The organism is Halomonas sp. B23F22_10 (assembly GCF_043496975.1).
In the GTDB taxonomy this organism is placed as follows: domain Bacteria; phylum Pseudomonadota; class Gammaproteobacteria; order Pseudomonadales; family Halomonadaceae; genus Halomonas; species Halomonas smyrnensis.
The window spans coordinates 551,892-605,672 of record NZ_JBIEKF010000002.1; the positions used below are offsets into that span (position 1 = coordinate 551,892).

Annotated in this window: 58 protein-coding genes and 1 tRNA gene (1 of these 59 cut by a window edge); 25 read left to right on the forward strand and 34 right to left on the reverse strand. The window is 67.7% G+C overall.

From position 1 onward, the window contains the following. Window positions 1-43: 43 nt before the first annotated feature. Window positions 44-610, reverse strand: coding sequence for a YqaE/Pmp3 family membrane protein (locus tag ACGTNF_RS06680; protein WP_394601016.1), 567 nt, complete (start codon window positions 608-610; stop codon window positions 44-46). A 251-nt stretch (window positions 611-861) separates the two neighbouring features. On the opposite strand from ACGTNF_RS06680, the gene ACGTNF_RS06685 reads away from it, so the two are divergent. Together ACGTNF_RS06685 and ACGTNF_RS06690 are read left to right on the forward strand one after the other, a co-directional pair. After that, on the forward strand, window positions 862-1,269 hold the full coding sequence (locus tag ACGTNF_RS06685) for a CBS domain-containing protein (RefSeq protein WP_016853865.1): 408 nt from the start codon (window positions 862-864) through the stop codon (window positions 1,267-1,269). A 314-nt stretch (window positions 1,270-1,583) separates the two neighbouring features. After that, a tRNA-Gly gene (locus tag ACGTNF_RS06690) sits at window positions 1,584-1,657 on the forward strand. 55 nt (window positions 1,658-1,712) lie between these two features. On the opposite strand, the gene ACGTNF_RS06695 is transcribed toward ACGTNF_RS06690, so the two are convergent. Continuing rightward, the gene (locus ACGTNF_RS06695; protein ID WP_394601017.1) at window positions 1,713-2,090 is read right to left on the reverse strand and encodes a helix-turn-helix domain-containing protein; all 378 of its coding nucleotides are present in this window, start codon (window positions 2,088-2,090) and stop codon (window positions 1,713-1,715) included. 59 nt (window positions 2,091-2,149) lie between these two features. Here ACGTNF_RS06695 and ACGTNF_RS06700 point away from each other — a divergent pair, with 59 nt between their 5' ends. The 4 genes from ACGTNF_RS06700 to putP all read left to right on the forward strand — a co-directional run bounded on the left by ACGTNF_RS06700 (window position 2,150) and on the right by putP (window position 8,430). Continuing rightward, a complete protein-coding gene (locus ACGTNF_RS06700) occupies window positions 2,150-2,521 on the forward strand; it encodes a hypothetical protein (protein WP_016853875.1) in 372 nt (123 codons plus the stop codon). A gap of 60 nt (window positions 2,522-2,581) precedes the next feature. Further along, entirely contained in the window at window positions 2,582-3,382 is an 801-nt protein-coding gene (locus ACGTNF_RS06705) for an AraC family transcriptional regulator (protein ID WP_394601018.1), read from the forward strand. 185 nt (window positions 3,383-3,567) lie between these two features. Further along, window positions 3,568-6,759 carry a bifunctional proline dehydrogenase/L-glutamate gamma-semialdehyde dehydrogenase PutA gene (putA, locus tag ACGTNF_RS06710; protein ID WP_394601019.1) on the forward strand — a complete coding sequence of 1,064 codons (3,192 nt, stop codon included), beginning with the start codon at window positions 3,568-3,570 and terminating at the stop codon, window positions 6,757-6,759. Between the two features lie 180 nt (window positions 6,760-6,939). Beyond that, window positions 6,940-8,430, forward strand: coding sequence for a sodium/proline symporter PutP (gene putP / locus ACGTNF_RS06715; protein WP_394601020.1), 1,491 nt, complete (start codon window positions 6,940-6,942; stop codon window positions 8,428-8,430). A 71-nt stretch (window positions 8,431-8,501) separates the two neighbouring features. Here the strand turns inward: putP and ACGTNF_RS06720 are convergent, their stop codons facing one another. Then, window positions 8,502-8,813: a hypothetical protein gene (locus ACGTNF_RS06720; RefSeq protein WP_394601021.1), complete on the reverse strand. Its 312-nt coding sequence runs from the start codon at window positions 8,811-8,813 to the stop codon at window positions 8,502-8,504. A 283-nt stretch (window positions 8,814-9,096) separates the two neighbouring features. On the opposite strand from ACGTNF_RS06720, the gene ACGTNF_RS06725 reads away from it, so the two are divergent. Beyond that, window positions 9,097-9,705, forward strand: coding sequence for an OmpW/AlkL family protein (locus tag ACGTNF_RS06725; RefSeq protein ID WP_394601022.1), 609 nt, complete (start codon window positions 9,097-9,099; stop codon window positions 9,703-9,705). A gap of 165 nt (window positions 9,706-9,870) precedes the next feature. Continuing rightward, complete coding sequence (locus tag ACGTNF_RS06730) at window positions 9,871-10,485, forward strand: OmpW/AlkL family protein (protein WP_394601023.1); 615 nt, start codon at window positions 9,871-9,873, stop codon at window positions 10,483-10,485. 84 nt (window positions 10,486-10,569) lie between these two features. Here ACGTNF_RS06730 and ACGTNF_RS06735 read toward each other — a convergent pair whose 3' ends face one another. From ACGTNF_RS06735 to ACGTNF_RS06755, 5 genes are all read right to left on the reverse strand, one after another. Beyond that, window positions 10,570-11,070 carry a gamma-glutamylcyclotransferase family protein gene (locus tag ACGTNF_RS06735; RefSeq protein WP_394601024.1) on the reverse strand — a complete coding sequence of 167 codons (501 nt, stop codon included), beginning with the start codon at window positions 11,068-11,070 and terminating at the stop codon, window positions 10,570-10,572. A 7-nt stretch (window positions 11,071-11,077) separates the two neighbouring features. Then, on the reverse strand, window positions 11,078-11,410 hold the full coding sequence (locus ACGTNF_RS06740; protein ID WP_016853884.1) for a YqcC family protein: 333 nt from the start codon (window positions 11,408-11,410) through the stop codon (window positions 11,078-11,080). A gap of 66 nt (window positions 11,411-11,476) precedes the next feature. Then, on the reverse strand, window positions 11,477-12,223 hold the full coding sequence (locus tag ACGTNF_RS06745) for an amino acid ABC transporter ATP-binding protein (RefSeq protein ID WP_394601025.1): 747 nt from the start codon (window positions 12,221-12,223) through the stop codon (window positions 11,477-11,479). Next, on the reverse strand, window positions 12,220-12,894 hold the full coding sequence (locus tag ACGTNF_RS06750) for an amino acid ABC transporter permease (protein WP_016853886.1): 675 nt from the start codon (window positions 12,892-12,894) through the stop codon (window positions 12,220-12,222). Before ACGTNF_RS06750 ends, ACGTNF_RS06745 begins: the two co-directional genes overlap by 4 nt. Before the next feature lie 15 nt (window positions 12,895-12,909). Next, window positions 12,910-13,668, reverse strand: a complete 759-nt coding sequence (locus ACGTNF_RS06755; RefSeq protein WP_394601026.1) for an amino acid ABC transporter substrate-binding protein — start codon at window positions 13,666-13,668, stop codon at window positions 12,910-12,912. A gap of 323 nt (window positions 13,669-13,991) precedes the next feature. Between ACGTNF_RS06755 and ACGTNF_RS06760 the strand changes: the two genes are divergently transcribed. The 4 genes from ACGTNF_RS06760 (at window position 13,992) to ACGTNF_RS06775 (ending at window position 16,985) form a co-directional block, all read left to right on the forward strand. After that, the gene (locus tag ACGTNF_RS06760) at window positions 13,992-15,020 is read left to right on the forward strand and encodes a DUF3549 family protein (RefSeq protein ID WP_394601027.1); all 1,029 of its coding nucleotides are present in this window, start codon (window positions 13,992-13,994) and stop codon (window positions 15,018-15,020) included. A gap of 55 nt (window positions 15,021-15,075) precedes the next feature. Beyond that, on the forward strand, window positions 15,076-15,513 hold the full coding sequence (locus tag ACGTNF_RS06765; protein ID WP_016853889.1) for an ATP-dependent zinc protease family protein: 438 nt from the start codon (window positions 15,076-15,078) through the stop codon (window positions 15,511-15,513). Between the two features lie 28 nt (window positions 15,514-15,541). Then, window positions 15,542-16,450 (forward strand): 30S ribosomal protein S6--L-glutamate ligase, encoded by a 909-nt coding sequence (gene rimK / locus ACGTNF_RS06770; protein ID WP_394601028.1) that lies wholly within the window; start codon window positions 15,542-15,544, stop codon window positions 16,448-16,450. 88 nt (window positions 16,451-16,538) lie between these two features. Then, a complete protein-coding gene (locus ACGTNF_RS06775; RefSeq protein WP_016853891.1) occupies window positions 16,539-16,985 on the forward strand; it encodes a hypothetical protein in 447 nt (148 codons plus the stop codon). On the opposite strand, the gene ACGTNF_RS06780 is transcribed toward ACGTNF_RS06775, so the two are convergent. The 7 genes from ACGTNF_RS06780 to ACGTNF_RS06810 all read right to left on the reverse strand — a co-directional run bounded on the left by ACGTNF_RS06780 (window position 16,906) and on the right by ACGTNF_RS06810 (window position 23,754). Continuing rightward, window positions 16,906-17,661 (reverse strand): SanA/YdcF family protein, encoded by a 756-nt coding sequence (locus ACGTNF_RS06780; protein WP_394601029.1) that lies wholly within the window; start codon window positions 17,659-17,661, stop codon window positions 16,906-16,908. The two genes, ACGTNF_RS06775 and ACGTNF_RS06780, sit on opposite strands and share 80 nt — an antisense overlap. A gap of 12 nt (window positions 17,662-17,673) precedes the next feature. Continuing rightward, complete coding sequence (gene sufT, locus ACGTNF_RS06785) at window positions 17,674-18,249, reverse strand: putative Fe-S cluster assembly protein SufT (RefSeq protein ID WP_016853893.1); 576 nt, start codon at window positions 18,247-18,249, stop codon at window positions 17,674-17,676. Between the two features lie 80 nt (window positions 18,250-18,329). Beyond that, window positions 18,330-19,571 (reverse strand): SufS family cysteine desulfurase, encoded by a 1,242-nt coding sequence (locus ACGTNF_RS06790; protein WP_394601030.1) that lies wholly within the window; start codon window positions 19,569-19,571, stop codon window positions 18,330-18,332. A gap of 3 nt (window positions 19,572-19,574) precedes the next feature. Continuing rightward, complete coding sequence (gene sufD / locus ACGTNF_RS06795) at window positions 19,575-20,924, reverse strand: Fe-S cluster assembly protein SufD (protein WP_394601031.1); 1,350 nt, start codon at window positions 20,922-20,924, stop codon at window positions 19,575-19,577. Further along, window positions 20,921-21,673 carry a Fe-S cluster assembly ATPase SufC gene (gene sufC, locus ACGTNF_RS06800; RefSeq protein WP_016853896.1) on the reverse strand — a complete coding sequence of 251 codons (753 nt, stop codon included), beginning with the start codon at window positions 21,671-21,673 and terminating at the stop codon, window positions 20,921-20,923. Before sufC ends, sufD begins: the two co-directional genes overlap by 4 nt. Window positions 21,674-21,779: 106 nt before the next feature. Then, window positions 21,780-23,222: a Fe-S cluster assembly protein SufB gene (sufB, locus tag ACGTNF_RS06805; protein ID WP_026068293.1), complete on the reverse strand. Its 1,443-nt coding sequence runs from the start codon at window positions 23,220-23,222 to the stop codon at window positions 21,780-21,782. 70 nt (window positions 23,223-23,292) lie between these two features. Next, window positions 23,293-23,754 carry an SUF system Fe-S cluster assembly regulator gene (locus ACGTNF_RS06810; protein WP_394601032.1) on the reverse strand — a complete coding sequence of 154 codons (462 nt, stop codon included), beginning with the start codon at window positions 23,752-23,754 and terminating at the stop codon, window positions 23,293-23,295. 391 nt (window positions 23,755-24,145) lie between these two features. Between ACGTNF_RS06810 and ACGTNF_RS06815 the strand changes: the two genes are divergently transcribed. The 8 genes from ACGTNF_RS06815 to ACGTNF_RS06850 all read left to right on the forward strand — a co-directional run bounded on the left by ACGTNF_RS06815 (window position 24,146) and on the right by ACGTNF_RS06850 (window position 31,611). Further along, on the forward strand, window positions 24,146-24,811 hold the full coding sequence (locus ACGTNF_RS06815; protein ID WP_394601033.1) for an ABC transporter permease: 666 nt from the start codon (window positions 24,146-24,148) through the stop codon (window positions 24,809-24,811). A 46-nt stretch (window positions 24,812-24,857) separates the two neighbouring features. Beyond that, on the forward strand, window positions 24,858-26,015 hold the full coding sequence (locus tag ACGTNF_RS06820) for an ABC transporter ATP-binding protein (RefSeq protein ID WP_394601034.1): 1,158 nt from the start codon (window positions 24,858-24,860) through the stop codon (window positions 26,013-26,015). A gap of 4 nt (window positions 26,016-26,019) precedes the next feature. After that, on the forward strand, window positions 26,020-26,751 hold the full coding sequence (locus ACGTNF_RS06825; protein ID WP_394601035.1) for an ABC transporter permease: 732 nt from the start codon (window positions 26,020-26,022) through the stop codon (window positions 26,749-26,751). A gap of 63 nt (window positions 26,752-26,814) precedes the next feature. Then, entirely contained in the window at window positions 26,815-27,696 is an 882-nt protein-coding gene (locus ACGTNF_RS06830) for a glycine betaine ABC transporter substrate-binding protein (RefSeq protein WP_394601036.1), read from the forward strand. A 115-nt stretch (window positions 27,697-27,811) separates the two neighbouring features. Continuing rightward, window positions 27,812-28,699 (forward strand): glycine betaine ABC transporter substrate-binding protein, encoded by an 888-nt coding sequence (locus tag ACGTNF_RS06835; protein ID WP_394601037.1) that lies wholly within the window; start codon window positions 27,812-27,814, stop codon window positions 28,697-28,699. Window positions 28,700-28,787: 88 nt separating this feature from the next. Beyond that, on the forward strand, window positions 28,788-30,098 hold the full coding sequence (locus ACGTNF_RS06840) for an MmgE/PrpD family protein (protein WP_394601038.1): 1,311 nt from the start codon (window positions 28,788-28,790) through the stop codon (window positions 30,096-30,098). 46 nt (window positions 30,099-30,144) lie between these two features. Then, window positions 30,145-30,987 (forward strand): nitrilase-related carbon-nitrogen hydrolase, encoded by an 843-nt coding sequence (locus tag ACGTNF_RS06845; protein WP_394601039.1) that lies wholly within the window; start codon window positions 30,145-30,147, stop codon window positions 30,985-30,987. Window positions 30,988-31,089: 102 nt separating this feature from the next. Next, complete coding sequence (locus ACGTNF_RS06850; protein ID WP_394601040.1) at window positions 31,090-31,611, forward strand: gluconokinase; 522 nt, start codon at window positions 31,090-31,092, stop codon at window positions 31,609-31,611. A 253-nt stretch (window positions 31,612-31,864) separates the two neighbouring features. On the opposite strand, the gene ACGTNF_RS06855 is transcribed toward ACGTNF_RS06850, so the two are convergent. The 4 genes from ACGTNF_RS06855 to ACGTNF_RS06870 all read right to left on the reverse strand — a co-directional run bounded on the left by ACGTNF_RS06855 (window position 31,865) and on the right by ACGTNF_RS06870 (window position 35,649). Next, window positions 31,865-33,166, reverse strand: a complete 1,302-nt coding sequence (locus tag ACGTNF_RS06855; RefSeq protein WP_394601041.1) for a TRAP transporter large permease — start codon at window positions 33,164-33,166, stop codon at window positions 31,865-31,867. Further along, complete coding sequence (locus tag ACGTNF_RS06860) at window positions 33,166-33,762, reverse strand: TRAP transporter small permease subunit (protein WP_016853908.1); 597 nt, start codon at window positions 33,760-33,762, stop codon at window positions 33,166-33,168. Before ACGTNF_RS06860 ends, ACGTNF_RS06855 begins: the two co-directional genes overlap by 1 nt. 82 nt (window positions 33,763-33,844) lie before the next feature. Beyond that, window positions 33,845-34,864 (reverse strand): TRAP transporter substrate-binding protein, encoded by a 1,020-nt coding sequence (locus tag ACGTNF_RS06865; RefSeq protein ID WP_016853909.1) that lies wholly within the window; start codon window positions 34,862-34,864, stop codon window positions 33,845-33,847. Beyond that, window positions 34,861-35,649, reverse strand: a complete 789-nt coding sequence (locus ACGTNF_RS06870) for a FadR/GntR family transcriptional regulator (protein ID WP_394601042.1) — start codon at window positions 35,647-35,649, stop codon at window positions 34,861-34,863. Before ACGTNF_RS06870 ends, ACGTNF_RS06865 begins: the two co-directional genes overlap by 4 nt. Window positions 35,650-35,848: 199 nt before the next feature. Between ACGTNF_RS06870 and ACGTNF_RS06875 the strand changes: the two genes are divergently transcribed. Next, window positions 35,849-36,754, forward strand: coding sequence for a complex I NDUFA9 subunit family protein (locus ACGTNF_RS06875; protein WP_394601043.1), 906 nt, complete (start codon window positions 35,849-35,851; stop codon window positions 36,752-36,754). Between the two features lie 31 nt (window positions 36,755-36,785). On the opposite strand, the gene ACGTNF_RS06880 is transcribed toward ACGTNF_RS06875, so the two are convergent. From ACGTNF_RS06880 to rloA3, 5 genes are all read right to left on the reverse strand, one after another. Then, on the reverse strand, window positions 36,786-37,124 hold the full coding sequence (locus tag ACGTNF_RS06880) for a zinc ribbon domain-containing protein YjdM (RefSeq protein WP_394601044.1): 339 nt from the start codon (window positions 37,122-37,124) through the stop codon (window positions 36,786-36,788). Between the two features lie 300 nt (window positions 37,125-37,424). Then, window positions 37,425-37,862, reverse strand: coding sequence for a nucleoside deaminase (locus ACGTNF_RS06885; RefSeq protein ID WP_152479497.1), 438 nt, complete (start codon window positions 37,860-37,862; stop codon window positions 37,425-37,427). 223 nt (window positions 37,863-38,085) lie between these two features. Continuing rightward, window positions 38,086-38,301 (reverse strand): DCC1-like thiol-disulfide oxidoreductase family protein, encoded by a 216-nt coding sequence (locus ACGTNF_RS06890; RefSeq protein WP_394601045.1) that lies wholly within the window; start codon window positions 38,299-38,301, stop codon window positions 38,086-38,088. Between the two features lie 32 nt (window positions 38,302-38,333). Beyond that, the gene (locus ACGTNF_RS06895) at window positions 38,334-38,942 is read right to left on the reverse strand and encodes an O-methyltransferase (RefSeq protein ID WP_394601046.1); all 609 of its coding nucleotides are present in this window, start codon (window positions 38,940-38,942) and stop codon (window positions 38,334-38,336) included. A 55-nt stretch (window positions 38,943-38,997) separates the two neighbouring features. After that, on the reverse strand, window positions 38,998-39,573 hold the full coding sequence (gene rloA3, locus ACGTNF_RS06900; RefSeq protein WP_394601047.1) for a retropepsin-like aspartic peptidase RloA3: 576 nt from the start codon (window positions 39,571-39,573) through the stop codon (window positions 38,998-39,000). A 279-nt stretch (window positions 39,574-39,852) separates the two neighbouring features. Here rloA3 and ACGTNF_RS06905 point away from each other — a divergent pair, with 279 nt between their 5' ends. Then, on the forward strand, window positions 39,853-40,791 hold the full coding sequence (locus tag ACGTNF_RS06905; protein WP_394601048.1) for a zinc metalloprotease HtpX: 939 nt from the start codon (window positions 39,853-39,855) through the stop codon (window positions 40,789-40,791). 14 nt (window positions 40,792-40,805) lie between these two features. Here ACGTNF_RS06905 and ACGTNF_RS06910 read toward each other — a convergent pair whose 3' ends face one another. From ACGTNF_RS06910 to ACGTNF_RS06925, 4 genes are all read right to left on the reverse strand, one after another. Beyond that, window positions 40,806-41,090, reverse strand: coding sequence for a YrhK family protein (locus tag ACGTNF_RS06910; RefSeq protein ID WP_394601049.1), 285 nt, complete (start codon window positions 41,088-41,090; stop codon window positions 40,806-40,808). Between the two features lie 351 nt (window positions 41,091-41,441). After that, window positions 41,442-42,932: a CoA-acylating methylmalonate-semialdehyde dehydrogenase gene (locus tag ACGTNF_RS06915; protein ID WP_394601050.1), complete on the reverse strand. Its 1,491-nt coding sequence runs from the start codon at window positions 42,930-42,932 to the stop codon at window positions 41,442-41,444. 203 nt (window positions 42,933-43,135) lie between these two features. Beyond that, complete coding sequence (locus tag ACGTNF_RS06920) at window positions 43,136-44,419, reverse strand: M24 family metallopeptidase (protein ID WP_394601051.1); 1,284 nt, start codon at window positions 44,417-44,419, stop codon at window positions 43,136-43,138. Between the two features lie 89 nt (window positions 44,420-44,508). Continuing rightward, window positions 44,509-45,393, reverse strand: coding sequence for a HalD/BesD family halogenase (locus tag ACGTNF_RS06925; protein WP_394601052.1), 885 nt, complete (start codon window positions 45,391-45,393; stop codon window positions 44,509-44,511). Window positions 45,394-45,496: 103 nt separating this feature from the next. Here ACGTNF_RS06925 and ACGTNF_RS06930 point away from each other — a divergent pair, with 103 nt between their 5' ends. Further along, window positions 45,497-46,369 carry a LysR family transcriptional regulator gene (locus ACGTNF_RS06930; protein WP_394601053.1) on the forward strand — a complete coding sequence of 291 codons (873 nt, stop codon included), beginning with the start codon at window positions 45,497-45,499 and terminating at the stop codon, window positions 46,367-46,369. Between the two features lie 103 nt (window positions 46,370-46,472). Here ACGTNF_RS06930 and ACGTNF_RS06935 read toward each other — a convergent pair whose 3' ends face one another. Next, window positions 46,473-46,949: a YbhB/YbcL family Raf kinase inhibitor-like protein gene (locus ACGTNF_RS06935; protein ID WP_394601054.1), complete on the reverse strand. Its 477-nt coding sequence runs from the start codon at window positions 46,947-46,949 to the stop codon at window positions 46,473-46,475. A gap of 123 nt (window positions 46,950-47,072) precedes the next feature. Between ACGTNF_RS06935 and ACGTNF_RS06940 the strand changes: the two genes are divergently transcribed. Next, entirely contained in the window at window positions 47,073-47,534 is a 462-nt protein-coding gene (locus tag ACGTNF_RS06940; RefSeq protein WP_026068297.1) for a flavodoxin family protein, read from the forward strand. Between the two features lie 35 nt (window positions 47,535-47,569). Here the strand turns inward: ACGTNF_RS06940 and madM are convergent, their stop codons facing one another. The 4 genes from madM to ACGTNF_RS06960 form a co-directional block, all read right to left on the reverse strand. After that, on the reverse strand, window positions 47,570-48,331 hold the full coding sequence (gene madM, locus ACGTNF_RS06945; RefSeq protein ID WP_394601055.1) for a malonate transporter subunit MadM: 762 nt from the start codon (window positions 48,329-48,331) through the stop codon (window positions 47,570-47,572). A gap of 12 nt (window positions 48,332-48,343) precedes the next feature. Beyond that, the gene (madL, locus tag ACGTNF_RS06950; protein ID WP_394601056.1) at window positions 48,344-48,775 is read right to left on the reverse strand and encodes a malonate transporter subunit MadL; all 432 of its coding nucleotides are present in this window, start codon (window positions 48,773-48,775) and stop codon (window positions 48,344-48,346) included. A gap of 122 nt (window positions 48,776-48,897) precedes the next feature. Continuing rightward, window positions 48,898-50,448 (reverse strand): malonate--CoA ligase, encoded by a 1,551-nt coding sequence (locus ACGTNF_RS06955; protein ID WP_394601057.1) that lies wholly within the window; start codon window positions 50,446-50,448, stop codon window positions 48,898-48,900. A 36-nt stretch (window positions 50,449-50,484) separates the two neighbouring features. Continuing rightward, complete coding sequence (locus ACGTNF_RS06960; RefSeq protein ID WP_394601084.1) at window positions 50,485-51,852, reverse strand: malonyl-CoA decarboxylase; 1,368 nt, start codon at window positions 51,850-51,852, stop codon at window positions 50,485-50,487. Window positions 51,853-51,987: 135 nt separating this feature from the next. Between ACGTNF_RS06960 and ACGTNF_RS06965 the strand changes: the two genes are divergently transcribed. Further along, a complete protein-coding gene (locus ACGTNF_RS06965; RefSeq protein ID WP_394601058.1) occupies window positions 51,988-52,659 on the forward strand; it encodes a GntR family transcriptional regulator in 672 nt (223 codons plus the stop codon). A gap of 92 nt (window positions 52,660-52,751) precedes the next feature. Here ACGTNF_RS06965 and fadA read toward each other — a convergent pair whose 3' ends face one another. After that, window positions 52,752-53,781, reverse strand: the 3' portion of a protein-coding gene (gene fadA / locus ACGTNF_RS06970) for an acetyl-CoA C-acyltransferase FadA (protein WP_394601059.1). It continues 149 nt past the right edge of the window; 1,030 of the gene's 1,179 nt are visible here — the last part of the coding sequence; the start codon falls outside the window, past its right edge; the stop codon is at window positions 52,752-52,754.

Genomic DNA, 53,781 nt, shown 5'->3' on the forward strand with positions numbered 1-53,781 from the left:
AGGCGCCGAGGATTATACCGGCGGCATCCGGCCTGCCAAGCGCTCAGCCGCGCGGCGCCTTCCGCAGGACGTGCAGCGCATAGGCCGCGCCGGGCAACCAGCCGAGCAGCGTCAGCCCCAGGGCGATCCACACACGACGCGAGCCGCCGCCGGCCAGCCCCATCGCCAGCGGCGGCAGCAGCACCGCCAGCGCCACCAGGGCGGCGAAGGGCTCGGCGCGGCCGGCCGATGCTGCCGGGGAAGCCGACTCCGGCACCGGCGGCGTGGCCGGTGCCGCGTCCGGTCGGGCGGGCTCGCTCGACGCCGCGGTCGGCGCCTCCGGGGTCCACTGGCCGACCTCGGTGGCCGCGGGCTGCGCGGGGCTCGGCTCATGCTCCAGGGCCTGACGATGGGCCTCGTGATCGATCTTCTGCTCCAGATCGTCGGCGCCGTCGGCGAGCTCGTCGTGATAGCGCTCCCAGTCCTCCCAGTCGTGAGGCGTCCCCGCCCGGGGACGATGATCCCCGGACTCCCGGGCACGCTCCCAGGCCTTCTCTTCCAGGGTATTGGGGCGTTCGCGGTCTCGCTCGCCGTCCAGCCCCTTGCGGGCCAGGTATTCACGGGCATCCATGGCGGCTCTCCATCGTTCGAAAGTGGCGGCATTGTGCCTCATTGGAGCGGCGTCTCAAGGACCGGGTTCCTGACGCAACACCAACCGTTGGTGGCTGCCGGCATGCAGCGCATCGGGAGTCGGCTATGATGAACGCGAGACACGCCACGGTCTCCGGCCGACCAGTGGGCGCAGCAGGCAGCAACGACACCGGACGTGCGCCCGGGCCGGGCCACCAGGCACGAGGTTCCACGAGGACGAGGAGAACCGCCATGCCCAGCAAGGCTCCCACCATCGTACGCGAGATCATGTCGCGCGACTGCTATCGGGTCACCGGCAAGACGTCGGCCTCCACCCTGGCCCAGGGCCTGGCCCTGCACCGGCTGCCCGGTGCGCCGGTGGTCGACGAGCGCGACCATCTGATCGGCTTCATCTCCGAACAGGACGTGCTCGGCAAGCTGCTGGAAAGCGCCTACCTCGATGACGAGCCGCCGCTGGTCAGCGAGCTGATGCGCAACGAGGTGCTCTCCGTGGCGCCGTCCAAGAGCATCACCGACCTGGCCCAGGAGATGCTGGGCGCCAAGCCCAAGATCTATCCGGTCACCGAGCAGGGGCGGCTCGTCGGCATCGTGACCCGGCGCGACGTGCTCAGCGCCATTCTGCGCATGCGCCACGCCTGAGCCACCGCTTCCGCCCGCTTCCCGACACCCGGCCCGCCTGGCCGGGTGTCGGCGTCTAGGAGGCACGAAGGCGCATGACGAAGACGGAGGTCATAAAAAACCGCCTCATCGAGGATGAGGCGGTGAAGGATCGAATCGCAAGCTAGATCAACAGTGCTAGCGACTGCCATCGCTACTGTCGTCTGCACCTGTTCTGACAGTGTCGGCAGGAAAAGTTCAGACGGCGACGAAAAAATTCCACGCTACCTATCCGGTGCCCGCTCACGACCGGGGTTGTCATCATTAAGCCATTGGCTATATTATCGAATCGCCTCGCGGGTGTAGCTCAATGGTAGAGCAGAAGCTTCCCAAGCTTAAGACGAGGGTTCGATTCCCTTCACCCGCTCCAACGGCCCCTCCCGATACCTCCATTATCTTTCGGTTCAGAGCCTGGCTCTCCGATGTTACTGCCCCAGACGTCCGCTAAGTGCATGCTGCCCCGAGGTGACGCGCCGCCCCGTGCTGCCATCGATGGCCACGCTTCCGACTACCCGGATGCTGTCGACTGCCCGGCGCTCAGCCCGCTCGCTCACCTCGACCAGCGCTTTCGGATCGAGGCGATGAATCTCCCGGCCGACCACATGGATCGGCCCCTGCTGCTGAAAGCGAGCCAGCACGCGCCGGATGGTCTCCAGGGCCAGGTCGAGATCGCTGCCGACCTCCGCCCGGGTCATCGACAGCCGGGAGCCGAGCGGCGAGACCGGCGACCTGGCCCGTGATCGCCCGACGTCGTACAATCCGGGTTCGCCCTCGATAAACGGCGACACGACCGGGAGAAACACGACCCTCCCCGCCCATTTCCGCCTCGCCCGCGCGAGCCGAACCGCCAGCGTCCTTCTCTATGGCCCTGTTTCTGACCGTTCTGGCCGTCTGCCTGCTGATCATCGGTGGCATGGTCGCCATCCTGATGACCGCGCGCACGCCCCGCTATCGCACCGAGCCCGAGCATCTGCTCGAGCTGTTCGATCAGGCCCTGGAAAGCCGGGTCAGCGAGACGAAATGGAATGCCGTGATCGGCTATCCGATTCGCCACGACGACTATCTGGAAGGCGTCCGCCGGCGTGCCCAGCGGCTGATGGACGAGCACGGCCGCCACGGACGGGCGGCCCGTGGCAAGCCGCTGCTGGACGACGAGGGCCATGCCGACCTGACCGCCCTGCGTGCCCATCTCGCGGCCCGCACGGCGCTTCGCCGCGATGGAAAGCAGGAATGAGCCTGCACGGCTAATTCGGTACACTGGGCCATCTCGTGAACCCCGCGCCGGAGGGCGACGATGAGCAGCGCGATCCGCCATTTTCCGCTCGATACCGTCATTCACCATCACGCCCACGACTTCCACCAGATCGTGATCGGGCTCCATGGTCAGGCGGAATTCGAGATCGAGGGCCTCGGCGGCGCCATCTCGGCGCTATCCGGCTGCATCGTGCCGGCCAACCACATGCACTACTATGCCGGCACCGGCGACAATCATCAGCTGGTCATCGACCTTCCCCATGACGCCCTGTCGCTGACCGGCCACCACCACGAGCTGGCCCGGCTGTTCGACGCGCCGCGCTTCTTCGACCTGGACGCCTCCCTGGCCCGCTACCTGGACTTCGTGCTCCAGGAGCTGCGCCTGCTGTCCGCCCAGGGCGCGCTAAGCGACCTGCAGCAGGACCGCCTGGCCGCCACGCTGCTCGGCTCGCTGCATGCACGGCTGTCCGGCGATGGCTCGCCGACGGGGCGTCCCCTCGACCTGACGGCCCTGGACCGCTACATCGATCGACACCTGGGCGGCCAGCTGCGCGTCGCCGATCTGGCCGCTCAGGCTTGCCTCAGCGAGGCCCACTTCACGGCCCGCTTCCGTGCCCAGACCGGCCTCTCGCCCTGGCGCTACGTGATGCGTCGGCGCCTGGAGACGGCTCGGCGGATGATCCACGAGAGCCATCTGCCGCTCTCCGAGATCGCCGCGCTGACCGGCTTCACCAACCAGAGCGCCCTGTCCCGCGCCTTCCGCCGCGACTATGGCCATCCCCCCAGCCAGCTGCGCCGCGCCCCGAGGCGGCACCTCGCCAGCGGCATACCGACAGCCTAGACGAAAGTCGAAAATGGACTGTCTTCCAACGGCAACATCCGCGTATTCGTCAAATCCCCCAACGGTATCGACAAGCAAAGCCCACGCAGTCCCCCTACGCTTGCAAGATACCGTCATTTCGTCGAAGCCCCCGACGCAAAGACGAAATCACCACCCTGCGACGACCGGCTCCATCGGGAAACGACATGCTCAACGCCAACAACATGCTGGAAGACGCCACCTGGCGTCAGGACCTCGACACCCTCTTCGCCCGCATCAGCGAGCACTACGTGGTCGACGAGAGCGACTTCGTCGAGGAGCTGATCCAGGCACTCGGCGCGGGCCGCCAGGACTTCGCCCGCACCGCCGAGAAGACCGCCGAACTGGTGCGCGAGATCCGCGAGATGGACACCGCCGTCGACACCATCGACGAGCTGCTCCAGCAGTACAGCCTGGATACCCATGAAGGCCTGATGCTGATGTGTCTGGCCGAGGCCATGCTGCGCATTCCCGACAAGGCCACCGCCGACGCCCTGATCGAGGACAAGCTCGGCCCCGCCGACTGGAAGGCACACCTCGGCAAGAGCGAATCCTGGATGGTCAACGCCTCGACCTGGGGCCTCTTGATGACCGGCCGCGTGGTGACCCTGGACAAGCCTCAGGAGGGCCGACCGTCCGGCTTCATCAACAAGATGGTCAACCGCATGGGCGAGCCGGTGATCCGCCGCGCCATGGTCGAGGCCATGAAGGTCATGGGCAAGCAGTTCGTCCTCGGCCGCGACATCGACGAGGCGCTCAAACGCTCCAAGCCGCTGTTCGACAAAGGCTACACCTACTCCTACGACATGCTCGGCGAGGCCGCCCGCACCCGCCGCGACGCCAAGCGCTACTTCGACGACTACGCTCACGCCATCGAGCGGGTCGGCAAGACCAGCCGCTCGCTGTCGGCGAAGACCCCCACGCCGTCGATCTCCATCAAGCTGTCGGCACTGCATCCGCGCTACGAGTTCGGCCGCCGCGAGCAGGTGCTGCGCGAGCTGGTCGGCAGCGTGCGCGAACTGGCCCAGATGGCCCGTGAGCGCGACGTAGCCGTGACCATCGACGCCGAAGAGGTCGACCGCCTGGAGCTGTCGCTGGAGGTGTTCCGCGCCGTCTACGAAAGCGAGACCTGCCGCGGCTGGGGCAAGTTCGGCCTGGTGGTCCAGGCCTATTCCAAGCGCGCCCTGCCGGTGCTGCACTATCTCAATCGCCTGGCCGAGCACCAGGGCGACGAGATCCCGTTGCGCCTGGTCAAGGGCGCCTACTGGGACAGCGAGATCAAGGAATCCCAGCAGCTGGGCGTGGACGGCTATCCGGTCTACACCCGCAAGTCCGCCACCGACGTGGCCTATCTGGTGTGCTCGCGCTTCCTGCTCTCCGACGCCACCCGCGGCCGGATCTTCCCGCAGTTCGCCACCCACAACGCCCACACCATCACCAGCATCCTCGAGCAGGCCAACGCCGCCGACCGGGCCTTCGAGTTCCAGCGCCTGCACGGCATGGGCGAGGCGCTCTACGACGCGGCCCTCAAGCGCGCCCCCCAGGGCACCTACTGCCGCATCTACGCGCCTACCGGCGCCCACAAGGACCTGCTGCCCTACCTGGTGCGCCGGCTGCTCGAGAACGGCGCCAACTCGTCGTTCGTCCACCAGCTGGTCGATCCCAAGGTGCCGGTGGAATCGCTGTGCGTGCACCCGGCGGAGACCCTGCGCCAGTACGATGGCCTGGCCAACCCCCAGATTCCCCTGCCCCGCGATCTCTACGGGCCCGGTCGGCCCAACTCGAAGGGCGCGAACCTCAACATCCGCAGCCAGTACCAGCCGCTGATGGATGCCATGGCGAAGCACATGGACACCGTGTACGAGGCGCGCCCGCTGCTGGCCTTCGACGTGGCCGGCGACCCGGCGCAGACCCACGAGGTGACCGCGCCCTACGACCGCCGCCAGCGCGTCGGCACGGTGCTGTGGACCACCAAGGCTCAGGCCGAGCAGGCTTTGGACGCCGCCTGGGCGGCCTTCCCGCGCTGGGAAGCGACGCCGGTTAGCGAACGCGCCGACATCCTGCGTCGCTTCGCCGACCTGATGGAGGCGAACATGGCGGAGCTGATGGCGCTGTGTTCCCGCGAGGGCGGCAAGCTGCTCACCGACGGCGTCGACGAGATCCGCGAAGCGGTGGACTTCTGCCGCTACTACGCCGTGCGCGCCGAGGAGTTGTTCGCCGAACCGACCCGCCTGCCGGGGCCGACCGGCGAGTCCAACGAGCTGATGATGGGCGGCAAGGGCGTGTTCGCGGCGATCAGCCCCTGGAACTTCCCGGTGGCGATCTTCTGCGGCCAGATGGTCGCCACCGCCGTGGCCGGCAACACCGTGCTGGCCAAGCCCGCCGAGCAGACCTCGATCGTCGCCCACCGGGTCGTCGAGCTGCTGCGCGAGGCCGGCATGCCCCGCGACGTGGTGCAGCTGCTGCCCGGCGACGGTCCCACCGTGGGCAGCGTGCTGACCAGCGATCCGCGTGTCACCGGCGTGGTGTTCACCGGCGGCACCGACACCGCCCAGATCATCAATCGCGCCCTGGCCAACCGCGAGAACGCCGCGCTGCCGACCCTGGTGGCCGAGACCGGCGGCATGAACGCCATGATCGTCGATTCCACCGCCCTGCCCGAGCAGGTCGTGGCCGACGTCATCCATTCGGCCTTCCAGAGCGCCGGCCAGCGCTGCTCGGCGCTGCGCGTGCTCTACCTCCAGGACGACGTGGCCGACCGCGTGATCCAAATCCTCGAGGGCGCCATGGCCGAACTTCACGTGGGCGACCCGCGCGACCTGGGCACCGACGTGGGCCCGGTGATCGACGAGGACGCCCGCCGGGGGCTGCAGGCGCACATCGACCGGCTCAAGGGCGAGGGTCGCCTGCTGGCCGAGACCCGTCTCGATCCGGCGCATACCGCCGAGGGCACCTTCATCGCCCCCAGCGCCTTCCAGATCGACGGCATCGACGCCCTGGAGCGCGAGCAGTTCGGCCCGGTACTGCACATCGTGCGCTACAAGGCCCAGGACCTCGACCGGGTGATCGAATCGATCAACGGACGCGGCTATGGCCTGACGTTCGGGGTGCACAGCCGCAACGAATCCTTCGCCGAGGAGATCGCGCAGAAAATTCGCGTTGGCAACGTATACGTCAACCGCAATATCATTGGGGCCGTCGTCGGGGTCCAGCCGTTCGGCGGCCAGGGCTTCTCCGGAACGGGCCCCAAGGCGGGTGGACCCCACTATCTACTGCGGTTCGCCACGGAAAAGACGGTGACGATCAATACCGCCGCCCTCGGCGGCAATGCGTCACTGCTTGCGCTGGGAGACGAGTGATCCCCGCTCGTCCGTAACGACAACAAACTGAAGGAAGTCTCTCATGGTCGAAAACAACGCCACCCATGGCCTCAGGTGCCTACGCTCTCTGGACGTGATCCTCGCCACCCGCGTGGCGGCCGGCATGCCCACCAGCCACCCGCTGGATATTCATCCGGCCTAACCAACAGGAGAGTTCATATGGCTATTGGTGTCTGGATCAGTCTCTTTGCGTACTTTGCGCTGATGATCGCCATCGGTCTCTATGCCATGCGCAAGTCAACGTCGACCTCGGAAGGCTACATCCTGGGGGGGCGGTCCCTGAGTCCCAAGGTGGCGGCCCTGTCCGCCGGCGCCTCGGACATGAGTGGGTGGCTGCTGCTGGGCCTGCCCGGGGCCATGTTCGTCTCGGGGCTGGGCTCGGCCTGGATCGGCATCGGCCTGCTGGTCGGGGCCTTCTTCAACTGGCTGCTGGTGGCGCCGCGCCTGCGCGAGCAGACGGTGCACTACGGTAACGCCATCACCATTCCCCAGTTCCTGGCGAATCGCTTCCCGACCCAGGCGATCCCGTTGAGAACGGTCTCCGCCATCGTCATCGTGGTGTTCTTCGCGGTGTACACGGCATCCGGCCTGGTCGCGGGCGGCAAGCTTTTCGAGAGCGCGTTCTCCGGCGTGATCAACCTCGGCGGCATGAGCGACTACGGCACGGGCATCATCATCACGCTGGGCGTGGTGCTGGCCTACACCGTGGTCGGTGGTTTCATGGCCGTGAGCATGACCGACTTCGTGCAAGGCTGCATCATGATGCTGGCCCTGGTGATCATGCCGGCGGTGGTGCTGTTCGGCGAGGGCGGCGGCGGCTTCGGTCAGGCGTCCCAGACCCTGAACGAGGTCGATCCCACCCTGCTGTCGTGGACCGACGGCCTGACGCTGATCGGTTGGCTGTCGGCGGTGACCTGGGGCCTGGGATACTTTGGCCAGCCGCACATCATCGTGCGCTTCATGGCCATCCGCACCCTCAAGGATGTGCCCATTGCCCGCAACATCGGCATGAGCTGGATGCTCATCTCGCTGATCGGCGCGGTCTCGCTGGGCATCTTCGGCCGCGCCTACGCGGTGCGCAACGGCATGAATGTCGAGGATCCTGAAACGATCTTCATCATCCTCGCCGACCTGCTGTTTCACCCGCTCATCACCGGCTTCCTCTATGCCGCGCTGCTGGCGGCCGTCATGAGCACCATCTCCAGCCAGCTGCTGGTGGCCTCCTCCTCGCTGACCGAAGACTTCTACCGTCTGTTCCTGCGCAAGCAGGCGACGGAGAGAGAGACCGTCACCGTGGGCCGCGTCTGCGTCGCCCTGGTCGGCCTGGTGGCCGCCGTCATCGCGTCCGATCCAGACTCTCAGGTCCTGGGGCTGGTCAGCAACGCCTGGGCCGGCTTCGGTGCGGCCTTCGGCCCGCTGATCATCCTGTCGCTGATGTGGTCGCGCACCAATGGCGCGGGCGCCATTGCGGGCATGATCGCGGGCGCCGTCACCGTGATGCTCTGGATCTCGCTGGGCTGGAACGGCTCCTTCCTGGGGGGCCCCGGGGTGTACGAGATCATTCCCGGCTTCATCGCCGCCTTCATTGCCATTCTGGTGGTGAGCAGCGTGACCGCCGACGCCGGCGAATATCAGCACATCACTCGATAAGGACGCGTATCAAGCGCCGAGAAGGGCTCCTGCGGGAGCCCTTTTTCGTGTCTCGCCGACCCCGCCCGGACTCAGCCCAGCAGGCTACGCCCCACCAACGCCAGCGCAAAGAGCGGCAACAGCGCCCGGCTCCAGGTCGCGGCGGAGAGCCGCCACAGCCCCCGCCCGCCGACCGACATGGCCAGCGGCCGCGCAAAGGCGCAACCCAGCGCCCACATGCCCAGCAGCACCAGCACTGCCCGCCAAGGCCAATCGAGCCCCTGCACCAGCGCGGGTTGATACAGTAACCATACCGACAGCCCCGCCGCCGTCAGCAGCGCGACCAGCGGCCTGTCGCCCGGCCTCGGCCTGGCGGGAAAGCGCCTCCCGACGCGCATGGCCATTCCCTCTCGCTGTCGCCTGTCTCACCGATTCAGTGAAGCCGAAAACCCCGAGATCGGCGAATTCCATGCAGGAAATGTGAAAGTTGTATTCATCCTATACGAGATAAAACCCTGTCAGTGAAGCATTTCATCATGACGCGGCCAAATCAGCCCTCGAGTAATAGAAAAATTCTACAAGACATTTAGAAACGGTGTTTCTATGCTCTACAGGACGCGATGCAAGGACGCCGAAGACGCCGAATCACTCGGCGCCGGCATTCAGGAACACAACGGGAGGCTTCCCATGAAAACGATTCGCCTGATCACCGCCACCGCCCTCACCGCTGCCGGCCTCGTCGGCGCCCAGTCCGCCATGGCCTACCAGGCCGGCGATTTCTACGTGCGCGGCGGCATCGCCAAGACCGAGGTCAAGGATGACAACGGCCGCGTGGCCGGTGCTGATCTGGACATCTCCGACGAGCGCGGCTTCGCCTATGGCCTGGGCTACCAGTTCCACGACAAGTTCGGCGTCGAACTCAACGGCACCGAGTCGTTCGAGCACGACCTGGCCCTCGACGGCGCCGGCATCGGCAGCGTGGAGCGCATGCCGCTCAACCTGATGCTCAACTACTACCCGATGGGCGGCACCGACTCACGAATTCAGCCCTACGTGGGCGCCGGCCTGAACTACACGCACTTCTCCGACGAGGAACTGTCCGGGCTGGAGATCGAGGAATCCTACGGGCCCGCCGCCCAGGCAGGCGTGGACTTCGCCCTGACCGATCACCTGCTGATCGGCGCCTTCGCCCAATACGCGGACGTGGACGCCGACGCCAAGCTCGACGGTACCGACATCGGTGAGGCCGAGGTGGATCCGGTCACCGTCGGCGGCAGCTTCACCTACCGCTTCTGATTCTCGACGCCGAGATGACCGCCATGACGCCGAGCCCCGTGCCCGGCGTCATCTTTTGATGTGCATCAATTCGAGCCGCGAACCATTTTGCCTTGAGTCAAATCGGCGCCGCGGCGCACCCCGTAGACTGGAGCCCTCGCTTACCGTCACCGAGGAGCCAGCCCCATGCGCCGCCCCCTGATCTCCACCCTGATCGTCGCCACCGGCCTCGTCGCCAGCAGCCAGGCGCTCGCCTACGGCGCCGGCGATATCTACACCCGCGTCGGCGTGGCCAAGGTCGCGCCCAAGAGCGATAACGGCGATCTCGCCGGCGGCACCTACGACGTCGACGTGCAGGACGACAACGGCTTCGCCTTCACCCTGGGCTATCGTTTCACCGACAAGCTGGGCGTGGAACTGCTGGCAGCCGAGCCCTTCGAGCATGACATCCGGCTCAACGACGCCAACCTCGCCTCCACCAAGCACCTGCCGCCGACCCTGACCCTGCAGTATTATCCGTTCGGCGGCACCCAGGCGCGGGTGCAGCCCTATGCCGGGGTGGGCGTTAACTACACCCACTTCTCCGACGAGCACATCGACGGCGGTGATCTGGAGCTGGACGATTCCTGGGGCGCGGCCGCCCAGCTGGGCGTCGACCTGCTGATCGACGAACACTGGGCCTTCAATGCCGCCGCCTGGTACCTCGACATCGACACCGATGCCGAGCTGAACGGCACCGACATCGGCAACGTCGAGATCGACCCGCTGGTGGTGATGGGCGGCATCAGCTTCCGCTTCTGAGCCGCGTCGACATGCCCTGCAAGAAAGGCCCGCCGAACGGCGGGCCTTTCTTGTGTGCAAGCGGCATGACGAGTGTCGGGGCCGCTAGCAGGCGATATGGCGCGACAGCCCCAACGCCTTGAGCGTCTCGTCGTCGAGCCCCTCGATGGCATCCACCTCGGCCAGGCGGGCGTGATAGTCGGCACTCAGGAAGGGCTTCCCGGCCAGGAGATGATCGAGATACTCCCGCGCCGGCCGCAGCGCCTCGCCGGTGGTTCCCGGCGCGGCCACATAGACCCAGGCCTCGATGGGGCCTTGCCCCGTGTGGATGGGCAGGCGCAGCCGATCGTAGTCGTGGGGGTAGCCCTCGAAGGGGTCCATGCACTCGATCTGCTCCGGGGCGAGCAGCTCGAACAGCGCCCCCTCGACCCGCTCACCGGCGGCGGGCACCACGTTGGCGTGGCTGATGCCGGGCACCCGAGAGGCCTTGTCGAAGCGCAGGCCATGGTCGCGCAGCACTCCGGACAAGGCACGCCGGGTCGTGCCGATCCGTGCCTCGATCCGGGCGGCGTTCATGTTGCTGCCGTAGGCGAAGTAATAGGGCATGAGCGACTCAGTTCTCGGTGACCAGCTGGTCGATCCGCTCCATCACCTTGCCCATCAGCACCCGCTGGCTGGCCTTCGCACCTTCCTGGATCAGATAGGCCTCCACGGCGGGAGCCACGTCGCAGCTCGCCGGCATCGGCGCGCGCGCCTCCACCAGCGCATCCAGCCGGGCGATGAACACGAAACGCAGCCACTGGGGCAGTGACATCGTGTCGATGCAGAACGGCTCGGAACTGTCGAAGGCCTCCGGCGCGGGACGCTCCATGCGCCACAGGTCGGACGCCTTCATGGTGGACTCGAGTTCGCGCAATGCCTGCTCGAGTTCCTGATGAACGGTCATGGGAAATACCTCTGATCTGACTAGGGGACCATTATCCCGCGCCTGCACGATGCGGGCCACCCCCTGTCACGCCGGTGCCGGGGGCAAGACCTTGCGCAGAAAATCCCGGGTACGCGGATCCTCGGGGGCCTGGAACAGCCGCGAGGGCGGGCCCTGTTCGACGATCCGCCCGCCCTCCATGAACACCACCCGGTCGGCGACGTCCCGGGCGAAGGCCATCTCGTGGGTCACCACCAGCATGGTCTGGCGCTCGGCGGCTAGCTGCTTCATCAGCGCCAGCACCTCGTCGACCCATTCCGGGTCCAGCGACGACGTCGGCTCGTCGAACAGGATCACCTCGGCCTGGGCGGCCATGGCGCGGCCGATGCCGACCCGCTGTTGCTGGCCGCCGGACAGCGAGGCCGGATAGGCGTCCGCCTTGTCGGCCAGGCCGATGCGCTCGAGGATTTCCCCGGCCCGGGCATGGGCCTTCGCCTTGGGCCAGCGATTGACCACGATCAGCCCCTCGGCGATGTTCTCCAGTGCCGTCTTGTTGGCGAACAGCGCATAGTTCTGGAACACGAAGGCGGTGCGGCGTCGTGCGGCCAGGATGTCGGCGCGGCTGGCCCGGGTCACGTCGACATCCAGATCGCCCAGGGTCAGCCGGCCGGCATCGGGCCGCTCCAGGAAGTTGAGGCAGCGCAGCAGGGTCGACTTGCCGGTGCCCGACGGGCCGATCACCACGATGATCTCGCCCCGCTCGATCTCCAGATCGATGCCGTCGAGCACGGTGGCGTGGCCGAAGCGCTTGACGAGTTGGTTGACCTTGATCATCGGCGATAGGCCTCGTTGAGTCGGCGTTCCAGGCGCCGCTGGCACCAGGCCAGCAGCTCGACGATGGCCCAGTAGATCACCGCCACGGTGATGAAGGCCTCGAAGTAGAGGAAGCTCCCGGCCGCCTCCTTCTGGGTCGCCCCCATCAGTTCGGTGACGCCGAGGGTGAACGCCAGGGAGGTGGCCTTGATCATGTCGATGAAGTAGTTCATCAGCGTCGGCACGGCCACCCGGGTGGCCTGGGGCAGCACGATCCGCCGCATCAGCTGGCCGTTGGTCATGCCGATGGACAGCGCCGCCTCAGTCTGGCTGCGGTCCACGCCGACGATGGCGGCGCGGATCGACTCCGCCATGTAGGCCGAGAAGTGCAGCGTCAGCCCCATGATGGTGGCGGTGATGCCATCGATCTGGGTCAGGAAAGCCAGCACCTGGGGCAGGCCGTAGTAGAACAGGAACAGCTGCACCAGCAGCGGAGTGCCGCGGAAGAAGGAGATGAACAGCAGCGTGATGCCGTTCAGCCCCGGAAGCTTCAGCACCCGGATCACCGCCAGCCCGCAGGCCAGGGCCAGGGCCAGCACCATCCCCGCCGCGGCCATCGCCAGGGTCAGCGGCAGATAGCCGAGCAGGATGGGCGCGAGCCCCAGCATGTAGTCGAAATCGAGCACGCTCATGTCGGGTGCTTCGCCTCAGGGCCGCGTGATGTCGTTGCCGAACCAGCGCTCGGAGATATCGGTCAGCGTGCCGTCCTCGCGCAGGGCCTCGAGCGCCGCGTCGACCTCGTCGCGCAGGGCGCGACCCTGCTCGGTATCGTGGAACGGCAGCGCATTGTGGATCTCGGAGAACGGCTGACCGGCCAGCTGCAGCGGCAGCGGCTTCTCCTGGATCACCTGGCTGGCACTGACGCGATCCATGATAAAGGCATCGACGCGGCCCAGCGCGGTGTCCTGTTCGATATTGCTCTCGTAGGTGCGGATATCGATGTCATCGGCGTAGGGCAGCTCGCGCAGCAGCTGCTCGTAGTTGGAACCGAGGTTCACCGCCACGCGCTTGCCGCGCAGGTCCTCGACGCCGCCGATCTCGTCACTGCCCTCCTTGACCACCACCTGAGCGCCGTCATAGACGTAGGGCGAAGTGAAGGCATACTTCGCCTCGCGCTCCTCGGTCATGGTGATCTGATTGGCGATGGTGTCGATGCGACCGGACTCCAGCATGCCGAACAGGCCGGAGAAGTTGGCGGTCACGAACGTTACCTCGGCGCCCATCTCCTCGCCCACCGCGTTCATGACATCGACCTCGAAGCCCTTGAGCGTGTCCTGCTCGACGAAGGTGAAGGGGAAATACCCCCCCGACATGCCGACCCGGAGCGTCGTGTCCTGGGCGAAGGCGCCGCCGCAGAAGGCGATGGCGCCGGCGGAGAGTAGCGTCAGAGTGAAGCGACGAAGCATGATGTGCCTCCGTTGGGATTCTGCTTTTGGAATAAAAACGACCATTTAATATTTCATTTTCGCACAGACAGTAGTGGAAATCTCGGTCATGAACCAATAGTGGCCCATTATGGGCGCCATAGCGGCCGGGCGATGCATTCATTCACAGCAGCGCTGAATGTTCCTGTGGATAACCACTGGAAAGCCGTCGCCGAGGCCGATGCGGTGGGCCCGAAGCGGGATCGTTCAGGTTTTGATCAGCCGGCTCATCAACGCCCGCTGCCACGGGCTGACAGCGTCGGGGCACCACGGTAGAGTGCACGCTCGTCACAGAGGGAAACCGCATGCAGCCGATCGACAGCTTCCACGACTTCTTCGCACGCACCGGAGCCGAGACATGGCTCTACCACATGGGGCGCGGCGTCGAACCCTGCGAGCTTGAGACGCTGACCGCCCTGGAGCGGGACGAGCGGCCCTGGCCCCAGCCCTGGCAAGGCAAGGCGCGGCTGGCGATGGTGTTTCGTCTCGGCGAGATGGAAGATCCGCTGATCTGGTTCCTGGCGCTGCCGCTGGACGAACAGGGCCGGCTCGACCCGGCGCCCCGCGACGCCTTCCTGCAGCGCCTGCTGGAAACCCTGGGTCGCAACGTCCAGGGCCTCGGCCGCGAGGACGGCGAGGCGATCGACAACCTGATGAAGGACAATCCCCTGGCCTTCACCCCATCCCTGCCCTTCCAGGCCGTGCTGCACGCCCGGGCGAGCCACGACACGGGGCAGCCGGCCAGCCAGCACATGGAGCCCGCCGAGGCCTACCTGGAAGGCCAGCAGGACCTGGACTGGCGGGCACTGGGCCTGCAGGGCCTGGCCGACGTCGCCGTGCGCATGGATGACGACCAGGCCGAGCGACTGGCGGCACGCCTGCCGACCCTGCCCGACGAAGTGCTGGCCTCGCTGTGCTACTGTCTGGAGCATGTCGGCGTTTCACGGCCGCTGGCCGAGGCGCTCCGCGCCCGGGGCGAAGCGGCCGCCGAGGCCGGCGATATCGAGACCTTCTGCGCCTGCGTGCGTGCCGTGTCCGGCGCCGAGAGCACGATCGCCGGCGCCTGGTTCGACGCCCTGCTCGACGACCCCGAGGCCTGCGGCCCGGATCTGCTGGCGGCCATCGCCGGACGCGGCTGGCGACACCTGGAGGACGGCGAGCGCCTGCCGCGCTTCCTGACCCGGCTCGCCGACACGCCGCGCGCGGACTTTTCCGCCGTGGCCCGCGATCTGGCGCTGATCCCGCGCCTGCGGCTGCCGGTGCTGATGACGCTGCGCGAAGCCGCGCCGGATTCCGCCATCGGTCGCCGCCTGGGCGCCCTGTCTCGCGGATGACCTCACTCTCGCGGATGACCTCACTCTCGCGGATGACATCACAAGGAGCGATGCCATGAAGGAGCTGCCCTACCAGGCCAAGGCGGTGATCGGCCGCCGCGAGATGGTGACCCTGCCGGAACTCGGCCTGACGCTGTGCGCCAAGGCCGATACCGGCGCCAGGACCTCATCCCTGCACGCCGAGGACATCGAATCCTTCGAGCAGGACGGCCACCTGTGGGTCAGCTTCACCACCCGTGGCGGCGGGCCGACGAGCCCGGCCCACGTGCACTGCCTGCACCTGTACGACCGGCGCCAGGTCACCAGCTCCAACGGCCAGGCCGAATGGCGCTACGTGATCCGCACGCTGATGCAGCTCGGCGAACTGGAGTTCCCCGTCGAGCTGACCCTCGCCGACCGTCGCCAGATGCGCCACCCCATGCTGCTCGGGCGTCGTGCCCTGCGGCGGCTGCTGGTGGCGCCCGGCGCCGGCTTCCTGCACGGCGAACCCTGAACCGCTCCCCCATGGCATCGGAGGCCCTATGCATATCGCGCTGCTGTCCCGTAATCGCAGACTCTATTCCACTCGCCGGCTGATCGAAGCCGCCGAGCAGCGGGGCCATACCACCCGGGTGGTGGACACCCTGCGCTGCTACATGAGCATCGCCTCCCATCAGCCCTCGATCCACTACAAGGGCGAACAGCTCGAACCCTTCGATGCCGTGATTCCCCGCATCGGCGCCTCGGTCACCTTCTATGGCTGCGCCGTGCTGCGTCAGTTCGAGATGATGAACACGCCGGTACTCAACGACAGCGTGTCGATCACCCGCTCGCGGGACAAGCTGCGCTCGCTGCAACTGCTGTCGCGCAAGGGCATCGGCCTGCCGGTGACCGGCTTCGCCCACTCCCCGGATGACATTCCCGACCTGATCACCATGGTTCGCGGCGCCCCGCTGGTCATCAAGCTGCTGGAGGGCACCCAGGGCATCGGCGTGGTGCTGGCCGAGACCAACCAGGCCGCCGAATCGGTGATCCAGGCCTTCATGGGCATGAAGGCCAACATCATGGTCCAGGAGTACATCAAGGAGGCCAAGGGCGCCGATATCCGCTGCCTGGTGATCGGCGACAAGGTGGTGGCGTCGATGAAGCGCCAGGCCGCCGAGGGCGAGTTTCGCTCCAACCTGCACCGCGGCGGCAGCGCCAGCGTGATCCGCATCACCCCGGAGGAGCGCTCCACGGCGATCCGTGCCGCCAAGGCCATGGGCCTGCGCGTGGCCGGGGTCGACCTGCTGCGCTCGAACCATGGCCCGGTGATCATGGAGGTCAATTCGTCGCCCGGCCTGCAGGGCATCGAGACCGCCACGGGCAAGGACATCGCCGGGCTGATCATCGAGCACCTGGAGAAGAGTTCGACCCCGCGACGCAAGGCGCCGCCCAAGCCGAAAGGATAAGCCACAACGCCTAAATATTTGGCCACTGGGGGTGGCAAAAGCCCGTCGACACCCCCACAATCTGCGTCACCGGAGGAGGTGACCGCCCATGTTTCTCGATAATCGCCAGGTGGCGATGGACAGCGTCCTCGAGGCGCTGGCCGACAGCATCGACTATTTCCAGGACAACCATGAGCGCCTGCGGCCGAGCCTGCGCGAGGTCCTGCAGCCCTATTTCGATACCCGGAAAGCGTTGATGCGCGAGCTGCAGGAGCTGGCCCGCCGGCATCTTGCCCTCCTCCCCCGCGATGCCGATGTCGAGCGCGACGACTACATGTGGCTATGGAGCCGACTGAAGAGCTTCGTCGGCGACGACAGCCAGGTGCTGATCAACGAGCTGCTGGAACAGGAGCGGGTGCTGATGCAGGCGCTTTCCACCCTGTACACCCACCCCCTGCCCGACGCCATCGAGGCGGTCATCGAGGAGTGCTGGAAGCACTGTCGCTCGCTGATTCGCGAGCTGTATCGGCAGCAGAAGAAGCATCAGCGGCGCTGATCGCCGCCCGCGGCACGATCTGCAGCGGCTCCTCGGGTCCCAGGAAATGGGGCTCCCGCCCCCAGACGTAGAGATCGCCCAGGGTCGCCACTCGCGCGACCCACTCCCGAGCCTTCAGCCACAGCACCCCCTCCGTGGGGCGCTCCGGTGCCGCGCAGCCGCGCGCCTCGATCCCCAGCGCCTCGGCGATGAACAGCGCCCGCGGCAGATGCCACGACTGGGTGACGAGCAGCGCCCGATCCACGTCGAAGACGCCGCGCGCCCGTGACAGCGTATCGAAGGTGCTGAAGCCGGCGTAGTCCAGCGTCATGGCCGCATCGGGCACCGCACGGCCGCGCAGGTCCCGCCACATGGTCACCGGCTCGTTGTAATAGCGGGTGCTGTTGTCGCCGGACAGCAGCAGATGCTGTACCCGCTCGCTGCGGTACAGCCTCGCCGCGGCCTGCATGCGCCCCTCGAAGTGCGGATTGCGCTTGCCGCTGCGCGTCCAGTGGGACGTGCCGAAGACGATGGCCACCCGCTCGGGGCCACACTGCGACAACCCGTGATCGATGCGTTCCCGGGTCTCGGCCAGCATCCACAGATTGGCGCCCACGAAAAGCAGAATCGCCAGGAGCGCGAGCACCCCCAGCGACATCAACAGTCCCCTGACACCTTTCCACAATGAGATGGGCATCCGCCTTTCCGGTTAAAACATGCCGAGCTCGAGCTTGGCCTCGTCACTCATCATCTCGCGACTCCAGGGCGGATCGAAGACGATCTCGGTGTGCACCTGGCTGATCTGCGGGGCGCCGAGAATCTTGTGGCGCGCATCGGCGGCAATCACGTCGCCCATGCCGCAGCCCGGCGCGGTCAGCGTCATGCGGATGGTGACGATGCGCTCGCCGGTGATCAGCCGCTCGATACGACAGCCATAGACCAGCCCGAGCTCGACGATGTCGACCGGAATCTCGGGGTCGAAGCAGGTCCGTAGCTGGTCCCAGACGAACTGCTCGATCGCCTCCTCGGAGGCGTCCTCGGGCAGCGTCGGACGCGGCACGGCCTCGAGCCCCAGGGCGTCGAGATGGCTGCCCTCGATCAGGTAGAGCCGCCCCTCGTGACCCACGCTGACCGAGTTGCCCTTGGCCTGCATCACGCTGACCTCGCTGTCCTCGGGCAGCGTGATGGTCTTGCCGAAGGGAATGGAGATGACCTCGACGTCGCGCTGCAGAGGCAGGACCTGGCCCTTGTGCAGGCTCGCCAGGGGATCGTCGATCTCGCTCATAGGACTCCTTGGAGCTTCATTCACAGCGGCCACGGCGAGTCCTCAGGGTGCCCGCCGCGGCCGTGATCCGGGAGCGGCGCTCAGCGCAGCATGCCCACGACCCGCTCCAGGCCGTCGACGAAGACGTCGACCTCCTCGGGGGTGTTGTAGGCGGCGAAGGAGGCGCGGCAGGTGGCATCGACGCCGAACGAGGACAGCAGCGGCTGGGCGCAGTGGTGTCCGGTGCGGATTGCCACGCCGAGCTGATCGATCAAGAGGCCGATGTCCTGGGAATGGGCGCCCTCGACCACGAACGACAGCACGCCGGCCTTCTCGGGCGCGGTGCCGAGGATGCGCAGGCCGTCGATGCGCGACACGCTGCGCGTGGCGTGCTCGAGCAGCCGCGACTCCCAGGCGCCGATCAGCGGCAGGCCGATCCCCTCGACCCACTCAAGCGCGCGGCCCAGGGCGATCACCTCGGCGATGGCCGGGGTGCCGGCCTCGAACTTGTGCGGGATACCGGCGAAGGTGGTGGGCGCCTCGAAGGACACGGTGGCGATCATCTCGCCGCCGCCCTGCCAGGGCGGCATGGCCTCGAGCAGCTCGGCGCGGCCATAGAGCACGCCGACGCCGGTGGGGCCATAGACCTTGTGGCCGGAGAAGGCATAGAAGTCGACGCCGAGCGCCTGCACGTCGACCGCCTGGTGCGGCGCGGCCTGGGCGCCATCGACCAGGATCAGCGCGCCGTGCTCATGGGCCACCCTGGCCATGTCGGCCACCGGATTGACGGTGCCCAGCGCGTTGGAGACGTGATTGACCGCCACCAGCCGGGTGCGCTCGGAGATCAGGTCGCGGTAGGCGGCCTGGTCGAGCACGCCGCGCTCGTCGACCGGGATCACCTTGAGGGTGAAGCCCTTCTCGGCGGCCAGCATCTGCCAGGGCACGATGTTGGAGTGGTGCTCCAGGCGCGAGATCAGCACCTCGTCGCCCTGGCCCAGGTTGGCGCGGCCCCAGCTCCCCGCCACCAGATTGATCGCCTCGGTGGTACCACGGGTGAAGACGATCTCGCGGCTCTCGGCGGCGCCGAGGAAGGCACGCACGGTCTCCCGGGTACCCTCAAAGGCCGCGGTGGCCTCGTCGGCCAGGGTGTGCAGGCCGCGATGGATGTTGGCGTTGTAGCGCCCGTAGTACTCGTCGAAGACCTCGATCACCTGACGCGGAGTCTGACTGGTGGCCGCGTTGTCGAGATAGACCAGCGGCTTGCCGTGGACCTCCCGATCGAGGATCGGGAAATCGCGGCGGACCCGCGCCACGTCGAGCAGCAGATCGCTGAAGTCGACCATGGATCAGTCCTCGTTGAGCGCCGCGGCGGCTTCCACCAGCCCGGCCAGGTTGAAGCGTTCCGGCAGCTTGCCGGCCACCGTGAGCTCGACCCGCTCGGCCACGGCGTCGAGGTCGACCAGCTCCATGACCTCGCCGGCGAAGGCCAGCGTCAGCAGGCCGCGGGCGGTCTGCTCGTCGATGCCCCGGGCGCGCAGGGCGTAGACCGCTTCCTTGTCGAGCTGGCCGGTGGTGGCGCCGTGGGCGCACTTGACGTCGTCGGCGTAGATCTCGAGCTCGGGCTTGGTATCGACCTCGGCACGGTCGGAGAGCAGCAGGTTGGCGTTGCTCTGCTCGGACTCGATCTTCTGGCTGTCGCGCTTGACCACCACCCGACCGTTGAACACGCCATGGGCGCGGTCATCGAGGATGCCCTTGTAGTTCTCGCTGGAACGGGTGTGCGGCGCGTTGTGGTTGACCTCGGTGTGGTTGTCCACATGCTGTCGACCCTGGCCGTAGAACAGCCCGTGCAGGGCCGCCTCGGCGCCCTCGCCGTTGAGGTCGCTGACCACGTCGTTGCGCACCAGGCCGCCGCCCAGGTTCAGGTTGAACGAGGTGTAGCGGCTGTCGCGACCCTGCTCCACCTGGATGCTGGCGATGTGACGGTCCTTGAGCGGCGCTTCCTGCAGCTTGTAGTGGGTCAGGATGGCGCCGCGATCGAGGATGATCTCCTCCACCAGGTTGGTGAAGTTGGCTGCGCCCTCTTCGCCGGCGTGATGCTCGATCAGGGTCGCCTGGCTGCGGCCGCCCGCCTCGACCAGGATACGCGGATGACTCATCACCGGCTGCTCGCCGGCCCGGGACAGGAACTGCAGCACGATGGGCTTGTCGACCACGGTGCGCGGCGCCAGGCGGACCAGCGCGCCCTCCTCGAAGAAGGCGGTGTTGAGCGCGGCGAAGGCCGAGAAATCGACGCCGGTGAGCCGGCCGAGCGGGCCGCCCACGGCCTCGTGGTTCTCTTCCAGGGCCTGGGACAGCGGCAGCACCTGCACGCCGGCCGGCAGGTTGCCGAGGTCCGACAGCGCCGGGGCGAAGACGCCGTCGACGAAGGTCAGGCGGTGCGCGTCCAGCGGCAGGGTCAGCGCCGCCGCGGTGGCCGGCGAGAATTCGGCGTCGTCGATCAGGGCGAAGTCGGTGCGGGCGATGTCACGCACGTCGGTGTACTTCCACGCCTCGACGCGGCGATGCGGGAAGCCCATCGCCTCGAAGCGGGCGGCGCCGGCCTGGCGCCGGGCGGCGATCCAGGTCGGCTCGTCGCCGCGCTTTGCGCTGCGCTCGCTCAGGCGATCGAGGAAGCGTTGCACGTCGTCATTCATGCCGCGGAGCCCTCCAGCAGCCAGTCGTAGCCGCGGTCCTCGAGCTCGCGCGCCAGCTCGGCATCACCGCTCTTGACGATGCGGCCATCGACCAGCACGTGCACCCGATCCGGCACGATGTAGTCGAGCAGGCGCTGATAGTGGGTCACCAGCAGGATGCTGCGATCCTCGGCGCGCAGCGAGTTGACGCCCTCGGCGACGACCTTCAGGGCGTCGATGTCGAGGCCGGAGTCGATCTCGTCGAGCATGGCGAGCTTCGGCTGCAGCACCAGCATCTGCAGGATCTCGTTGCGCTTCTTCTCGCCGCCGGAGAAGCCCTCGTTGACGGCGCGCTGCAGGAAGCTGGCGTCCATCTTCATGAAGGCGATCTTCTCCTTGATCAGCTTCATGAACTCGGGCGCCGGAATCTCGCCCAGGCCCTCGGCCTCGCGCTTGGCATTGAGCGCGGCCTTGAGCAGGTAGATGTTCTTCACCCCCGGGATCTCGACCGGGTACTGGAAGCCCAGCAGCAGGCCGACGCGGGCGCGCTCCTCGATCTCCATCTCGAGGACGTCCTGGCCCTCGTAGGTGATCGAGCCGGAGGTGACCTCGTAGCCGTCCTTGCCGGCGATCACCGCGGACAGCGTGGACTTGCCGGCCCCGTTGGGGCCCATGATGGCATGGACTTCACCGGCGCCGATGGTCAGGTTGAGGCCCTTGAGGATCTCGGAACCCTCGACCGTGACGTGCAGATCCTTGACTTCGAGCATCTTGACTACCTTTGATTCGTAATGAGCCGCCGGCGCGACTCCTTGAAATTTTTGACCTTTTCGCGAATCCGGAGACACGCGCGAGCGGCCCGCAGGGGCGAACGGCCTAACCGACCGCGCCTTCGAGGGTGACGTTCAGCAGCGCCTCGGCCTCCACAGCGAACTCCATCGGCAGCTCCTGGAAGACGTCCTTGCAGAAGCCGTTGACGATCATGTTCACCGCATCCTCCTCGGAGAGGCCGCGGCTCTGACAGTAGAACAGCTGGTCCTCGCCGATCTTGGAGGTGGTCGCCTCGTGCTCCACGGTGGCGGTGCTGTTGCCGATCTCCTGATAGGGGAAGGTATGGGCCCCGCAGGTGTCGCCGATCAGCAGCGAGTCGCACTGGGTATAGTTGCGCGCGCCCTTGGCCCGCGGCCCCACCTTGACCAGCCCGCGATAGGACTGCTCGGAGCGGCCGGCGGAGATGCCCTTGGAGACGATGGTCGAGCGCGAGCCCTCGCCGATGTGGATCATCTTGGTACCGGTATCGGCCTGCTGGCGGCCGTTGGTCACCGCCACCGAGTAGAACTCGCCGACGCTGTCCTTGCCGCGCAGCACGCAGGACGGATACTTCCAGGTGATGGCGGAGCCGGTCTCGACCTGGGTCCAGCTGATGTGGGAGCGGTCGCCACGGCAGTCGCCACGCTTGGTGACGAAGTTGTAGATGCCGCCCTTGCCGTCCTCGTCGCCCGGGTACCAGTTCTGCACCGTGGAGTACTTGATGGAGGCGTCTTCCAGTGCCACCAGCTCGACCACCGCCGCGTGCAGCTGGTTCTCGTCGCGCTGGGGCGCGGTGCAGCCTTCCAGGTAGGAGACCTGGGCGCGGCTCTCGCAGACGATCAGGGTGCGCTCGAACTGACCGGTGTTGGCGGCGTTGATGCGGAAGTAGGTGGACAGCTCCATGGGGCAGGTCACGTCTTCCGGCACGAACACGAAGGAGCCGTCGGTGAACACCGCGGAGTTCAGCGCCGTGAAGTAGTTGTCCCCCTGGGGCACCACGCTGCCGAGGTACTGCTTGACCAGTTCCGGGTAGTCGCGGATCGCCTCGGAGATCGAGCAGAAGATCACGCCCGCCTCGTGCAGCTTCTCCTTGAAGGTGGTGGTCACGGAAACGGAATCGAACACCGCGTCCACCGCCACGCCGGCCAGGGCCGCCCGCTCGTGCAGCGGGATGCCCAGCTTCTCGTAGGTCTCGAGCAGCTTGGGGTCGACCTCGTCGAGGCTCTGGGGCTTGTCCTCGTCGCGCTTGGGGGCGCTGTAGTAGGAGATCGCCTGGTAGTCGATCGGCGGGTAGTCCAGATGCGCCCAGGAGGGCGGCGTCATCTTCAGCCACTGGTGATACGCCTGCAGGCGCCACTCCAGCATCCACTCCGGCTCGCCCTTCTTCTTGGAGATGAAGGCGATGGTGTTCTCGTCCAGACCCGGCGGTACCGTATCGCTCTCGATGTCGGTCACGAAACCTTCTTTGTATTCGCGACGGACAAGCTGTTCCATTTCCTGACTTGCCATGATGTCTCCCCCTCCCGGGCTGGTTGGGTCGGCGAGCCGGGCTCGCCTCGGGTGGTGAATCCGCGGGTGATCAGGCCTCGGCGGCCAGACTCACGCTTTGTATGGGCAGCTGCACCGGCAGCTTGATCGGGGTGGTGTCGGCCAGGTGGGCCAGGGTCACGCTGTGGAGCAGGGTCTGCACCGCCAGCGACACCCGCTGCCAGTTGTCGGACACCCCGCAAGTGTCCACCAGCTCGCAGTCGCCCTCGGCCTGGCTGCATTCGGTCATCGCCACCGGCCCCTCGATCGCCGCGATGATGTCGCAGGCCGTGATCTGCGAGGCCGGACGCGCCAGGGAGTAGCCACCCTGGGCGCCGCGGCGCGATTCCAGCAGTCCGGCGCGTACCAGCATCTTCAGGGTCTTGCTGACCGTCGGATGCGGCACCTGCACGGCCTCGGCGAGTTCCGCCGCCGCATGCGGCTGCTCGGGATGGCGGGCAATCTGTGCCATCACCACCGCCGCGTAGTCGGTCAGTCTGGACAGCTTCAGCAAGACAGGCCTCCCCGGGAACACCCCTGGTGATCGATTGCGGACCATTTTAGTCCTGTATGTCGACGATGTGAACCCTCGTCGCGACGCTTTACGCCACCGGACATGCCGTTGGCGACACGTTCGGCGCCATTCACATCAAAAACAACAATCGTTCTCATTCATTTCCACAATGCGTCGCCGCCCCACCCCAACACATGCATCAGGGCCCGCAATTCTCCCCATTGCGCATCGTCATCCATGGAAAAACAAATAGATAGAGAGCTTTGCTAAGCTGTGTCACCGTTTCACGGCCTTCCAACGCGGCTTACCCCACCGCCGAAGGCGCCCCACGCCATCAACGCAGACCGACCGCTATGCTGTATCGGCATGGGAACGACCAGGAGATAGGGACTTGGAACTCTTTCAGTACGCCATCGACAACCTCGACCTGCTGCTCTCGAGGACCCTCGAGCACATCGCGCTGGTCGGGGTCGCCGTCGGCATCGCCACCCTCACCGGGGTGCCCATCGGCATCGCCATCACCAAGAACGAGCGCCTGGCCAAGGCGGTGCTGTATGCGGCCTCGATCATCGTCACGGTGCCGTCCATCGCGCTGTTCGGGATCATGATCCCGGTGCTGTCGCTGATCGGCCAGGGCATCGGCTATCTGCCGGCCGTGATCGCCGTGCTGCTCTACTCGCAGCTGCCGATCATCCGCAACACCTACACCGCCATTCACAACGTCGACCCGGCGCTGCGCGAGGCGGCCCGTGGCATCGGCATGAGCCAGAACCAGCGGCTGCGCATGGTCGAGATCCCGCTGGCGGTGCCGGTGATCATGGCCGGCGTCCGCACCGCCGTGGTGCTCAACATCGGCGTCATGGCGATCGCCGCCTACATCGGCGCCGGCGGGCTCGGCACCTTAATCAGCCGCGGCATCTCGCAGTCCGACCCGCGCCAGCTGATCGTCGGCGCGGTGGCGGTCAGCCTGCTGGCGATCATCGTCGACTACGGCCTGCTGGCGCTGCAGAAGCGCCTGACGCCCCTAGGGATGGAGCGCGCCGCCGAGACGGCCTGATCCCGTCCCGCGCGGGCCCCGGCTCATCAAACAAGGATTCCCCCGCATGATTCGACTCGACAACCTGACCAAGGTCTTCGACACCCCCAAGGGCGCGGTCACCGCCGCCGACCACATCAACATGGAGGTGCCGGCCGGCGAGATCTGCATCCTGCTCGGCCCCTCCGGCTGCGGCAAGACCACCACGCTGAAGATGATCAACCGCATCGTGCGCCCCACCTCGGGCAAGGTGTTCATCAACGGCGAGGACACCACCGACCTGAACACCCAGGAACTGCGCCGCAATATCGGCTACGTGATCCAGCAGATCGGCCTGTTCCCCAACATGACCATCGAGGACAACATCACGGTGGTGCCCAAGCTGCTGGGCTGGGACAAGGCCAGGTACCGGGAGCGCGCCCGGGAGCTGATGGACATGATCGCGCTGGACCCGGACGCCTTCCTCAAGCGCTATCCCAACGAGCTGTCCGGCGGCCAGCAGCAGCGCATCGGCGTGGCCCGGGCGCTGGCGGCCGATCCGCCGGTGATGCTGATGGACGAGCCCTTCGGCGCTATCGACCCGATCAACCGCGCGGTGATCCAGGACGAGTTCCTCAAGATGCAGCAGGAACTCAACAAGACCATCATGTTCGTCAGCCACGACATCGACGAGGCGATCAAGATGGGCGACCGGGTCGCCATCTTCCGCGCCGGCCGCCTGGAGCAGTACTCCACCCCGGACGAGCTGCTGGCCAACCCCAAGGACGAGTTCGTCGAGTCCTTCCTCGGCGAGGACCGGGCGCTCAAGCGCCTCAATCTGGTCAAGGTGCGCGACGTGGTCTCCGACGAGATCGGCACCGTGTCGCCCAGCGACACCCTGGAGACCGCCCTGGCCCGGATCGACGACTTCGGCTACCAGAACGCGATCCTGGTGGTGAACGATCGCCGCCAGCCGGTCGGCGTCATCACCCGTTCCCAGGCGCGCACCACCCGGGGCTACTGCCGCGACCATTTCCAGAACGTGCCGGCCACCGTGTCGCTGGACGACGACCTGCGCAAGGTCGCCTCGCTGATGTTCTCCAACGACATCACCTGGCTGCCCTGCGTGGACGAGGCCGGCCGGGTCTGCGGCCAGATCACCCAGCGCGCCATGACCCACCACCTGGGCTCGCGGTTCCGCCCCACGGAATCCGCCGCGACCGCCGAACCGGCCACCAAGGAGTAAGCCGATGCCGATCCGGAGCCTGAAGGGGGCCCTGCGCATTGCGCTGCTCATCGCCATCTTCTTCCTCGGCGTGTGGAGCCAGTCCAGCGGGGTCATCGACGACTTCATCTTCTACCTGCCCGACGTCCAGTTCCTGGCCGTGCAGCACCTGTGGCTGACCCTCATGTCCGGCGGCCTGGCCATCCTGGTGGCCCTCCCGCTGGGCGTTCTGCTGTCGCGCCCCAGCATGGCGCGCGTCGCCGAATCGGTCATGCAGGTGCTCAACGTCGGCACCACCATTCCGACGCTGGCGGTGCTGGCGCTGTCGATGAGCTTTCTCGGCATCGGCACCGTGCCGGCGGTGTTCGGGCTGTTCGTGGCCACGCTGCTGCCGATCACCCGCAACACCTACGCCGGCCTCAAGGGCGTCAACCCGGCGCTCATGGAGGCCGCCTCGGGCATCGGCATGTCGCCGGCCCAGCGCCTGCTGCGCGTCGAGATGCCCAATGCCCTCTACGTGATCTTCGCCGGTATCCGCACGGCGCTGACCATCAACGTGGGCACCGTACCGCTGGCCTTCCTGATCGGCGCCGGCGGCCTGGGCGAGCTGATCTTCACCGGCATCGATCTCTACGACCCGGTGATGATGCTGTCCGGGGCCATCCCCACCGCCCTGCTGGCGATCGTGGTCGACGCCATCGTGGCCACCACCGCCTTCCTGGTGGTGCCGCGCGGGGTCAACCCCTCGCGCAGCTGAGCACACCCTGTTTTCCTATCGGCCGCCTGTGGGCGACCAAGACGCAACAACAAGGAGATCACCATGAAACGCCTGATGATGACGCTTTCCGGTCTGGCCCTGGCCAGCGCCATGACCACCGCCCAGGCCGAGGAGATCGTGGTCGGTGGCAAGAACTTCACCGAGCAGCAGATACTCGCCAGCATGACGACCCAATACCTGAGCGGGCTCGGCTACGACGTCGAGACCCGTGCCGGCATGGGCTCCGCCGTGCTGCGCCAGGCCCAGGAGAACGGCCAGATCGACCTCTATTGGGAATACACCGGCACCTCGCTGATCAACTACAACGACGTCACCGAGTCGCTGTCGCCCGAGGAGACCTATCAGCGGGTCAAGGAACTCGACGGCGAGAAGGGCCTGGTGTGGCTGGAGCCCTCGGCGGCCAACAACACCTACGCCCTGGCCATGCGCCAGGATAGCGTCGAGGAGACCGGCATCGACTCGCTCTCCGATCTGGCCCAGGCGGTCAACGACGGCGAGGATCTGACCTTCGCCATGAACGCCGAGTTCTACGCTCGCGAGGACGGCTGGCGCCCGCTCCAGCAGGCCTATGACTTCCGCGTCGGCCGCGGGGAGGTCAAGCGCATGGACTCCGGCCTGGTCTACCAGGCGCTGCGCGACGGTCAGGTCGACGTCGGCCTGGTGTTCGCCACCGACGGCCGCATCCCGGCCTTCGACTTCCAGGTCCTCGAGGACGACCAGGCCTTCTTCCCGGCCTATGCCCTGACCCCGGTGGTGCGCGAGGAGACCCTGGAGGCCAATCCGGACCTCGCCGAGCAGATGAACGCGCTGTCCGCGCTGCTCGACGACGAGACCATGGCCGGCCTCAACGCCTGGGTCGACGTCGAGCGTGCGACCATCGAGGACGTGGCCGAGTCCTTCCTCGAAGACAACGAGCTGCTGTAACCCTCCCCGGCGCGTGACCGTCCCGGTCACGGCCTTCGCGATCTTTTCCCACTGGCAAGAGCCCGTTCGGCACGAGCGGGCCTCTTTGCCCTGCCCGATATCCGGAGCCATTCCCATGCGTTTTCCCCAGAGCCGCACTGCCGCTGCCACCCTCCTGCTCGCCGCCACCCCGGCGCTCGCCCAGGCGGACACCATCACCGTCGGCGGCAAGAACTTCACCGAGCAGCTGATCCTCGCCGACATGACGGTCCAGTACCTGGACGCCAGGGGCTACGAGGTGGAAGAGCGCTCGGGCATGGGCACCACCGTGCTGCGCCAGGCACAGGAGAACGGCCAGGTCGATCTCTACTGGGAATACACCGGCACCTCGCTGATCAGCTATAACAAGGTGACCGAGTCGCTGTCGCCTGAAGAGGCCTACCAGCGGGTCAAGGCGCTCGACGCCGAGAAGGACCTGGTGTGGCTGGCCCCCTCCGAGGCCAACAACACCTATGCCCTGGCCATGCGCGAGGATCAGGCCCGGGAGCTCGAAATTGCCAGCATCTCCGACCTCGCCGAGGCCATCAACGCCGGCCACGAGCTGGTGCTGGCCTCCAATGCCACCTTCTATTCCCGCGATGACGGCCTGCGGCCCATGCAGGAGACCTACGGCTTCGAGTTCGGCCGCCGCAACGTCAAGCGCATGGACCAGGGCCTGACCCTGCCCTCGCTCGACCAGGAAGAGGTCGATGTCGCCATGACGACGGCCACCAACGGCCGCATTCCGGCCCTGGATCTGACCGTGCTGGAGGACGACCGGCGGTTCTTCCCCGATTACGCCCTGACGCCGGTGGTGCGCGAGAAAACCCTGACGGCCAACCCGGACCTCGCCGAGCAGATGAACGCGCTGTCCGCGCTGCTCGACGACCAGACCATGGCCAGGCTCAACGCCCGGGTCGACGTCGAGCGCGAGACCGTCGAGGACGTGGCCGAGGCCTTCCTCGAGCAGCACGACCTGCTGTAAGACGGCGCCCACCGTCACGCAACCGCTGCGGAGGCCGCCCCTGGGCGGCCTTCGTCGTTTATCCCCACGATCCGGGAGATCGATCGCCATGCCCCAGCCCAACGCCCTGCTCGACTGGATGCTCGACGCCGACCCGCTTACCGACGACGCCCTGCTGGCCCAGGCCAAACGCTGCCTGCTGGACCTCGTCGGCGTGGCCGCCGGCGCCACCCGCACCGAACTCGCCGCGCCTGCCCGGCGTTTCGCCACCTCTCAGCACGGCGGCGACCGGCCGCTGCTGTTCGCCGAGGGGCGTGCCTCGCCCACCGGCGTGGCCCTGCACGGCGCCTGGCTGATCGATGCCCTGGACGCCCACGACGGCCAGGTGCTGACCAAGGGCCATGCCGGGGTCGCCCTGCTGCCGGGGCTGATTGCCCTCCCCGAAGTGGAACGGCTGTCCGGCCGCGATTTCCTCGGCCTGCTGGCCATGGGCTACGAGATCGCTACCCGTGCCGGCATCGCGCTGCATGCCACCAGCCCCGACTACCACACCTCCGGCGCCTGGAACGCCCTGGGCGTGGCGGCCGTGGCCGGCCGCCTGATGGGCCTGGATCGCGAGCGACTCCACCACGCCCTGGGCATCGCCGAGTTCTACGGACCGCGCAGCCAGATGATGCGCTGCATCGATCATCCCACCATGCTCAAGGACGGCTCGGGCTGGGGCGCCATGACCGGCGTCTCCGCCGCCTTGCTGGCCCGTGACGGCTTCACCGGCGCCCCCGCGCTGACCGCTACCGCCCCCGAGGTCGAACACCTCTGGGCCGACCGGGAGCAGCGCCGGTACCTTCACGAGCAGTACTTCAAGGCCTACCCGGTATGCCGCTGGGCCCAGCCGGCGGTGGAGGCGGTGCTGTCGCTGCGCGATCGGATCGGCGACCCGGCAACGATCGCGCGCATCGAGATCACCACCTTCCATGAGGGACGACGGCTGCATGTGAAGCACCCCGACAGCACCGAGCAGGCCCAGTACAGCCTGCCCTGGTCGGTGGCCTGCGCGCTGGCCCGCGGCACCCTCGACGCCGAGGCCGTCACCGAGCTCGACGCGCCGCTGCCCCGCGCCCTCGCCGAGCGGGTCGAGATCCGCGAGAGCGGCGCCTTCAATGCGCGCTTCCCGGCCGAGCGCTGGGCCTCGGCGCGGCTGCATCTGAGCGACGGCCGGATCATCGAGAGCGAGCCCTGCGAGGCCCGCGGCAATCCGCACAATCCGCTGTCCGACGACGAGCTGGTCGCCAAGTACCGCGCCCTCGCCGGCCCGGTGCTCGGCGAGCGCGCCGAGCGCCTCGAACGCGTCATCCAGACCCTGGAGACACGCCCGGCCGGCGATCTGCTCGCCCTGCTCGGCCCGCCCGGGGCAGAATGACGCCCGAGCATCGCCTTCCCTCCCGCTGCAACGACGAGACCGTGACATGCACTATCAGGACGAACTCCCTGTGGCCGCCGCCCAGATCAACGCCGCGCTGGGCGAGGTCGACGCCAACCTCGAGCGCCATCTCGAGATCATCCACGAGGCCGGCCAGCGCGGGGTGGCGCTGCTGGTCTTCCCCGAGCTCTCGCTGACCGGCTACGGGCTCGGCGGCGAGGTCATGCGTGTCGCCATGCCGGTCGAGGACCCTCGCCTGGCCCGGCTGGCCCGCGCCTGCGGCGAGATGCAGACGGTGGTCGGCTTCGTCGAGGAAGCCAGCCCCGGCGAGTACTACAACGCCCTGGCGATCCTCCAGCACGGCGAGATCGTCGCCGTGCACCGCAAGCTCAACCTGCCCACCTACGGCGGGCTCGAGGAAGGCAAGTGGTTCACCCACGGCAGCGAGCTGACACAGGCCGAGATCCTCCCCGGCTGGTCCGCGACCCAGCTGATCTGCGCCGACCTGTGGAACCCCGCCCTGGTGCACGCCGCCCTGCTGCCCCGCCCCACGGTGCTGTGCGCGCCGATCAACTCGGCCTCGGGCATCGTCAGCGAGGACTTCTCCAACGAGCAGAACTGGGTGCTCAACGTGCGCTTCTACGCCATGACCTACGGCACCCCGGTGATCATGGCCAACCGCTTCGGGCCGGAAAACGGCAGCCACTTCTGGGGCGGCTCGCGCATTCTCGGCCCGCGCGGCGAGGCCCTGGCCGAGGCCGAGGACGGCGAGGGGCTGATCACCGCGACCCTGTCGCGCACCGCCATCGCCCAGGCCCGCTTTGAGCTGCCGACCCTTCGCGATGCCGACACGCCGCTCATCCGCGAGCTCATGGCCGGCTATCGCTGAGAAACCCCCTGATCGGGTGGCGCCTTTTTTTCACTCCCCATGCCGACAAAAAGTGCTAGAATTCCCGACATCTTTTCGACGCCATAAGAAGCAGACTCGCGCATGAAGACGACCGCCAAGAGCCTCCTCGTCATGGGCGTTTCCGGATCGGGAAAGTCCCATGTCGGGCGGAAGCTGGCCGCCTCCCTCGGGGCCACCTTCATCGACGGGGACGACCATCACGGCCCGGACAACATCGCCAAGATGAGCCGCGGCGAGCCCCTCAATGACGACGATCGCGCCACCTGGCTGGCGACCCTCGCCGACCTGTATCGGCAGTATCGCGACGAGGGCCGCGATCTGGTCATCGGCTGCTCGGCGCTCAAGCGCCGCTACCGCGACCAGCTTCGCGAAGCCGCCCCCGACCTGGCGATCCTCTATCTGGCCGGCAGCCGCGAGGTGCTGCTGGAGCGCCTCGGCTCCCGCGGCGATCATTTCTTCGCCGGCGCCCACATGCTCGACAGCCAGCTCGCCACCCTGGAAGCGCCCGGCGAAGACGAGGCCGTCCTGGCCGATATCCGTCGCCCGCCCCAGGCGATCGTCGAGGACTTTCTCGCGACGATATCGCGTGACGCTTCCGATTGACCCTCCATCGATAGACACAGCCAGCAAAAAGAAAACGGCGCCGAGGCGCCGTTTTCTTTTACGGGAAAAACCGCAAAATCGTCATGGAAACCCATCAACAAAAGCGCGCCATATCGCGTGGCGATATGGCGCGCTTTAGGGTGACGCTTCCGCCACCGGATGGCGATCCATCGACAGCTCGATGGCTCGCCATGGGTACGGGCTTTTTACGGCGGCAGCCTTTTTACAGCGGCCGCCTTTTACTCCGGCCTTCTTACACCAGCCACATGGCCATGTCGGGCCAGAACAGCAGCGCGAACAGCACGCACAGCTGCAGGGCAATGAAGGGCAGCACGGCGACGAAGATGTCCTTGAGGCTGACCTCGGGTGGCGCCACCCCCTTGAGGTAGAAGGCGGCCGGGCCGAACGGCGGCGACAGGAAGGACACCTGCATGTTCACCGCGAACAGGATGCCGAACCAGATCGGGCTGTAGCCCAGCTGCTCGACGATCGGCACGAAGATCGGCAGTGTCAGCATCGCCACGCCGATCCAGTCGAGGAACATGCCCAGCACCAGCAGGATCGCCATCATCACCAGGATGATCACGATCGGCGCCACGTCGAGGCCCATGATCATGCTCGAGATGAAGCGGTTGCCGCCCATCAGGTTGTAGACGCCCACCAGCGCCGCGGCGCCGATGCCGATCCAGATGATCATGCCGCAGGTGGTCAGGGTCTGGCCGAGGCTCTGGTGCAGGGTCTTGAACGAGAACTCGCCGCGCGCGACCACCGCCAGCAGCACGCCGAACACGCCCATGGCCGCCGCCTCGGTGACCGAGGCCACGCCGCCGTAGATCGAGCCCAGCACCAGCCCGGCGATCAGCGCCGGCACGATGATGGCGCGCAGCGCCTGGCCGCGGCTGGCGAAGCCTTCCTCGCGGTCGGCGTCGGTCATCGGCGGGCCCATCTCGGGGTTCTTCAGGCAGCGCACCAGCACGTAGCCGATGTAGCTGGCCATCAGGATCACCGCCGGGGTGATGGCCGCGGTGAACAGGTCGGCGATCGACTCGGAGGCGATCAGGCCGTAGATGATCAGCACGATGGACGGCGGCATCATGGTGCCGAGCGCGCCGCCGGCGCAGACCACGCCGATCGACAGGTGCTTGTCGTAGCCCAGTCGCAGCATCTGTGGCAGCGCCAGGATGCCCAGCAGCACGATCTCGCCGCCGATGATCCCGGACAGCGCGGCCAGGAAGAAGGCCACCACCACGGTCTGCACGGCCACGCCGCCGGGCAGGCGGCCGGCGAACACCCGCATGGCGTTGAACAGGTCCTTGGCGATCCCCGATCGGTCCAGTAGCGAGGCCATCAACACGAACATCGGCACCGCCACCAGCGAGTATTCGGTGACGAAGCCGTAGACCCGGCTGGTGACCAGCGGCAGGGCGTTGGGCCCGAACCAGCCGAAGGTGAAGGAGAGCGCGACCAGGCCGGTGATGAAGGCCAGCGGCAGGCCGGTGATCAGCAGGGCGAAGATCAGCCCCACCATCAACATGGTTCCGGTTGCGATATCCATCAGGCGGTGCCCTCCGTGTCATCCGGGGTGGGAGCGGGCTTGCCGCGCAGTGACTGCACCACGTGCAGCAGGGCCTGAAGGCACATGATCGCCAGTGCCAGCAGGATCATGCCCTTCACCAGGGCCGGAAACGGCGGGTTCCAGGAGGTGCCGGAACGCTCCAGCTGCCATTCGCCCAGCGGATTGTGAGAGGCGCCCCAGAACATCACGAAGGCGGCGTAGGTCATGGCCAGGCAGAAGCCGAAGGTCACCAGGTCGTTGAAGCGGTCGAGCCATAGCTTCAGGCGCGGCCCGGCGCTGTCGTAGATCACGCGCACCCGGATGTGGCGGTTACAGGCCAGCGTCGCGGGGCCGCCCAGGGCGAAGCTCACCGCCACCAGCATCACCACGCTCTCGTGGACCCAGGAGGTGGGGGAATTGAAGGCGTAGCGCATGATGACCTCATAGACGCTGATCGCCATGGCGACCAGCACCAGCCAGGCCGCCACACGACCGCCGGCCATGATGGCGCGATCGAAGGCGTTGCGAGCCGGATCGGGCGGGCTCGCCTCGGCGGCGGCCGGTTCGCCCTCCGGACGACGAGACGCTTGTGTCATGGAACTTCCTCGATACAGGAGCGGGCCACCCAGAGTGGCCCGCCGTCATGATGGCCGGCACCGTCCGATGCCGGCGGGTGAATCACATCAGGTTGTGGTTTTCCAGGTAGCCGACCACGGAGTCGTAGAACTCCTGGGTGATCTCGTTCTTCTCTGCCCAGTTGGCCCACTCTTCCTTGGCGATGTTGCGGAACTTGACGCGCTCCTCGGCCGGCAGGTCGATGATCTCGATGTCCGGGTTCTGGCGCGCCTCGCGCACGGCCTCGAGGTCACGGGTCTTGAGCTCGGCGACCATCTCGTAGGCCAGGTCATCCACGGAGGTCTCGAGGATCGCCTGGAGGTCCGCCGGCAGGCTGTCCCAGATCTCCTTGTTCAGCGACACGGACACCATCGGCAGGGAGTGGAAGCCCGGGTACAGCGGATACGGGGCGAACTCGTGGAGGCCCTGAGCCTGGTTGGTGGCGAACACCGTGTAGTCGGCAGCGTCGATCACGCCCTTCTCCAGGCCGGTGTAGACCTCGGAGCCCGGCAGGTTGACCGGGGTCGCGCCGGCGGCCTCGAAGATGTTGTAGACCATGCCCTCGGGGGCGCGCAGCTTGAGGCCCTGCATGTCCTCGATGGAGCGCACCGGCTTGGTGGACGGCAGCGACTCGAGCCCGGTGGCGGCGGCGCCGATCAGGTGCAGGCCGTAGGGCTCGACCAGCTCGTTGTAGAGCGCCTCGCCGCCGGCGTTGTTCATGTAGTCGAGGAAGTCGTAGGGATCGCTCCAGGCGCCGACCAGGTTGCCGATCATGCCGAAGGCCGGGTTCTGGCCGGTGAAGTAGCTCGGATCGGTCAGGTGGCCCTGGAGGATGCCGGACTGCACCGCCTGCAGGGTCTGGTTGGCCTGGACGACCGCGTTCACCGGCAGGATCTCGATGCTGATGCGGCCATCGGACATCTGCTCGACGTTATCGGCCCAGGCCTTCTTCATCTCGAACTGCGGCTCGCCGGAGGTCTCGGAGGTCTGGAAGGTCCACTCGTAGTCGGCGGCCTGGGCGTTGACGGCCATGGCGCCGAGCACGGCGGCGGTCAGAGTCTTGAGAGGCATGCGTGTGATCATGAGGCTTCCTTATCGCTGCTTGTTGTCGAAACATCGAGGGTGGGAAGGGCCGGCAGCAGGGCCTCGAGGCCCAGGTCCCGGCCGGTGCGTTCCAGCACCTTGAGGGCCGCCGCGGCGGCCTGTTCCGGCTGACGCAGGCGAATCGCCTCCATCATCCGGCGATGGCGTTCCATGCTGTCATGGAGCTCGTCGGCACTATGGTTCGAGCGCTCTACCAGCAGCGCGATGGCCGGCTTCAGCACGTGGCTGATCTGGGCCCAGACCAGATTGTGCGACGCCGCGAAGATGGCCTCGTGAAAGGCCACGTCGTAGTCGTTGTGGGAGACGCCCTCCCAGTGCAGATCGTCGTGTTCCAGCGCGCGGATCATGCCCTCGTAGGCGGACTCGATGGCCAGCAGGTCGGCGGCGGTGGCATGCTCCGCGGCCAGGCGCGCGACGAAGGGCTCCACGGCGACCCGGAAGGCGAAGATCTCGCGCTGGATGCGCGAATTGGGCTGGGCGAAGCGCGCCATCCAGCCGCTCACCCGGGGATCGAGCAGATGCCACTCGGTCAGCGCCCGCACCCGGGTGCCCTGGCCGGAGATGCGCGTCAGCAGGCCCGCCGTGACCAGCGTCTGCAGGGCGCTGCGCACGGTGCTGCGACTGACGCCGAAGCGCTCGCAGAGGTCCAGCTCCTTGGGCACGAAGTCGCCCGGCCCGTAATGGCCGCTGAAGATGTCCTCGGCGAGGACATCGGCGATGTCGGGCCGCGCGGAGCGGCGCGTAGGGTCGGCGGCGTGGGACATGATCGGCGTTCCGCTGTTACTGAGCCCTGTCGGACTCCATTCTCGTTATGTCGGACATAGACTCGGATAAAAACGGACTTTATGCCTTTAGACTTTGGTCTTCTTTTCGAGGGCCGAGCGCATCGCGCCCCGACGCTTGCGACCCCGCGGACATCAGGCACAATGCCTTCATGAAACCGGAGCAGCGGCAAGGAACGATATGACGCGACCGATCGTCGTCTTCGGCGGCAGCGGCTTTCTCGGCGATGCCCTGGTGCGTGAACTGGTGGAAGCCGGTCGGCCCACGCGGCTGGTGGCCCGCCACCCGGCCTGGCCGAGCTGGGCCGAGAGCGACGATCCGCTGGCGCTGGTCGCGGCCGATATCCGCCATGAGGAAGAAGTGGCCGCGGCGCTGAAGGGCGCGGCGGCGGTGGTCAATGCGGTCAGCCTCTACGTGGAGACTCGGGATCTCGGCTTCGAGGCGATTCATGTGGAAGGGGCCGGCCGGCTGGCGCGGCTGGCGCGGGAGGCCGGCATCGACCGGCTGGTGCAGCTGTCGGGGATCGGCGTCGAGGACAGCTCGCCCTCGGCCTACGTGCGCGCCCGAGCACGGGGTGAGCGCGCGGTGCTGGCGGCCATGCCCAAGGCGATCATCGTGCGGCCGAGCGTGCTGTTCGGCCCGGATGATGCCTTTCTCGGCGGCCTGGCGCGGCTCTTTCGACTACCACTGATCCCGCTGTTCGGCCGCGGCGAGACCCGCCTGCAGCCGGTACACGTCATCGACGCGGCGCGCGCCCTCGCCCGCCTGACCGGCCCCGAGGCGCCGGCACGGCGGCTGTTCGAGCTGGGCGGCGGCGACGTGCTGCGGTATCGGGAGATCGTCGAGCTGGTGATGGCCCGGCTCGGCCGGGAACGCCCGCTGGTGCCGGTGCCCTTCTGGCTGTGGCGAACCCTGGCCGGCGCGCTCTCGCGGCTGCCGGACCCGCCGCTGACCCGCGACCAGGTCATCCTCATGCAGCACGACAACGTGGTCACCGACGGCGTCGGTACCTTCGACGACCTGGGGCTCAGGCCGCGCTCGCTGCGCGAGGGCCTGCCGGACAGCCTGGCGTCGCCAGCCCGCTGAGGCCCGCTCGATCAGGCGCGGCGGGCGAGGCTCAGGCCTTCTTGACGAACGCCGACTTCAGCTTCATCGGGCCGATGCCCTCGACCTTGCAGTCGATGTCGTGGTCGCCGTCGACCAGGCGAATGCCCTTTACCTTGGTGCCCACCTTCACCACCGAGGACGAGCCCTTGACCTTGAGGTCCTTGATCACGGTGACGGTATCGCCATCGGCCAGCGCGTTGCCATTGGCATCGCGAACCACCGGGGCATCATCTTCCGCGTCCGGGGCCGCATCGGTCCACTCATGAGCGCACTCGGGGCACACGTACTGCAGGCCGTCGTGATAGGTAAACTCGGAGGCGCACTGTGGGCACTGGGGCATATCGCTCATGAAAAGACCTCGGGGGGATTCGGAGAGCGCGAAAGCCTACACCCTGGGACGCGCGAACTCCATGTCGCTGTTGCCCTCGGTCAGGAGGCCTGCCAGGGTGAGACCGACCTTCTCTCATGCAGAAAAGAGCGATGGACTCATCCGTCAACAACGTCGTCGCCCGGTCGCAGAGGCTGGCGCACGACCAGACCGCCCGGCAGGCCCGGATGCAGGTGTTCAAGGAAGCCCTCGACACCCAGCCGCGGCAGGTCACCTCACTGCTGGAACCCGCCGCCACCCAGCCCCCGCTGGCCCGATCCGTTACTCGCCGATGTCCTCGTGCCAGAGCCCGGGGTTCTCGGCGATGAAGCCCTCCATCAGGGCGATGCAGTCGGGGTCCTGCAGCACCTCGACCTCGACGCCGCGCTCGCGCAGCAGCGCCTCCTCGCCGAGGAAGGTGCGGTTCTCGCCGATCACCACCCGCGGGATGCCGTAGAGCAGGATCGCCCCGGTGCACATCGCGCAGGGCGACAGCGTGGTATAGAGAGTCGACTCGCGATAGATATCGGCCGACTGCCGCCCGGCGTTCTCCAGGGCGTCCATCTCGCCGTGCAGCACGGTGCTGCCGAGCTGCACCCGCTGGTTGTGGCCGCTGCCGAGGATCACCCCGCGATGCACCAGCACCGATCCGATCGGAATGCCGCCTTCGTCTCGGCTGGTCTGCGCGGCCTCCAGCGCCGCCCTCATGAAATGCTCCATGTCCAATGCCCCCAGTGTCGCGATGCCCGACGGCCCGGCGCCGGTCGGTGACCACCAGCCTATGCTCTCCTCTGCCTGCTCGACCAGCGCCGTCTCGAACGCTGTGTCCACGACGCCTGCCCCGCACATCGCCGCGGGATGCCCGGTGCCACGGTTCGAGGACGTGGAGGAAGGAGGCGGCAGCGGCACCCGACGCATCAGCAGGAGGTAGGCGTCGAGGCCGTCAAACAGCCGGCCGTGCTCGTCCCCCGACGTGAAGGGAAGGCAGGGCATCATTCGGATCGATGCCGCGTTCGCGCAGGCGCGCCTGGTTGGCGGTGACGTCGACCCATTCCACCGCCGACGCCTCGTCGGCCATCCGCTCGTAGCGGCGCCGATCGCGGCGGCATTTCGGGCAGACGGCATCGTAGTAGACCCGAAGGGTCGGGGCGTCGGCCATGGCGACCTCGTGGCGGCGCCGCATCGCAGGAATCAGGCGGACGCGGCCGCCGGCGTCCGGGTGGCCAGGAACTCGCCCTTGCCCACCGGCACCAGGCTGGTGGTGAAGTCGTCGTCCGCCTCCACCAGGTCGATGAAGGGCGCCAGCTCGTCGGCATGGGAGGTGGCGTTGACCACCACCAGCAACCCGCCCGGCGCCAGGATCTCGCGCACCACGGGCCACCAGTCGACGTAGCGCGCGCGGTCGGCATCGAGGAACACCAGGTCCCGCGAGGCCGGGGCCTCGCGGTCGAGCACCCGGCCGGCCTCGGCATGAAGCGATTCGATCACGTCCGCCAGCCCGGCTCGGGCGAAGTGCTCGCCGGCCATGCCCCAGCGTCCGGCGGCCCACTCCACCGTGGTGACCCGGCCGCCGAGCGCCCGGGCCGCCTCGGCCAGCCACAGGGTGGAATAGCCGTTGGAGGTGCCGATCTCGAGGATGCGACGCGCCCCGGTCGCCCTGACCAGCACGGAGAGGAACTCGCCGGTATCGCGGGTGATGTTGCGCAGCCCCTCGTCCGGCGCCGTGACGTTCCGGTCGTGGTGCTCGCCGAGACTCTCCAGCTCGGCCAGCAGGGCCCCGAAGGGCGTGGCGTGTTCCATGGCCATGTCCTCTGGCATTTCGTCTCTCGGTCGTCGCGCTCGCGGGTGGCGGCCCTCAGACGCCGATCTTGTCCTCGTATTCCTTGTCGGCATGACGATGCAGGGTCGAGTCGTCATCGCAGCTCGGCGACTGCAGGAAGGTCTCGGTGACGTCGAGATAGCCGAGGCTCTGGATGGTACGGCGACCCAGCAGCACCGGATAGTTCATGTCGCTGCGGTCCTCGAGGCTGAACTGCTCCTCGAAGCGTTCGTCGCCCATGCAGATCGTCATCAGCACCACCGGGCGATGATCCCGGCCGCCGGCGCCGACCACGGTGAGGTCGCGATAGAGCTGACGCTCGAATTCGTGGCTGACGATCTCGCCGCTCTCCTCGTCCTCGACCTCGACCTCGAAGCGCACCCAGTCTTCGCCTTCGCGCTCGAACTGCTCGATGTTGTCCGCCTGCATGGAAGACGTCAGGGCGCCGCTGTCCAGCTTGGCCTTCACTTCCACGCCCCAGCTCGGATCGATCAGGGCCTTCTCCACCCAGCCGTAGACTTCCGGCGCATCGGCATCACTGGCCAGGGCGGTGCCGGACAGCAGGCCGGCGCTCAAGACGGGCAGCAGGGCCCGGGTCAGACGCTTGTGCATGTTCTCTCCTTCGAATCACACGGTTGAGGACGGTTCCGGCGCAGGCCGGTCAGGATCGAGTGTCATCTGACACGTTCCAGGCGTCCAGGGTTCCGTCGGTCCCTCGTTCGTCGTCCGCGCCGGCAGCAAGACGACCGCGCTTGGCGGGCGCATGATCCTGCGCAGGCGAGCGACCACTCACGACGATGACGCCGATCAATGTTTGTGTCGGTTGTCGTGCCGCGATCGCGGGCGAGGCGGCTAGCCTTAGGAGAAAGGGCCAACGACGGGGGACGCGGCATGGTGCTGGAACACGAACTCGGCCGGCATCGCCTGTTCAACGGGCTGCAGACGGTGCTGATCCTGGGCGGCCTGACGCTGACGCTGTCCCTGCCCGGCTACCTGCTGGCGGGGCCGAGCGGCGTGCTGATGAGCCTCTCGGCGGTGATCGTGACGGCCGTGATGATGAGCTGGATGCCGGCCCGGATGATCCTGGACCGGGCCGGCGCCGAGCGGCTGCCGGCGTCCCGGGCGCCGGAGGTGCATGCGCTGCTCCGGCACCTCTACGCCGGCGCCGGCCTGACGATCGCGCCGCAGCTCTACCACGCGCCCTCGCCGGAGATCAACGCCTTCGCCGTGGGCGGCCCCCACGACGGCGGCATCGCGGTCACCGACGGCCTGCTGAGCTCGCTGACGATGCGCGAGCTGGGCGGGGTACTGGCCCATGAAGTGAGCCATCTGCGGCGCGGCGACACCCGGGTGTTGTCGATCGCCACGGCCATGACCCGCATGACGCTGTGGCTGACCACCGCCGTGCAGCTGGCGATCCTGGTCAGCCTGCCGATGATGCTGTCCGGCGAGCGCCCCCTGCCCTGGCTCACCCTGCTGGTGATCGCCGTGGCACCGACGCTCAGCGTGCTGCTGTCACTGGCGCTGTCGCGCAACCGCGAATTCACCGCCGACATGGAGGCCGTGGCACTCACCGGTGATCCGGCGGGGCTCGCCTCGGCGCTGGTGGTGCTGGAGCGCCGGCGCCGCGGCTGGCTTGCGAGCCTGTTCGGGCGTCGCCCGCCGGTGGAGATCGCCTGGCTGCGCACCCATCCGTCCACCGAGGCGCGCATCCGCCGACTGGCCGAGTTCGATGACGCCCCACATGCGCCGTTCGGCGAGACCGACGAGGCCATGCCGGTGCGGCGCCCGATCCCGACCCGGCGTCGTGGCGGGCACCGCTGGCACTGAGAGAAGCCGCCGGCTCAGTCCCGGCGGCCTTCCCGCTCCAGGTCCTCGACGTCGCCCATGGACGCCAGCTTGAGGTCACGCACGGTGCGAATGGTGGGCTTGAAGGCGAACAGCGCCGAGCCGACGATGAAGCACCAGGTCGCCAGCGTCTGCTGGCTCTCGTAGAGGAACAGCACCGAGCCGACCAGGAAGGCGGCCGCGGCGCCGAAGTCGACGAAGGTGTAGATCAGTTCCCAGAGGGCGTAGAGCCGGCGGGTACGCGGGTTTTGCTCCCGCCGGTCTCGATCGAATAGCGCCATGCGCATCTCCTTGGACGATGGGGAATGACTCGGGGAGCGGCGCGTCGCAGCCGCTCGAACGCCTCGTCGCCGACCTCCAGCCGCCCAGCGCGGCCACCGAGCGGGTGACGTCGATCGGCGCGTCGGGCCGTGGGCGACCCGCCGCTTGTTGCGAAAATGCACCAGGATGGAGACGCCGTCGACCACCGGATGCTCACCGTGTCGCCGATGCGCACCGCCAGATCGAGGCCGGCAGAACCTCGCGCGCCCGCCCCGTTGTGGCAACGGGCGGGCGCGATGGTGTCACCGAGGAGACTCGGTTCAGGACAGTCGGTTCGGCACGCTCGGTGAGAGACGGTCAGTTCGACACGGTCAGTTCGACGGGAAGTTGAACTGGGCGCTCTCCTGCTGGGAGCGCTGCGGCCAGCGCTGGGACACGGCCTTGCGGCGGGTATAGAAGCGCACCGCGTCGGGGCCGTAGGCGTGCAGGTCACCGAACAGCGATTCCTTCCAGCCGCCGAAGCTGTGGAAGGCCACCGGCACCGGCAGCGGCACGTTGATGCCGACCATGCCGACCTCGATGGCATCACTGAAGCGGCGACCGGCCTCGCCGTCACGGGTGAACACGCAGGTGCCGTTGCCGTACTGGTGGGCGTTGATCAGCGCGATGGCTTCCTCGAAGGTCTCGACGCGCACCACGCACAGCACCGGACCGAAGATCTCGTCGCGGTAGATGTCCATCGCCGGCGTCACCCGGTCGAACAGGGTTGCGCCCAGGAAGTAGCCCTTTGATTCCTCGACCAGCGGATGCTCGCGGCCATCGACCACCAGCTCCGCGCCGGCCTGCTCGCCACGCTCGATGTAGCCGGCGACCCTGTCGCGATGGCCGGCGTTGACCAGCGCGCCCATGTCCAGCCCCTTCTCGGTGCCGGGGCCGATCTTCAGGGTGCGGGCCTGGTCGGCGAGCTTGCCGACCAGGGCGTCGGCGGTGTCGTCGCCGACGCAGACGGCCACGGAGATCGCCATGCAGCGCTCGCCGGCGCTGCCGAAGGCGGCGCCGATCAGCGTGCTGGCGGCGTTGTCCAGGTCGGCGTCGGGCAGCACCACGGCGTGGTTCTTGGCGCCGCCCAGGGCCTGGACGCGCTTGCCGTTCTCGGCGCCGCGGCGATAGATCGACTTGGCCACCGGCGTGGAGCCGACGAAGGAGAGTGCCTTGACGTCGGGGGCGTCGATCAGCGCCTCCACGGCCTCGCGGTCGCCGTGGACCACGCTGAAGATGCCTCGCGGCAGGCCGGCCTCGTCGAGCAGCTCGGCCATCTTGATCGCGGTCGAGGGCACCTGCTCGGACGGCTTCAAGATGAAGGCGTTGCCGCAGGCGATGGCCATCGGGTACATCCACAGCGGCACCATGGCCGGGAAGTTGAACGGCGTGATGCCGGCCACGATGCCCAGCGGCTGGTGATTGGACCAGGTATCGATGCCCGGCCCGGCGTTGTGGGAGTACTCGCCCTTCAAGAGCTCCGGCACGCCGCAGGCGTACTCGACGTTCTCGATGCCGCGCTTGAGCTCGCCCATGGCATCCTCGAGCACCTTGCCGTGCTCCTCGGCGACCAGCCGGCAGATCTCGTCGGCGTCGCGCTCGAGCAGCATCTTGAAGCGAAACATCACCTGGGCGCGCTTGGCCGGCGGCAGATCGCGCCACGCCGGCTGCGCCTCGCGGGCGGCGGCGATGGCCCGCTCCACGGTGGCCGCATCGCCCAGGGCGACGCGGCGGATCGCCTCGCCGGTCGCCGGGTTGAACACGTCGATGCTGCGCTCGCCGGCCACGCGGTCGCCGGCGATCCAGTGGTTCACGTCTGTCATGGGGTCTCTCTTGAATTGATTAGGAAGACACGTCGTCGCGGTGTCTTCCGGGATAGACTTTTTCCATCGGCCCGCTGAGCTGTGCCGGCAACAAGCCTGCGCGAGGGCGCTGTAAACCCTTCCCTGGGCGCTACTTTTGTCATCCATGGCAAAAGACCCTCGCTTCGCCTTGTCCCCGGCGCTCGTCTATCAGGCGGCAGCCGTTAGACCTCCCGGTCGAGCAGCGCCTCGTCGAAGGGGTAGCGCGAGAGCTTTTCGATGCCGGTCTCGGTGACCAGCACCTCCTCCTCCAGCTTGACGCCGTCGGCGGCGCCGACCTCGCCGATGTAGCTCTCCACCGAGACGACCATGCCGGGCTCCAGGACGCCGTCCTTGGAGAAGCGGTCGAAGTCCATGTGGTGGGCGACCAGAGGCGTCTCGCCGTGCATGCCGACGCCATGGATGATCGAGGGATAGCGGCGGTCGAGGAAGCGCTCGGGAATCTTCCACGCCTGCTCGGCGAGCTCGCGGTAGCTCATGCCCGGCTTGAGGATGCCCATGTTGTGGTGCACCTGGTCATAGGCCATGCGATAGAGGCTCTTCTGGTAGGCGCTGGGCTTGCCCGGGCCGACGTGGAAGGTACGCGAGAAGTCGGAGTAGTAGCCGTGGCAGCCGATGGTATCGGTGTCGAGCGCCACCAGCTCGCCGGGGCGGATCACCCTGTCGCTTGCCTCGTTGAACCAGGGGTTGGTGCGCGGCCCGGAGTTGAGCAGGCGCGTCTCGATGAACTCGCCGCCCTGGCGGATGACGTCGCCGTACATGATGGCGAACAGCTCGTTCTCGGTGACACCGGGCTTGATGGCGGCCTCGACCTCGGCCACGGCGGCCTCGCTGCCGGCCATGGACTGGGCCAGGCAGGCGATTTCCTCCGGGGTCTTGATGCGACGACAGTGCAGGGTGTCCTGCATGCAGTCGAAGACCTCCAGCCCCTGGGCCTCCAGCGAGCGCGCCAGATTCAGGGCGCAGCGATCCAGGCCGATCTTCTTGTTGCCGCGGCCGTGCGCCTCGATCAGCTCGGCGATCTCGACGCCGAAGGGGTCGGAGGACAGATTGTCGCGCTGGTTGACCGCCGACCACACCACCTTGGAGGTGCGCGACTCGTCGATGGTCTCCAGCCAGGTGGAGACGTGGGCGCTGCCCGGGTACTCGAACAGGATCACCGGGCCGTCGAGCGGCACGTAGACGTAGCGGGTCGAGTTGCGCAGGAAGTAGCCGAACATGTTGCGCGAGCCGGTGGCATAGCGCTGGTTGTACGGGTCGAACAGCACCACGGCGGCATAGCCCTGCTCGGCCATCATGGCACGCAGGCGCTCGAGGCGGCCGGCGCGCAGCTGCTTCGGATCGAAGGCGGTGGGGATGCTGTCGCCGTTGGCCATGGGAGCCGAGGGAATCACCGGGATCTGTTCCGGCTCGTTGTCGGTCAGCTTCTCGAAATCCACGATGCTCATGTCAGGTCTCTCGGAGGGTCGTTATGGAGTGTCGGTCTGGAGGGCGCCGGACGGACCGACGCCAAGGGCATGGCGATCGGCAGGCGCGATCAGTCGGCCAGGGCGTCGCTGCGCTGCATGCCCTCTTCGAGCAGCCGCTCGTGGACCGGCGCCATGCGGCCGAAGATGCGGCGGGCGCGCTCGGGGCGGCCGATGAAGCCCGGCTCCTTGGCGTAGGCGAAGATCACCGTGTGGCGCTCCTTGGCGCCCTCGACCGGGGTGACCCGGTGCAGGGAGTAGCGGCCAAAGAAGATCTGCAGATCGCCGGGCTGGAGATCCAGCGACTCGAGCCGCGAGCGGTCGCCGTCGATGACCTCCTCGACCTCGTCGAAGTTCTCGCCCTCGGGGCTGCGAATGCCCGGGGCATACTCGAAGCGGCCGCCGCCGTGGGACTGGCGGGTCATCATGGTGACGATGAACTCGTTGGTGTCGTAGTGCCACGGATGCTGGCAGCCCTCGCGCAGCACGTTGACCACCAGATCGGCCAGCGGGTCGGCGTACTGGTGGATCTCCTCCATGCCGACCACGGTGGCGATGAAACGCTGGAAGTCGGCGTTCTGGTAGACCTGGCGGATGATGGTGTCGCCGTCGATGCGGTCGCCGGCGACGAAGCCGTTGGTGCGGTCGCCGAAGCGGTTCAGCGGATGGCTGGCCGGCTTGGAGGGATCGGCGTCGCTGTTGTAGGGATTGGTCTCGGTCTGGTTGTAGTGGGCCTCGGGGGACAGGCGCTCGGTCTCGCGCTCCAGGCGCTCGAGGGCCTCGTCGGGCACGAAGTTCTTGAGCACCACGCAGCCGTCGTCCGCCAGCTGGCGGCGGCAGCGGTCGATCAGCGCGCGCCCGGTGTCGCCGTCGAGATCGTCGAGGGGATAGCATTGCAGATCGATCAGGCCATCGAGGGCATTGGCGGGGGTATCGACCGAGGGTTCCACAGGCATGGTTGTCTCCGCTGTCTTGTGCATGCTGGACAGCCTAGTGACGGCATCTCCATAATAAAAATGAATCATTGAGATACAACCAATTTCAAAGGCTCATTAATTTATGGATACGGACCTGCTCCGCGCCTTCGTCACCGTGGCCGAGTGCCAGGGGTTCAGCGCCGCCGGCAAGGTGCTGCATCGCACCCAGTCGGCGGTGAGCCTGCAGATCAAGCGCCTCGAGGATCAGATGGGGCAGTCGCTGTTCGAGCGCACCAGCCGCAGCGTGCTGCTGACCCGCCACGGCGAGCGGCTGCTGCCCTATGCCCGGCACATGCTGACCCTGGAGGACGAGGCCCGGGAGGCCCTGGGCGAGCGCCAGCGCGGCGAGCTGATTCGTTTCGCCACCTCAGAGGAACAGGCCAGCGCCTACCTGCCCGAGCTGCTCGAGCGCTACGCCCGGCGCTTTCCGGACACGCGCCTCAACATCACCTGCGACATGAGCGCGGCGCTGGTCGGCCAGTTTCAGGAAGGCCTGCTGGACGCGGTACTGTCGATCCGGCACGTGCCGACGCAATCGGGGCAGCTGCTGGGCTGGGAGCCGATGGTGTGGGTAGTCGCCGAGGACTGCCGGCTGGAGGACTGGGAGGTGCTGCCGCTGGCGTTCAACCCGGAGGGCTGCACCTTCCGCGCCCATGCGCTGTCGGCGCTGGGCCGCGACGAGCGGCGCTGGGAGATCCGCTACGCCAGCACCTCGCCCACCGGCATCAACCTGCCGGTCCAGGCGGGCCTGGCAATGACGGTGAAGACGCCGCGCAGCGTGCCGGCGGGCTGCCGGATCGTCGGCGAGGCGGAGGGCCTGCCGGCGCTGGGGCAGGTCGAGATCGAGCTGCATCGTCGCCCTGGCCACACCCGCGAGGCGCTGGACGCCTTCTGCGAGGAGCTCGAGCGCATCGTCACCGCAAACGATGACATCGCCGCCCCCCTGTCGGGCTAAGCGAGCGGCGAGGCCGACAACGACCGAGCCCCGCCGGGAGTGGGGCTCGCTGGGGCGATCAGCCGGCTCGCTTCAGCCCCGCGGGTCGGATAAAAGCTGCCGATCAGCCGCGTTGATACGTCCCGATCAGCCGATTCATGCCCAGCAGGTGCGGCTCCAGCTGCTTGAGCAGCTCGGTCATGGAGAGCCCTTCCGGCAGCGCCGTGGGCTTGTCCAGCGCCAGCACCCAGAAGTAGTACAGATGCGTGCCGTGGCCTTCCGGCGGCATGGGGCCACCGTAGCCGTTGCGCTGGAAGTCGTTGTGCCCGCGGGTGCCAACGGTGGTGGCCTCCTCCAATGAGGTGACGGAGCCCGGCAGGTTGTAGAGCAGCCAGTGCACGAAGCCCTGCTGGCCGTGCTGCACCAGCGGCGCATCCGGGTCGTGGCAGATCACCGCATAGCCCTTGGTGCCCTCCGGCGGGTTTTCCCAGGCCAGGGGCGGCGACAGATCGTCACCCTCCGTCGCATGTCGGCCGGGCATCGCTTGAAAGTTCTCGAAGGCGGAGCTGGTCACCTGCATTGTCGAAAGGGCAAAGGCCATGAGACGTCCTCCCTGATGGGGTCGTGAATACCGGATTCAGCGTCGACAAGGCGTTGGCGCCTGTCAACGCCGCTATGCCCTGTATGATGGCGGGCCGGACACTCTTCAACCCGGCAGGCTCCCATGAAGCGACTGTTGATCGTGGCCCATGCGCCCTCCCCCAACACCCGCCGGCTGCGCGAGGCCGCCGAGCGAGGGGCCCGTCATCCCGATATCGAAGCGATCGAGGTGGTCGTCAGGCCGCCGCTGGAGGCCGGCCCCGACGACGTGCGCGCCTGCGACGCCATCCTGCTCGGCACGCCCGAGAACCTGGGCTATATGAGCGGCGCGCTGAAGGACTTCTTCGACCGCAGCTACTATGCCGTGCTGGACGACACCCGCGGCCTGCCCTGCGCGCTCTACATCCGTGCCGGCCACGACGGCACCGGCACCCGGCGCGCCGTGGAAGGCATCGTCACCGGGCTCGGCTGGAAGTGGGCACAGGCCCCGCTGACGCTGCGCGGCGAGTGGCAGGATGACTTCGAGGCCCGGGTGGAGGAGCTCGGCATGGCGATGGCGGCAGGGCTCGAGGCGGGCGTGCTGTAGGCCCCGCCCGCCTCGATGGACGTCGGCACGGGGATCTACACCAGCCCGCGCACCACCAGAAACAGTACCGTGGGTGCCAGCAGGATGCCGAGGCCGGTGTAGAAGGTCGCGGTCATGGCGCCGTAGGGCACCAGCCGGGCGTCGGTGGCGGCGAGCCCGGCGGCGACGCCGCTGGTGGTGCCGATCATGCCGCCGAAGATCATCGCCGAGCGCGGGTTGTCGAGCCCGATCCAGTGCGCGGCCATGGGCGTGGTGATCATGGTCAGGATCGACTTGACCAGCCCGGCGGCGATCGACAGCGCGATCACCTCGGAGCTCGCGCCCAGCGTCGCCCCGGTGACGGGCCCGACGATGTAGGTCACGGCCCCCGCCCCGATGGTGGTGATCGCCACCGGATCGGTGTAGCCGAAGCCGACCGCCACCAGCCCGCCGGCCACGAAGGACACCACCACCCCCGCGAACAGCGCTATCACGCCGCGTACCCCGGCCTCGCGCACCTCGTCGAAGCGCACGCCGTAGGCGGTGGCGATGATCGCCAGGTCGCGCAGCATGCCGCCGCCCATCAGCCCCAGGCCGGAGAACAGCGTGATGTCGGCGAGCCCGTCGGCGCCGCCAGTGATCTTGCCGCCCGCATAGGCCAGCGCCAGGCCGAGCATGATGGCGATCGCCGATCCGTGCAGCTTGCCGCGGGTGAAGCGCTCGCTGATCCAGTAGGCGAAATACATGGTGAGCCCGATGACGGCAAAAGCCGCCACCAGGTGATACTTGTCGACGAGGTCATAGAGTGACTGCAGCATGGGACGCCCTCCTTAGCGATGGACCGCACGAGCCGGCTGGGCCCGGGCGTGCGAAGCGCTGGACGATGAGGCGCCGCGCTCGGCCCCCTCCCGCGACGGCTTGCCGGCGAACACCGGCACCATGGCCAGCCCCAGCACCACCGCCAGCGCACCGGCCAGCAGCGCCACCGCCCCGCCGCTCAGGGCCGCGGCGACGTTCTGGCTGGCCGCCATGGCCACCACGATGGGGATATACATCGCATTCCAGAACTTGATGCCGCTGACCGTCGCCTCCGGCAGCTTGCCGCGGGCCTTGAGATAGCCCGTCGCGAAGATCAGCAGCAGCATCGCGATGCCCACCCCGCCGAGATTGGCCTCGATGCCGAGCAGATGGCCCAGCACATCGCCCGTTGCCAGGCCCAGCATCATGCAGCCCGCCAGCAGGGCCACTCCGTAGATCACCATGGGTCAGGTCCTTCTTGTGATTGTCGTTATTCGAGCCTCGGGACATCCCGAGCGTCAGCGTGCTCCCGGCCGCGTCTCCGCGCCGCCTGGGGCCCGGCCATGAGGCCGGGCATGGTGCTCCTTCATCCTGCCGTGGCGGCCGCCTCCTTCACGGCGTAGAGATCGGCGTAGGCGTCGCGCAGCTGGTTCTTCTGCACTTTGCCCATCACGTTGCGCGGCAGCGCCTCGATGGGGAACACCCGCTTGGGCTGCTTGTAGCGCGCCAGCCGGTCGGCGAGCGCCGCCTGAACGGCCGCCTCGTCGGGCGCCGTCTCGCCCTCGCGGGCCACGATCACCGCGGTGACGCCCTCGCCGAGGTCCGGATGCCGTACCCCGAACACCGCGGACTCGGCGACGCCCGGCAGCTCGTCGATCAGCTGCTCGACCTCCTTCGGATAGACGTTGTAGCCGCCGGAGATCACCAGGTCCTTGTCGCGGCCGACGATGTGCAGGTAGCCGTCGTCGTCGATCCGCCCCAGGTCGCCGGTGATGAAGAAGCCGTCGTCGCGGAACTCGCTGCGGGTCTTCTCCGGCATCTGCCAGTAGCCCCGGAAGACGTTGTCGCCGCGCACCTCCACCAGCCCGGTCTCGCCGCGAGGCAGCTCGTCGCCGCTGTCGCGGTCGGTGATGCGCACCTCGCTGCCCGGCAGCGGGAAGCCGACCGTGCCGGGGCGCCGCTCGCCCGCGTAGGGATTGGAGGTGTTCATGTTGGTCTCGGTCATGCCGTAGCGTTCGAGGATGACATGGCCGGTGCGCTCTCGGAATTGATCATGAGTCTCGGCCAGCAGCGGCGCCGAGCCGGAGACGAAAAGCCGCATGTTGGCCACAGCATCGCGATCCAGCCGCGGCGACTGCAGCAGCCGGGTGTAGAAGGTCGGCACGCCCATCAGCACCGTGGCCCCGGGCATCAGGTCGAGCAGCTGCTCGACGTCGAGCCTGGGCAGGAAGGTCATCGAGGCGCCCACCGTCAGCACGATGTTGCAGGCCACGAACAGCCCGTGGGTATGGAAGATCGGCAGCGCATGCAGCAGGTGGTCGTCGGCGGTGAAGCGCCAGGCCTCGGCCAGCGCCCGGCTGTTGGAGGCCAGGTTGGCGTGGCTGAGCATCGCCCCCTTGGAACGCCCGGTGGTGCCGGAGGTGTAGAGGATCGCCGCCAGGTCATCGGCCTCGAGGCAGGCGATCTCGGTCATCGGCTCGGCGTCGGCGGCGCGCTCCATCAGGCTGCCGTCGCCGGCCGTGCCCAGGCTCTCCACGTGGACCACCCGCCCCTCCTGGTAGAAGCGGTTGGCGTCCGACGCCCGTGCCGGCGGGCACACGTAGAGCTGCGGCGAGGCGTCGCCCAGGAAGTACTCGATCTCGGCACCGGTATAGCCGGTGTTGAGCGGCAGATAGACCGCGCCGGCCTGCAGGCAGGCCAGGTAGAGCATGATCGCCTCGGGGCTCTTGTCGACCTGCACCGCCACCCGGTCGCCGGGCTGCACGTCGAGGGACTGCAGCACCCCAGCCAGGCGCTGCGAGGTCTCGAGCATCTCGGCATACGCGTAGCGCCGCCCCTCGGGGGTATCGATCAGCGTCTTGTCCGGCGTCTGGCGAAAGTGGGCCTCGAACTGCAGGAACAGATTGTGATTGTGCATGGCAGTCGTCCTCGTGATCGTGGGGAAATCGGGGCATCAGGCATCGGCCGGCGCGGCCAGCAGCGACTGGGCGCGCCTGGCCTGGCGCGGGATATCGCCGGCGCAGACCACGCTGCCCTCGCGGCTGTAGGCCTCGTGGTTCTGCTCGATGCGATCCGGCTCGTAGCGGTAGTTGACCATCAGGCCATGGGCCTGACGGCAGCCCTTGGCAGAGGCGTCGGCGGGCCAGTTCAGGCGATGCAGGCTCGCCCCGTTGCCCAGGTGAAAGCGCGCCACCGGGTCGCGGGGCAGGCCGTGGCGCTGCTTGGCCTCGGTGAGATAGTGGGCGGCCAGCGCCGTGAGCTCGGGCTCGAGCGCCTCCCGGGCCGCCGGATCATCGCGCCAGGCGGTGGCGTCGAGGGCCTCGGCGGCCTCGGGCGACAGACGGCATTCGCCGGCCTCCCGCCGCTCCGACAGCCATTTGGCGAAGCCCGGCACCGGCGACAGGGTCACGAAGTTGGCGAGCTCGGGCAGCTCGCGCCGGAGCTCCTGCACCACCTGCTTGATCAGGAAGTTGCCGAAGGAAATGCCCTTCAGGCCGGCCTGGCAGTTGCTGATGCTGTAGAACGCCGCGGTGTCGGCGTCCTGGGGCGCCACCTCGTCGCCGCCGGCCAGCAGCGTCTGGATATTGCCGGGGATGCCGCGACACAGCGCCACCTCGACGAAGATCAGCGGCTCGTCGCCGATGGCCGGGTGGAAGAAGGCGTAGCAGCGCCGGTCCTCGGGATCGAGGCGCCGGCGCAGCGCGTACCAGTCCTGAATCTCATGTACCGCCTCGTAGCGGATCAGCTTCTCGAGCACCGCCGCCGGGGTGTTCCAGTCGATGCTTCGGAGCACCAGGAAGCCGCGGTTGAACCAGGACGCGAACAGGTGCGCGAAGTCCTGGTCGAGGCCGGCCAGCGCCGGCGCCTCGTCGAGGTGCCCCAGCAGGTCGGCGCGCATCTTGACCAGCTCGAAGGTGCCGCCGGGGCACAGGTTGAGCCGGCGCAGCAGCTCCTGGCGTGGCGGCTCGCAGGCCTCGATCAGCCCCCGCAGGCCGGCCTCGCCCCCCCCCTCGCGATAGGCCTCATAGGCGGCATGGATCGCCTCGGGGCGCGCGCCGTGGCGCTCGGCGAGCCGGGTCAGGACGTCACGGCGCGCCTCGGGCTCCAGGGCGGCATAGCCGCTGAGCACCCGCTGGGCGACCAGGATCTGCGAGGCTTCCCCGCCGCCTCCGGCCAGCAGGGCGTCGCAGGCCGAGATGATCTCACCGGCGCCGCAGGGCGCCGACGCTCGCCCGCGGCGGTGGGAGCGTTCGCCGCCCTGGCGCTGACGGGCCCGACGGGCCAGGCTCGACAGCAGGCCTTCCAGGAAATCCATGTTCATCTTCATGCCGTGTCCTCCAGAGGCCAGAGTCGCCCTCGCGCTGGCGTTGATTCGGCACATGGAATACATGACGCCGAGTTGTTATATATAACAGGTAGGTCCAAGATATAGTTGTGTCAAGCGGGAGGACAGCACATGAGCAAGGTTTCCCAGGCGCAGCGACTGCGCGACCTGCTGGAAGACGCCATCATCAAGGGGCGCTACCCGCCCGGCGCGCGCCTCGACCCGGAGGCCCTGGAGCGGGAGTACGACTGCTCGCGCACGCCGGTCCGCGAGGCGATCCAGCAGCTGGCCATGTCGGGCATGGTGAAGGTGGTGCCGAAGCGCGGCACCTTCGTGACCCGGCTCAGCGTGGCCGAGCTGGTGGAACGCTTCGAGGTGATGGCCGAACTGGAAGGCATGTGCGCGCGCCTGGCGGCGCGGCGCATCGGTGCCGAGGAGCTGGAGGCGCTGCGCGAGGCCCACGAGGCCTGCCGGCGCATGGCCGAGACCGGCGACGCCAACGGCTACTACTACGAGAACAGCGTCTTCCACCAGCGCATCTACGAGGCCAGCCACAACGCCTTCCTGGCCCAGGAAGCCACGCGGCTGCACGCGGTGCTGCAGCCCTACCGGCGCATGCAGCTGCACCTGCGCCACCGCCCCGAGCGCTCGCTGGCGGAGCACGAGGCGGTGCTGGACGCCATCGCCGCCGGCGACGAGCGGCGCGCCGAGGCCGAGATCGAGTCCCACGTCCAGGTGCAGGGCGAACGCTTCAACGACCTGGTCGCCTCGGTGCAGCAGCTCCAGCAGACCGGCAACGACTGAGCATCAAGGGCCGAGCATCAAGGGCCGAGCACAAAAGACGACGGCACCCCGAGGGGTGCCGTCGTCGTGGAGCGCGAGGGGCGCAGTCGCCGTCAGCGGAGGCGCTCGAATACCGTGGCCACGCCCTGCCCCATGCCGATGCACATGGTCGCCAGGCCCAGGCTGGTGTCCTGCTCGCGCATCACGTTGAGCAGGGTGGTGCAGATGCGCGCCCCGGAGCAGCCCAGCGGATGGCCCAGGGCGATGGCGCCGCCGTGCAGGTTGACCGCCTCGTCCATGCGGTCGCGCAGGCCCAGGTCCTTGAGCACCGGCAGCGACTGGGCGGCGAAGGCCTCGTTGAGCTCCACGGTCTGGATATCGTCCATGGTCAGCCCCGCCGCCTTCAGCGCCTTCTTCGAGGCCGGCACCGGGCCGTAGCCCATGATCGAGGCGTCGCAGCCCGCCACCCCGGTGGAGAGCACCCGGGCGATGGGCTCGAGGCCCAGCGCCTCGGCGCGCTCGGCGCTCATCACCGCCATGCCGCTGGCGCCCACCGACAGCGCCGAGGAGGTGCCGGCGGTGACGGTGCCGCCCTTGGGGTCGAAGGCCGGCCTGAGCTCGGCCATCGCCTCGAGGCTGGCGTCGTCGCGGATCACCTCGTCACGGTCGACCCGTACCCGGTAGCCGCGCGCGTCGTGGCCCTCGACGCCGACGATCTCGCGATCGAAGCCGCCGCCGTCCCGGGCCTCCCTGGCCAGCCGGTGGGAGCGCACGCCGAAGGCGTCCTGATCCTCCCGCGAGATGCCGTGCATCTTGCCCAGCAGCTCGGCGGTCAGGCCCATCATCATCGCCGCCTTGGCGGCGTGCTTGCTGGCCGCCGGATTGACGTCGATGCCGTGGGTCATGGGCACGTGTTCCATGTGCTCGACGCCGCCGATCACGTAGACGTCGCCCATGCCGGCGCGGATGTTGGCGGCGGCGATGTGCAGCGCGCTCATCGAGGAGCCACACAGCCGGTTGACGGTCTGGGCGGGCACGCTGCGCGGAATGCCGGTCATGATCGCCGCGTTGCGGGCGATGTTCATGGCCTGCTCCAGGGTCTGGTTCACACAGCCCCAGATGACGTCGTCGACCTCTTTCGGA

Excerpts from the sequence above, each read along its gene's own strand:
- ACGTNF_RS06915 (WP_394601050.1), bottom strand. The coding sequence starts at position 42,932 with ATGACAGACGTGAACCACTGGATCGCCGGCGACCGCGTGGCCGGCGAG.
- ACGTNF_RS06905 (WP_394601048.1), top strand. The coding sequence starts at position 39,853 with ATGGTGCTGGAACACGAACTCGGCCGGCATCGCCTGTTCAACGGGCTG.
- ACGTNF_RS06725 (WP_394601022.1), top strand. The coding sequence starts at position 9,097 with ATGAAAACGATTCGCCTGATCACCGCCACCGCCCTCACCGCTGCCGGC.
- rloA3 (WP_394601047.1), bottom strand. The coding sequence starts at position 39,573 with ATGCACAAGCGTCTGACCCGGGCCCTGCTGCCCGTCTTGAGCGCCGGC.
- ACGTNF_RS06895 (WP_394601046.1), bottom strand. The coding sequence starts at position 38,942 with ATGGAACACGCCACGCCCTTCGGGGCCCTGCTGGCCGAGCTGGAGAGT.
- ACGTNF_RS06940 (WP_026068297.1), top strand. The coding sequence starts at position 47,073 with ATGAAGCGACTGTTGATCGTGGCCCATGCGCCCTCCCCCAACACCCGC.
- ACGTNF_RS06720 (WP_394601021.1), bottom strand. The coding sequence starts at position 8,813 with ATGGCCATGCGCGTCGGGAGGCGCTTTCCCGCCAGGCCGAGGCCGGGC.
- ACGTNF_RS06835 (WP_394601037.1), top strand. The coding sequence starts at position 27,812 with ATGCGTTTTCCCCAGAGCCGCACTGCCGCTGCCACCCTCCTGCTCGCC.
- ACGTNF_RS06855 (WP_394601041.1), bottom strand. The coding sequence starts at position 33,166 with ATGGATATCGCAACCGGAACCATGTTGATGGTGGGGCTGATCTTCGCC.
- ACGTNF_RS06935 (WP_394601054.1), bottom strand. The coding sequence starts at position 46,949 with ATGGCCTTTGCCCTTTCGACAATGCAGGTGACCAGCTCCGCCTTCGAG.
- ACGTNF_RS06840 (WP_394601038.1), top strand. The coding sequence starts at position 28,788 with ATGCCCCAGCCCAACGCCCTGCTCGACTGGATGCTCGACGCCGACCCG.
- ACGTNF_RS06850 (WP_394601040.1), top strand. The coding sequence starts at position 31,090 with ATGAAGACGACCGCCAAGAGCCTCCTCGTCATGGGCGTTTCCGGATCG.
- ACGTNF_RS06825 (WP_394601035.1), top strand. The coding sequence starts at position 26,020 with ATGCCGATCCGGAGCCTGAAGGGGGCCCTGCGCATTGCGCTGCTCATC.
- ACGTNF_RS06965 (WP_394601058.1), top strand. The coding sequence starts at position 51,988 with ATGAGCAAGGTTTCCCAGGCGCAGCGACTGCGCGACCTGCTGGAAGAC.
- ACGTNF_RS06790 (WP_394601030.1), bottom strand. The coding sequence starts at position 19,571 with ATGGTCGACTTCAGCGATCTGCTGCTCGACGTGGCGCGGGTCCGCCGC.
- ACGTNF_RS06685 (WP_016853865.1), top strand. The coding sequence starts at position 862 with ATGCCCAGCAAGGCTCCCACCATCGTACGCGAGATCATGTCGCGCGAC.
- ACGTNF_RS06875 (WP_394601043.1), top strand. The coding sequence starts at position 35,849 with ATGACGCGACCGATCGTCGTCTTCGGCGGCAGCGGCTTTCTCGGCGAT.
- ACGTNF_RS06755 (WP_394601026.1), bottom strand. The coding sequence starts at position 13,668 with ATGCTTCGTCGCTTCACTCTGACGCTACTCTCCGCCGGCGCCATCGCC.
- ACGTNF_RS06735 (WP_394601024.1), bottom strand. The coding sequence starts at position 11,070 with ATGCCCTATTACTTCGCCTACGGCAGCAACATGAACGCCGCCCGGATC.
- ACGTNF_RS06780 (WP_394601029.1), bottom strand. The coding sequence starts at position 17,661 with ATGCCCATCTCATTGTGGAAAGGTGTCAGGGGACTGTTGATGTCGCTG.
- rimK (WP_394601028.1), top strand. The coding sequence starts at position 15,542 with ATGCATATCGCGCTGCTGTCCCGTAATCGCAGACTCTATTCCACTCGC.
- ACGTNF_RS06865 (WP_016853909.1), bottom strand. The coding sequence starts at position 34,864 with ATGATCACACGCATGCCTCTCAAGACTCTGACCGCCGCCGTGCTCGGC.
- ACGTNF_RS06870 (WP_394601042.1), bottom strand. The coding sequence starts at position 35,649 with ATGTCCCACGCCGCCGACCCTACGCGCCGCTCCGCGCGGCCCGACATC.
- ACGTNF_RS06920 (WP_394601051.1), bottom strand. The coding sequence starts at position 44,419 with ATGAGCATCGTGGATTTCGAGAAGCTGACCGACAACGAGCCGGAACAG.
- ACGTNF_RS06750 (WP_016853886.1), bottom strand. The coding sequence starts at position 12,894 with ATGAGCGTGCTCGATTTCGACTACATGCTGGGGCTCGCGCCCATCCTG.
- ACGTNF_RS06730 (WP_394601023.1), top strand. The coding sequence starts at position 9,871 with ATGCGCCGCCCCCTGATCTCCACCCTGATCGTCGCCACCGGCCTCGTC.
- ACGTNF_RS06775 (WP_016853891.1), top strand. The coding sequence starts at position 16,539 with ATGTTTCTCGATAATCGCCAGGTGGCGATGGACAGCGTCCTCGAGGCG.
- ACGTNF_RS06930 (WP_394601053.1), top strand. The coding sequence starts at position 45,497 with ATGGATACGGACCTGCTCCGCGCCTTCGTCACCGTGGCCGAGTGCCAG.
- putP (WP_394601020.1), top strand. The coding sequence starts at position 6,940 with ATGGCTATTGGTGTCTGGATCAGTCTCTTTGCGTACTTTGCGCTGATG.
- ACGTNF_RS06700 (WP_016853875.1), top strand. The coding sequence starts at position 2,150 with ATGGCCCTGTTTCTGACCGTTCTGGCCGTCTGCCTGCTGATCATCGGT.
- ACGTNF_RS06885 (WP_152479497.1), bottom strand. The coding sequence starts at position 37,862 with ATGGAGCATTTCATGAGGGCGGCGCTGGAGGCCGCGCAGACCAGCCGA.
- madL (WP_394601056.1), bottom strand. The coding sequence starts at position 48,775 with ATGGTGATCTACGGAGTGGCCCTGCTGGCGGGCTGCATGATGCTGGGC.
- ACGTNF_RS06860 (WP_016853908.1), bottom strand. The coding sequence starts at position 33,762 with ATGACACAAGCGTCTCGTCGTCCGGAGGGCGAACCGGCCGCCGCCGAG.
- putA (WP_394601019.1), top strand. The coding sequence starts at position 3,568 with ATGCTCAACGCCAACAACATGCTGGAAGACGCCACCTGGCGTCAGGAC.
- sufC (WP_016853896.1), bottom strand. The coding sequence starts at position 21,673 with ATGCTCGAAGTCAAGGATCTGCACGTCACGGTCGAGGGTTCCGAGATC.
- ACGTNF_RS06925 (WP_394601052.1), bottom strand. The coding sequence starts at position 45,393 with ATGCCTGTGGAACCCTCGGTCGATACCCCCGCCAATGCCCTCGATGGC.
- sufD (WP_394601031.1), bottom strand. The coding sequence starts at position 20,924 with ATGAATGACGACGTGCAACGCTTCCTCGATCGCCTGAGCGAGCGCAGC.
- madM (WP_394601055.1), bottom strand. The coding sequence starts at position 48,331 with ATGCTGCAGTCACTCTATGACCTCGTCGACAAGTATCACCTGGTGGCG.
- ACGTNF_RS06745 (WP_394601025.1), bottom strand. The coding sequence starts at position 12,223 with ATGATCAAGGTCAACCAACTCGTCAAGCGCTTCGGCCACGCCACCGTG.
- sufT (WP_016853893.1), bottom strand. The coding sequence starts at position 18,249 with ATGAGCGAGATCGACGATCCCCTGGCGAGCCTGCACAAGGGCCAGGTC.
- ACGTNF_RS06960 (WP_394601084.1), bottom strand. The coding sequence starts at position 51,852 with ATGAACATGGATTTCCTGGAAGGCCTGCTGTCGAGCCTGGCCCGTCGG.
- ACGTNF_RS06680 (WP_394601016.1), bottom strand. The coding sequence starts at position 610 with ATGGATGCCCGTGAATACCTGGCCCGCAAGGGGCTGGACGGCGAGCGA.
- ACGTNF_RS06740 (WP_016853884.1), bottom strand. The coding sequence starts at position 11,410 with ATGACCGTTCATCAGGAACTCGAGCAGGCATTGCGCGAACTCGAGTCC.
- ACGTNF_RS06830 (WP_394601036.1), top strand. The coding sequence starts at position 26,815 with ATGAAACGCCTGATGATGACGCTTTCCGGTCTGGCCCTGGCCAGCGCC.
- ACGTNF_RS06890 (WP_394601045.1), bottom strand. The coding sequence starts at position 38,301 with ATGGCCGACGCCCCGACCCTTCGGGTCTACTACGATGCCGTCTGCCCG.
- ACGTNF_RS06820 (WP_394601034.1), top strand. The coding sequence starts at position 24,858 with ATGATTCGACTCGACAACCTGACCAAGGTCTTCGACACCCCCAAGGGC.
- ACGTNF_RS06705 (WP_394601018.1), top strand. The coding sequence starts at position 2,582 with ATGAGCAGCGCGATCCGCCATTTTCCGCTCGATACCGTCATTCACCAT.
- ACGTNF_RS06910 (WP_394601049.1), bottom strand. The coding sequence starts at position 41,090 with ATGGCGCTATTCGATCGAGACCGGCGGGAGCAAAACCCGCGTACCCGC.
- ACGTNF_RS06765 (WP_016853889.1), top strand. The coding sequence starts at position 15,076 with ATGAAGGAGCTGCCCTACCAGGCCAAGGCGGTGATCGGCCGCCGCGAG.
- ACGTNF_RS06955 (WP_394601057.1), bottom strand. The coding sequence starts at position 50,448 with ATGCACAATCACAATCTGTTCCTGCAGTTCGAGGCCCACTTTCGCCAG.
- ACGTNF_RS06760 (WP_394601027.1), top strand. The coding sequence starts at position 13,992 with ATGCAGCCGATCGACAGCTTCCACGACTTCTTCGCACGCACCGGAGCC.
- sufB (WP_026068293.1), bottom strand. The coding sequence starts at position 23,222 with ATGGCAAGTCAGGAAATGGAACAGCTTGTCCGTCGCGAATACAAAGAA.
- ACGTNF_RS06880 (WP_394601044.1), bottom strand. The coding sequence starts at position 37,124 with ATGAGCGATATGCCCCAGTGCCCACAGTGCGCCTCCGAGTTTACCTAT.
- ACGTNF_RS06845 (WP_394601039.1), top strand. The coding sequence starts at position 30,145 with ATGCACTATCAGGACGAACTCCCTGTGGCCGCCGCCCAGATCAACGCC.